The organism is Rhodococcus sp. NPDC055024 (assembly GCF_053608585.1).
Genome location: NZ_JBSGVT010000016.1, coordinates 57672 through 115342, shown reverse-complemented (window position 1 = coordinate 115342; position 57671 = coordinate 57672). Strand labels below are relative to the sequence as shown.

The following is a 57671-nucleotide window of genomic DNA, read 5'->3' as shown; positions in this document are numbered from 1 at the left end:
GGTTTCCGGTCACAGCCTCGGCAAAGGCGCTCGCCACGTCCGTGTGCCAGACGAACACGAAAGGGCTGTCGCTCCCGGCGACCTTGAGCAGCTTGCGGCGATCGAATAACGCGGTGATCTGGTTGTCGACGCTCTCCCCCAAGATCGTGCCGATCCGGAATACAACTTGCTCCAACCGCGGATGTACGACGCGATACTCGGCGAGCATCTCCTCGACCAGGCGTTTGTGCCGACTGTAAGTGAATTCGTCGTTGCCGCGAACGGGAACGTCCTCGGTGATCCACGCCGGGCTGTCGGAGTGGTAGCCGTACGCCGCCCCGGACGAAGACACGACAATCCGTCCAACCCCGTGTTCGACGCAGGCCGCGAGCACGTTTCGTGTCCCGTCGACGTCGACGCGGTACTCCTGCTCCGCTGTCGTGTTCTTGCCGGGATTCACGATAGAAGCGAGGTGGATCACGACGTCCGGTCGGTGCTCACCGAACACCCGCCCCAATTCTGCGGGGTCGCACACGTCCGCTCGCACGCGGTGGACTCGATCGTCCGGTGTTGCCTTCACCGTGAGGTCGGCACAGACGACGGTGATGCCTCGTGCGATCAGTGCGTCGATGACAGCCGTGCCCAGGAAGCCGTTTCCGCCCGTTACCAGTGCGACAGTCATGCCGGCACCGCCTTTCTGGTACGGCGCTTGGACCAGATCGTCGCCAAAGCCAACCCGGCGATGATGTCCCAGATCCCCCACCAGCCGGCCACGATGGCCATACCGCCGAGTCCGTCGAAGAACGTGAATACCAATCCGAGGCCCAGTCCGGCGTTGCGGATGCCGACCTCGAACGAAACTGCGCGACGGCTGTATTCGTTCAACCCGGTGACGGCGCCGCAGAAGTATCCCAGTGCGAGGGCAACCGTGTCGTGCAGGAAGACCGCAAGTAGTACCACCCCGATGTAGTCGACGAAGTACGACGCGTTCCCCGACACTCCCGCAACGATGAAGATCAAAAGCGCCACCAACGAGCCGTTCTTCACCCACGGCTGCGCTTTCGCCGCGACCTCCGGGAACTTTCGCGCCGCCCAGATGCCGACAACAAACGGCACACCGATGATGAGCGCGATTTGAACGACCATCTCGAGCGCATTCAAGTTCACCGACTGCAACAGCGCGTCGGTCTCCGAGCGTCGGCTCCCCCAGAACGCAAGATTGAGCGGCATGAGGAAGATCGCGAGGACGTTCGACACCGCCGTCATGGACACCGAGAGCGCGACGTCGCCGCCCGCCCGGTGCGTCAGGACGTTCGAGATGTTTCCTGGTGGGCAGCATGCCACCAGGATCATGCCGAGTGCTACCGACGGAGCCGGCGAGAGAATCAGCGTCAGGAGAAAAGTCACTGCCGGCAACAGCAGGAACTGGGCAGCGATACCCACCGCCATCGCCTTGGGTTTGGTGAGCGCACGACGGAAGTCGTCGAGCGAGGTGTCGAGGGCGATCCCCAGCATGATCGCAGCGAGCACCACGTTGAGGATCATCAACGATCCCGGGTTGAAGTTGAGAACCACGTCGTCGATCGGCATCACTGCCCTCCCTTCGCCAGAGCAGTATCGAGCAGTCCGATGTGCCGCTTGATCGCCGATCGGTAGGCGTCCTTGTTCACGTAGTAGGCCATTCGACCCAGCTTCAGGTACTTGTATCCCCCGGACAGATCGGGTGGTGGACCGGCTGCCGCCGCCGAGAACTCGCGGGCAGCGTCGGGAGCTTCGGTGCGTGCTGTGATCAATTTGGCCACCAACTCCGCTTGCTCGAAGCGGCCCTGCCACCCGAGCCCGGAGGCTTCCACCATCCCGAGAACGAAGAGACTGTCGTGGCGACGACTCGCGACGTTGAGGAACAGGTCCGGGGCAGCGCCCGACCAGTCCAGGTCCGCGCGCGCGATGAAGGGGTAGTCGAGGTGATACCCCGTGGCGCAGAGAACGAGGTCGTAATCGGCGGACGAACCGTCGACGAAATGAACCGTCCTGCCGTCGAACCGGTCGACATCGCCGCGCACGTGCACGTCACCGTGCCCGACGTGGTGCAGGATCAACGAGTTCACGACCGGATGCGATTCATAGATTTTGTAGTCCGGCGGCGGAAATCCGAACCGCACCGGATCTCCCGTGAACTGCTTGAGCACCAGCGTATCGACGCGTTGTTTGATCCACGGCGGCAACGGCTTTCCCTGATTCAAGGTGTCCGAGGGACGGCCGAACAGATACTTGGGAACGAAGTAGTAGCCTCGCCGAACGCTCAGGTCGACGGACTCTGCTCGGTGGACGGCGTCAACTGCGATGTCACAGCCACTGTTGCCCGCTCCGATGATTAGTACCTTCTTCCCACGGAATATTTCGGCGCTGCGGTACTCGCTCGTGTGCATCAACGTGCCGGTGAAGTCGCCGCGGAACGTCGGCATGTTCGGCTTCGACAATGTTCCGTTTGCGATGATCACGCCTCGGTACCGCGCAACCGTTGTCTCACCGTTGCGGCTGCGCGTGGTGACCTGCCACAGCGAATCCACGGGCGAAACGTCGATGACCGTAGTGCCGAAGGTGAAGTGCCTGCGAAGATCGTGAGTGTCGGCATAGTCGCGGAAATACTCGGCGAGTTCGACGTGGCTCGGGTAGTCGGCCACCGAATCCGCCATCGGGAACTCCGCGAACGCGGTGGTGCCCTTCGAAGAGATGAGGTGCGCCGACTCGTAGACGGTGCTGTGCGGGTTGTCGATGTCCCAGAGCCCACCGACGTTGTCGTGGCTCTCGAAGCCGTCGAACGCTATCCCGGCCCGATCGAGGTTTCGCGCGCCGGCCAATCCAGACGGGCCCGCTCCGATCAGCGCGTACTTCTCCTCTGTGATCATCCGTCGAGCGTCGCAGATAGTCCGAATCTTGCAGCAATATGCCGGATAATGACGTTATGAGCGCACCAGATGTCGGCAACGGTCGCGGGATAGATGAAATCGATCTGAGGATAATCAATGCGCTCCAGCTCGCACCTCGATCCACGTGGCTTTCGTTGGCCGGACCACTCGAACTCGACGCCGCGACTCTCGCCCGTCGTTGGAATCGACTCTCCGAATCGTCGTTGGCCTGGGTCACGATCACTCCAGGGCGACAGGTGCTGGGCAGCATCGTCACAGCGATCATCGAAATCGATTGCTCACCTGCACTTCTCAACGCCGTCGCGGCACGGCTGACTCGCTCGGCCCACGCCGTGACCATCGAAGCATCAACGGGCAGAGCAGATCTGCTCGTCACGGCCGGTACTGCGGACTTGGCGTCGATGTCACGTTTCATCTCGGAGGAGGTCGCAACGATCGACGGCGTATCGGCGCTACGCACGTCTGTCATCACACGTTGGTTCACCGAAGGAGGTCGTTGGCGACTCAACGCGCTGGCACCTGCCGAGCGCGGTGTCCTGACCACTGGTGACACACGTCAAGCCGGAAGAGCACGCACAGTCGGCATCTCGGAACAGGATCGCAAGGTTCTGACAATGCTCGCCTACGACGGGCGCGCTCCCATGCGGGAGTTGGCCGACGCGATCGGTGTCAGTCCCGCTGCGTGCAAACGCCAGGTCGACCGGCTCACGTCGTCCGGGTTGGTGGCGCTGCGGTGTGAATTCGCCCGTCCACTGGCCGGGCTTCCTGTACTCGCCACTCTGTGGTGCCGCATCGAACCCGAACTTCTCGATGCAGCAGGTCGAATACTGAGTCGGGCGCCGGAAGTTCGGAATTGCTTCGCCGTGGTCGGCGCTGACAACCTGGTTGTTCAGTTGTGGCTGCATTCTCTGGCAGAACTCGATGCCTTCGAGATTCGCCTGCGCCAAGAATTCCCAGGACTGCACGTCGGCGAACGGTCGATCGTCCTCTACTTACGCAAACTCCTCGGTCACGTACTCGATCAGAACGGACGCAGGACATCGACGATCGCCCCGGACGTGTGGTTGCCGAGCCACACCGAATCACCGGGAAATCGATAGCACGAAAGAGCCCACGACCACCAGGGATGGTCGTGGGCTCTGTGATCAGTTGGGAAAATCAGCCCCGCATCTGCGCACCGACGGCCTTGGACGCCGCCTCCACTGCCGCATCACGCGCGGCACTGGCCTCGTCCTCTGTCAGCGTGCGGTCGACGCCGCGGAATCGCAATGCGAACGCGAGCGACTTGCGACCTTCACCGACCTGCTCACCTTCGAAGACGTCGAAGAGGCGGATGTCTTCGAGAAGCTCGCCACCGCCGGAACGCAGAGCTTCCTGCACCTTGGCCGCCGGAATGTCGCGATCGACGACAACTGCCACATCCTGGAGCACTGCGGGGAACGGCGAAATGCGCGGCGCCGGCAGGTTCTCGACCAACGGCAAAGCGTCGAGGTCGATTTCCAATGCGCAGGTACGCGCAGGCAGTCCGGCACGCTCGAGTACAGCCGGGTGCAATTCGCCGGCATGACCGACAACGTTGCCGTCGACCAGCACCTCGGCGCAGCGGCCGGGATGCCACGGCAGATACTGCGCCGCACGCAGTTCCACCTCGACGCCCGCTGCAGCCGCGATGACGCGCACTGCTGCAAAAGTGTCCGAAGCCTCGGCCTGACGACCCGGACCCCAGGGGCCGCTTGGCTCCCGCAATCCACTCAGCACAGCAGCGAGGTGAACGGGCTGCGCCGGCAACGACGCGATCAGGTTTGCGATCTGCTCATCCGTCGGACGGCGATCGACCGGCAATGCATCCACGGGCTTGGTGTCGGGACCTGGCAGCACGACCTGCGCGATGCCGTACAGCGACAGATCACGCTGGCCGCGAGAAGCGTTGCGAGCCAAGATCTCCAGCAGACCCGGAAGCAGAGTTGTCGCCAACTCCGGACGATCGGCTTCGAGCGGGTTGAGAACCTTGCTGGTGTTACGGCGCGGATCGTCCGCGTCGAGGCCCCAGACGTCGAAGACGTTGGTAGGCAGGAACACCGGAGGAAGGACCTCGACATAGCCGGCGTGAGCGACAGCCTTCGAGACCGTGCGCTTGCGCCGCTGCGACGCAGTCAAACCGCGTCCGGCCGGAGCGGCGGGAAGAACCGACGGGATCTGCTCGAGACCTTCGAGGCGGAGTACTTCCTCGACGAGGTCTGCAGGCTGCACCAGGTCCGGACGCCACGACGGTGGCGTCGCGACCAACTGGCCGTGTCCCTCTTCGCTGACGCCGACCTCGACGTTGCACCCGACCTGGGTGAGGCGGCGAGCGGCGGTACCGTTCGGGTACGTGACTCCGGCGACACGGTCGGGCAGGTCGATATCCATGCGAATGGCAGCGCGAGGGGCGACGTCACCGACGTCGGTCAGGACCGGCTCGATCCGTCCGCCGGCAATCTCGACCAGCAGAGCGGCTGCGCGATCAACAGCCGCGAGCGGAATCGCCGGATCGACGACGCGCTCGAAACGCTTGCTCGCCTCGCTCGGCAGCTTGTGCCGGCGCGCTGTCTTGAAGACTGCGAGCGGATCCCAGGTAGCTCCTTCGAGCAGGATGTCCGTCGTTGCCGTTCCCACCTCGGTGGTGGCGCCGCCCATGACGGCCGCCAGAGAAATGACTCCGGAATCGTCGGCGATGACAACATCTTCGGGATCAAGCGTGCGTTCGACGTCGTCGAGCGTCGTCAGCTTCTCCCCCGCCTTGGCACGACGGACCACCAGGTCGCCTTGCACCGCGGTCGCATCGAACGCGTGCAGAGGCTGACCGAGTTCGAGCATCACGTAATTGGTGACGTCGACGGCCGGCGAGATCGGGCGAACACCGGAGAGCAGCAGTCGACGCTGCAGCCACCACGGGCTCACCGCCTCGGGATCGATTCCCGTGATCTTCCGCATCACGAAACGCGACGCCTTGGACTCCGGTTCGAGATGCACCGGCCAGGCTTCACCCTCGGCCGGATGCGCGGGAACCGAAGCGGGATCGGCGTATTCGAGATCGAATCCGCAGGCGAGTTCACGTGTGAGGCCGCGGACCGAGAAGCAGTAGCCACGGTCCGGGGTGATGTTCAGTTCGATGATCGTGTCACCGAGACCGAGCAACTCGTTGCCATCGGCGCCGGGTTCGGCGGTACCGGGCTCGAGCACCAGAATGCCCGAATGGTCCTTGCCGATACCGAGTTCAGAGACGGAGCAGATCATGCCGTCGGACACCTGGCCGTACGTCTTGCGAGTGGCGATTTCGAATCCGCCGGGCAGCACCGCGCCGGGCAGTGCAACAACGACGAGGTCACCCTCGTTGAAATTGCGCGCGCCGCAGACGATGCCGCGAGGCTCGGGCTCACCGACCTCGACCTGACAGAAGCGGATCGGCTTCTTGAACTCGGTCAGTTCGGTGATGGAGACGACCTTGCCGACGACCAAGGGGCCGTCGATCGCCTCGAGTGTGTCGAGTTCCTCGACTTCGAGTCCCACCCGGACGAACCCGGCGTCCAACTCTTCCGGGGTCACCTCCCAGTCCGGAGTTGCCCGCTGCAGGATCTCGGTCAGCCAGGATTGCGCTACTCGCACGTCTGCTCAGCTCTCTCGTTTGTCGATAAGTCTTTGTGAAGGTTCCGCGTACCGGGTCAGTTAGCCTGCGACACCGAAGGGCAGCGTGAAACGCACGTCGCCTTCGACGATGTCACGCATGTCCGGGATGCCGTTGCGGAACTGCAGGGTCCGCTCGAGGCCCATTCCGAATGCGAAACCCGAGTACTCGTCAGGATCGATACCGCTGGCGCGCAGAACGTTCGGGTTGACCATGCCGCAGCCACCCCACTCGACCCAGCCTGCCCCGCCCTTCTTGTTCGCGAACCAGACGTCGACTTCTGCGGACGGTTCGGTGAACGGGAAGTAGTTGGGGCGCATACGGGTACGCGTCTCGGGGCCGAAAAGTGCGCGAGCGAACGCGTCGAGAGTTCCGCGCAGGTTGGCCATCGTCAGGCCCTTGTCGACGGCCAGTCCTTCGACCTGCGAGAAGACAGGCGTGTGGGTTGCATCGAGTTCGTCGGTGCGGAACGTGCGACCCGGGCACACCACGTAGATCGGCACCTCACGCGAGAGCATGGTGCGGACCTGCACCGGCGAGGTGTGGGTGCGCAGCACCTGGCGAGAATTCTCGGGCGCCAGGTGGAAGGTGTCCTGCATCGTGCGGGCAGGGTGATCCGGCAGGAAGTTGAGCGCGTCGAAGTTGAAATGCTCGGTCTCCACCTCCGGGCCCTCGGCCACTTCCCAACCCATCGCGACGAATACGTCGGCGACCTGCTCGGAAATCAGGCTGATCGGGTGACGCGCACCGACGGGGTGGCGATCGGAGGGCAGAGTGACGTCGATTGCCTCGGCGACCAACACCGCGGCGTCGCGCTCGGCGAGAAGGACCTCACGACGAGCGTCGTACGCGTTGTTGATCCGGGTGCGGAAGATGTTGACGCGCTTGCCGGCGTCAGCCTTTTCCTTACCCGGAAGGCTGCCGAGTCCCCGGCGAGCGAGGGCGATCGGGGACTTGTCCCCCAGATGCTCCACCTTGACGTGCGCCAGCGCATCCAGGTCAGCGGCGTCCGCGAGCGCCTTCTCGGCATTCTCAGCCGCAGCGGTCAACGCCTCTTCGGTGAGCACACTCGCGTCGACCTCCGGCGGTGTCGCGCCCTCATTTTTGGCCACGGCTGTGACACTCCTGTCGCTTCTCGGTTTGCTTCTCGTACTGCTTGCGAGCTTTCGAGCCCGTTCGAGCATTGTCTCTGCTCTTGTATTGTCTCAGGCTTCCGCAAATGGGATTCCGTGAGGTCTTCGCGCGCGTTTTCAGCTGCGATCGGTCGTGCGATTCTGCACCCTCGCGCTTGCATACAGGCAAATTGCCGCCGCTGTTGCAAGGTTCAGACTTTCGGCGCGGCCGTGGATCGGAATCCGCACCCGATGATCGGCCTGCGCTGCGATCGCCGGATCGAGACCGTGAGCTTCGTTTCCGAACAGCCAAGCCGTCGGCTTGCTCAGCAACTCGTCGGCCTCGTCGAGATCGACCTCGCCGTCGGCCGCGGTCGCGAGAATTTGAATGCCGGCGGCGCGAATCTGTTCGATCACCGACACCGTGTCTCGTTCGCGGACAACCGGCAGGTGAAAGAGGCTGCCCGCCGACGAACGAACCACCTTGCCGTTGTGCGGATCGACGCTGTCACCGGCGAGGATTGCCGCATCGGCACCCACCGCGTCGGCGATGCGAATGACGGTGCCGGCATTGCCGGGTTCGTTGACCTCGACCGGCACTGCTAGCAGGCGGGTGTCCTGGTTGACGGCTGCGCTCAGCTGTACGTCGAGGAGATCACTGACAGCAACAAGACCGGGCGGCGTGACGGTATCGCTCAGAGCTTTGATTGCCCGATCGGTGACAAGAGAAACGCGAACTCCCGCGGTCAGCGCCCGATCGATGACGTGCTGATACCGCTCGGCTGCGTCTTCTGTGTAGAAGAGGTCGTGGACCGGGCGGTTCTCGCCGTTCGCGAGCGCACCGTTCAACAGTTCGGTGACCGAGTTCTCGCCTTCGACGAGGAAACGTCCTGCTTTACGTCGTTCTGCTGTGCGCAGGAGCTTGACAGCAGAAACGACCCGCGGAGTCCGCTCGGTGAGCGGGTCCACGGGCCGTTGCTGTGATGCGTGAATCAGGCTGCTTCTCCGGCAGGAGCGTTCACGTCAGCCGGCAGAGCGGCCTTCGCGAGTGCGACCAGGCCGGCAAAGGCCTCGGCATCGGAGACAGCGAGCTCAGCCAGGATCTTGCGGTCGACCTCGACCTCTGCCAGGCGCAGGCCCTGGATGAGGCGGTTGTACGTGATGTCGTTTGCGCGAGCTGCAGCGTTGATACGCGTGATCCACAGCTTGCGGAACTCGCCCTTGCGCGCACGACGGTCGCGGTACGCGTAGGTGAGCGAGTGGAGCTGCTGCTCCTTGGCCTTGGTGTACAGACGCGAACGCTGTCCACGGTAGCCGCTGGATGCAGCAAGAATTGAACGACGCTTCTTCTGGGCGTTGACCGCCCTCTTTACGCGTGCCACTTGAAAAATCCTGTCAATCTAGGGGCTGAAAGTACGACCCCGGGTGGTCAGTAAGGGGGCGACTCAGATGCCGAGCATGCGCTTGATGCGCGGAGCGTCGTCAGGGCTGACAACAGCGACACCGTCGAGACGACGGGTAACCCTGCTGGACTTGTGCTCGAGAAGGTGGCGACGGCCGGCCTTCTGGCGCATGAGCTTTCCGCTGCCGGACACCTTGAATCGCTTCGAGGCGCCGCTGTGGCTCTTCATCTTGGGCATGGAGTCCTCAGTTCTTGTTACGTGGTGGATCTTGGGAAATCGACTAGCTGGCCGGAGCCTCGGGAGCGGCATCGCCGGTCGCCGGTGCTTCCGGAGCTGCTTCACTCGTAGCCGGTGCGGCCGGAGCCGGACGCGGTGCGGCCTGAGCCACTGGCGCCTGAGCGCTCTCCTGCGCCTTGACGCGAGTCTTCGCGCCCTTGTGCGGTGCCAACACCATCGTCATGTTTCGGCCGTCCTGCTTTGCCGAGGTTTCGACGAATCCGAGATCTGCGACGTCTGCTCCCAGACGCTGCAGAAGGCGGTAGCCGAGTTCGGGGCGTGACTGCTCACGTCCGCGGAACATGATCGTGACCTTGACCTTGGAACCGGCTTCGAGGAAGCGAACGACGTTGCGCTTCTTGGTCTCGTAGTCGTGGTCGTCGATCTTGGGTCGGAGCTTCTGCTCCTTGATGACCGTCAGCTGCTGGTTCTTACGTGACTCACGTGCCTTCTGTGCAGCCTCGTACTTGAACTTGCCGTAGTCCATGATCTTGCAGACCGGTGGACGGGCATCAGGAGCTACCTCGACCAGGTCGAGGTCGGCCTCAAGGGCCAAGCGGAGTGCATCTTCAACACGCACGATGCCTACCTGTTCGCCGCCAGGTCCGACCAAACGAACCTCGGGAACGCGGATACGATCGTTGATGCGGGTCTCAGTGCTGATGGGGCCTCCTAGGTTGAACGGTGCGGTCTTCATGACCGCACGCAGCCCGTACCGCCCGCACCCCAACAAAAAAGCCCCGCTGTGATGATTGCTCATCCGCGGGGCCCGATGTCGACCGATCACATAAGATCCAGCTCGCGCCGAAACCTATCTCCTCGACTGTGCGAGGAACCTGACGAAGAACTGATCTCCATTACAAGAACGGATCTTCGCTATCAGGTGACCGGAACCGCTGAACTGCAGTATTACCTGCCGTGCAGAGGTGGGAGTCGGACTCCACTTGCTGCCCCCGAACAAGTCGGAGGCGGTCGTTGCAACAAGAGTAACAGGTCGCCGGAGATGAAAGAAATCGGTGCCGGTCCCCCACATCGGGGAGAGGCCCGATTCAACACGATCACGGCCTGATGGAATCCTTACATCCATGAGTGAGAACTTCGAGGCAGATCAGAACACCGACGGCGCGAATCCCGACGTCCGCGAACTCTCCGAAGTTCCCGCGGTCGAGGTCATCAGCCGCGCCGCAGTGATGCTGATGAGTTCGGCTGCCGAAAAGCTCGGCCTCTCCGATGCCGACCCGTCTTCCAGCCCCTACCTCGACCTCGACGAAGCGCGTCGAGTCATCACCGCGCTTGCCGGATTGGTGACTGCGTCGGTCGAGTACCTCGGCCCCCACGCCGGACCCATCCGCGAAGGTCTCCAAGCCTTGCAGCGCGCATTCCGTGAGGCCTCCTCGCATCCGGACGAGCCAGGAAAGGGACCGGGCGAGAAGTTCACCGGCCCGGTCTACTGAGTTGGCAACCGCCAACAAGACTCAACCGACGCCCGAGGACGTCGACGCGTTCATTTCCCGCGTCGACGATCGCAAGCGCGCCGACAGTGTGGAGTTGATCTCCTTGCTGTCGGCCGCCACGGGCGAGCCTGCTGTGATGTGGGGCTCGAGCATCATCGGATTCGGGGCACGGCACTACCGGTATGCGAGTGGCCACGAGGGAGACACTCCACTGATCGGGTTCTCCCCCAGGGCCACCGCACTCACGTTGTACCTGTCGCTGAACTTCGACGATTACACGGACACGCTCGCGCGCCTCGGCAAGCACAAGATCGGTAAAGGCTGCCTGTACGTCAAACGGCTGAGCGACGTCGACCCAGCCGTCTTGACCGAGCTGATCACGGATTCCGTTGCCGCAGCCCGCAACATGATCGACTGAGTCACTCACCTTCGGGGCGCGACAGGCCGAGCGTCGTCGGGCGGTTGGCCGAAGACGCTCGAATCCCGTGGTGTGAAGTGATTGTTCGTCAGCGTGGCCCGACGCATTCGATCGAGTCGAAACCACCGCACGGCGTCGCGCTGGCGACACCAGCCGATGAGAAACCACAGTCCACGGTCCTGCGCCAGAATGTGCGGCTCAACTGCCCGCACCGTCTCCGAACCGTCCCCATCCACATAGTGCAACGACACGACGCGACTCTGTTCGAGACCCTGCTCGACGGCCTGCCGGTTCGCGCGCGAATCCGTCAGAGCCCCGACGTCTCCGCGAATCCACACGCGGCCACCGAGTTCGGCGACCTTACGACGACTCTCCTCGTCCATCACGTCGAGCAATTTTGCCAGCGCCGCACGTCCATCCGGCGCAAACGGAGCATCGCCCATCGCCGTCAACGCCAACGCGATTGAAACTGCTTGCGGAACAGTGAAATTCACCGGCGGTAGCGTGGCGCGACCTACGAGTCGGTATCCACCCCCAGGACCTGAGCGCGCCTCGATCGCCGCACCCGACATCATCAGCGTCTCGATATCGCGTTTGATCGTCCGGGTGGTGACACCGAATTCCTCGGACAATCGGGAACACGTAGTCCCTCGATCGCCCTGTCGCCGAAGTTCCTCGACAAGAGCATGCAATCTCGCAGCTCGATTCACACCCACAAGTGTCTCAGATTTCGATACCAAACGGTGACATAATTAGTGACAGTCCGTTGTCACCATCCCGGCTGCACAGTGAGTACATGAAAACTCACATCGTTCTTGTTCCCGGATTCTGGCTCGGTTCATGGGCATGGGATGCAGTCCTCCCGCACCTCGAGCGTTCCGACACCCGCGTGACCAGTCTGACGCTGCCCGGACTCGACGCCGTCGATGCAGATCGATCAGCGGTCACCTTCGACGCCCACGTCCGCGCAGTCATCGACGCTGTAACGGATTCCGACGAACGCACGGTCCTGGTCGTTCACAGCGGCGCCGGCCCCGTGGGGTACGCAGTCACCGATCGCATCCCGGACCGCGTCGCTCGGATCGTCTACGTCGACTCGGGCCCGATGCCCGACGGCGCAGCGCTGCGACCGGATTTGGCCGCAGATGTCGTCGAGATACCTCTGCCGACGTGGGCAGAGCTCGAAGCAGACGGCAGCAGCCTCGAAGGACTCGACGAGAAAGCTCTCGACGCGTTCCGCGCCAACGCCGTCCCCGAACCGGCCGGACCGGCACGTGAGCCGGTTGTCCTGACGAACGAGAAGCGCTACCAGGTGCCGTCAACCGTAGTTTGCAGCACGTTCCCGTCAGCGGTGATCGCCCAGATGGCCGACGGCGGTCATCCGATGGCCGCGGAACTGGCGAAACTCCCAGTGACGTATGTCGACCTCCCGACCGGCCATTGGCCGATGTGGTCGCGCCCCGAAGACGTTGCCCAGGTGATCCTCGAGGCCACCGCTTCCTGACCGACAGAGCAGTGATGCCGGGTCGGATTCCGACCCGGCATCACTGACCGACTTCTGCTAGCTCACGGAAGCAGCTTTCTTCCGTGGCGCAGCCTTCTTAGCTGCAACTGCCTTCGTTGCGCGCTTCTTGGTGATCGGCTTGGCCTTGACCGGTGCGTGCTGCGCGGTGAGAACTTCACTGAGGAACTTGCCCGTATAGCTCTCGGGGACCGCGGCCACGTCTTCCGGAGTACCTTGCGCCACAACGGTTCCGCCGCCGGATCCACCTTCGGGTCCCATGTCGACGACCCAGTCCGACGTCTTGATCACGTCGAGGTTGTGCTCGATCACGATCACGCTGTTGCCCTTTTCGACCAGACCGTTGATCACGATCAAGAGCTTGCGGATGTCCTCGAAATGCAGACCCGTGGTGGGCTCGTCGAGGATGTACACGGTCCGGCCGGTCGACCGTTTCTGCAGTTCGGCGGCGAGCTTGACGCGTTGTGCCTCACCACCGGACAGGGTGGGAGCCGGCTGACCCAGTCGAACGTAGCCCAGACCGACGTCGACCAGAGTCTTGAGGTACCGGTGAATGGAGGTGACCGGTTGGAAGAACTCGGCTGCTTCCTCGATCGGCATGTCGAGAACCTCGGCGATCGACTTGCCCTTGTAGTGGACCTCGAGCGTTTCGCGGTTGTACCGAGCGCCGTGGCACACCTCGCACGGCACGTAGACGTCCGGCAAGAAGTTCATCTCGATCTTCAGCGTTCCGTCGCCGGAGCACGCCTCACAGCGTCCGCCCTTGACGTTGAACGAGAACCGACCAGGCTGGTATCCGCGGACCTTCGCTTCCGTGGTGGCTGCGAAGAGGGTTCGGATCTTGTCGAACACACCGGTGTACGTCGCCGCATTCGATCGCGGAGTCCGGCCGATCGGAGACTGATCGACCTGCACGAGCTTGTCCAGCTGATCGAGACCGTTGATTCGTGTGTGACGGCCGGGCACCTGGCGTGCACCGTTGAGCTTGTTCGCCATGACGGTCGCGAGAATGTCGTTGACCAACGTCGACTTACCCGAACCGGAGACACCGGTGACAGCGGTGAGAACGCCCAGCGGGAAGCTCACGTCGATGCCGTCGAGATTGTGCTCGCGAGCTCCGACGACCGTGACCTGACGCTTGCGGTCCACCGGCCGACGAATGGCCGGAACCTCAATGAAGCTGCGACCCGACAGGTAGGCGCCGGTCAGGGACTCTTCACACGTCAGCAGTTCTTCGTACGGCCCACTGTGGACGACCTTGCCGCCGTGCTCGCCGGCGTACGGTCCGATGTCGACCACCCAGTCAGATGTACGGATGGTGTCTTCGTCATGCTCGACCACGATCAATGTGTTGCCGAGGTCACGCAGACGCGTCAGAGTTTCGATCAGTCGCCGGTTGTCGCGCTGATGCAGGCCGATGGACGGCTCGTCGAGGACGTACAGCACGCCGACGAGTCCGGATCCGATCTGCGTTGCCAAGCGGATTCGCTGGGCTTCGCCACCGGACAACGTGCCCGCAGCACGCGAGAGAGACAGGTATTCAAGGCCGACGTCGAGCAGGAACCCGAGGCGCGCCTGAACTTCCTTGAGGACCTGACCCGCAATGGCCTCTTCGCGCGAACCGAGAGTGAGGCTGTTGAGGAAGTCCGCGCAGTCCGAGATGGAGAGTTCACAGACCTCGGCGATGGACTTACTGCCGAAATCTCCAGCCGCGATAGTTACTGACAGGATTTCCGGGCGCAGGCGAGCTCCACCACACGCCGGGCACGGGGTGTCGCGCATGTACCCGTCGTAGCGTTCCTTCATCTGATCGGACTCAGTCTGTTCCAGGCGGCGGTGCAGGAACGGCATCACACCTTCGAACTCGGCGTAATAAGAACGGGTACGGCCGTACCGATTTTTGTACCGGACGTGAACCTGCTCCTCACTACCTTCGAGGATCGCTTTGCGGGCCTTCGCCGGCAACTTGTTCCACGGCGTTTTCATGTCGAAACCGAGGATGTCGCCGAGGCCGGACAGCAAACGTCCGAAGTACTCCGAACTCTGGCCCATCGACCACGGCGCGATTGCTCCGTCTTCGAGACTCAGGTCGGGATCGGGAACCACCAGATCCGGGTCGACCTCCTTGCGGATACCGAGACCGGTGCATTCGGGGCAGGCACCGTAGGGCGAGTTGAAGGAAAACGAGCGCGGTTCGAGATCGTCTATGGCAAGAGCGTGGCCATTCGGGCAGGCCAGCTTCTCAGAGAAACGACGCTCTCGATCAGGTGCATTTTCCTCGCGGTCGACGAAGTCGAGGACGACGATGCCTTCGGCCAATCGAAGGGCGGTCTCGACCGAATCGGTCAGGCGCTGCTTCGAGCTCGCCTTGACCTGCAAGCGGTCGACAACAACTTCGATGTCGTGCTTTTCCTGCTTCTTGAGCTTCGGCGGATCTGCGAGCGAATGGACCACACCGTCGACGCGCACTCGCGAATAGCCCTGGGTGTTGAGCTGATCGAAGAGATCGACGAACTCGCCCTTGCGTGTACGAACCACCGGTGCGAGTACCTGGAACTTGATGCCCTCGTCCATCTCGAGCACCTGATCGACGATCTGCTGGGGCGTCTGACGTGCGATCTTCTCACCACACACCGGGCAGTGCGCTGAACCTGCGCGGGCATAGAGGAGTCGGAGGTAGTCGTAGACCTCGGTGATGGTGCCCACCGTCGAACGCGGGTTGCGGTTGGTCGACTTCTGGTCGATCGACACCGCAGGAGACAGTCCTTCGATGAAATCCACGTCCGGCTTATCCATCTGACCGAGGAACTGACGCGCGTATGCCGAGAGCGACTCGACGTAGCGGCGCTGACCTTCGGCGAAGATCGTGTCGAAGGCGAGGCTGGACTTGCCGGAGCCCGACAACCCGGTGAAGACGATCAGGCTGTCTCGCGGGAGGTCGAGATCGACTCCTCGCAGATTGTGCTCACGCGCACCCCGCACGATCAGGCGATCCGCCACACCAATTCCCTTCATTGTCAATCATCTGGGGCCGTCCCCCCGGAGAAGTCTCGAGCGGCCTCGCAAACGCGAGTCCTCGAGCGATCGTCATCGTAGGCCGAGCCACCGACACGTTTATCTCACCAAGCGAGCCCATCGCTCTACCTGCCCCTATTCGAAGGTAGCCTGCGATTCATGACGAATCAGCCCATCGTGATCGACGACTCCTACACCGGTCAGGTCTCCCCCGATTCTGCCCCTCAGCGGCGCACAGTCGAAGGCGCCGTCATCACGAAGATGTCGGTCGGCCCCATGGACAACAACACTTACCTCGTCGTCTGTTCCACGACCGGGAAATCTCTCCTGATCGATGCGGCCAACGAAGCCGAGAAGATCATCACGCTCATCGAACAGGAAGCACCTGTTTTCGATTCCATCGTCACCACCCACCAGCACGGCGATCACTGGCTGGCCTTGCAGGACGTCCACGCCGCCACGAAGGCGCCGACCGCCGCTCACCCCCTCGATGCGGATGTCCTTCCCGTCACCCCGGACGTTCTCCTCGAAGACGGCGACAAGGTGACCGTTGGCAACTTGAGCCTCGACGTCATTCACCTGTCCGGCCACACGCCCGGCTCCATTGCACTGGCTCTCACCGAACCGAGCGGGCAGGTTCACCTTTTTACCGGTGATTCACTCTTCCCCGGTGGTCTTGGACGGACAACAAAACCGGAGGAGTTCGAATCCCTCTTCCACGACGTGGCGACCAAGATTTTCGACGTGTACGGCGACGACACCGTCATCTACCCCGGGCATGGGAAGGACACCACGCTCGGAGCCGAACGCCCGTCCCTTGCTGAATGGAAGGAACGGGGTTGGTAGGGCAATTGCGGGAGCAAACCAACGACCCAAGCGGAGGACGACAGTGACCGGGTTGATTGATTGGTTCGCATCCCAACAACCCGCAGTCAAAATAAGCGCACTTGCGCTGATCGTGGCAGTCCTGAGCGCCGGATTCGCGTTCACCAGTGCTCTAACTGCCCGTCAGGCGCTTCGGTGGTCGAAAGCCCAATCTGCTCGCAAGTCTCCGGGGCTTAGAGTCACGTACCTCGAAAGCTCCTGTTTCGTGGGTCCCTCCGAGCGAGATTATGCATTCAAGGTGAACATCAAAAACCCATCCGAAAGTGCCAACTCGGTAAGTGAAGCGGAGTTAATTATCAAGTACGGAGGCAGAGAGCGCCCAATTACCCTTAAAGTTCGTAGTACGTCACTGAACTCAGAGGGAAATATTGACCTGACTTTTCCTACCGAGATTGGATCCGGCTCGTCCATCGAAGGATCAATACATTTCGCATTTGCGAACGCTGTTTTGGATGGTCATACAGTGCGAGATCTGACAGTCAGGCTAACTGACACCTTCCAAAACAAGATCGAATTCTCGACGAAGGTGGTACACGAACAAAGGCTCACACCATGAGAATCCCGCAGCGACTTGATCCCGCCAAGATTCTCCGTGCGACGGCCACTGCTGGGATCGCCAACATGTACGTCGCCGGCGGTGCGGTCGTTCCGATAATCATGGTCGATTGCAGCGATCGCAACGATGTGAACGAGCTGATTCGAGTGCACGAACACCTACCGGCCGGCGACTGTGTTTTACAGTGGTCCACGGTCCTCGGCAGTAATGATCAAGTTCTGCTGAACCTGAAATTCGAACGACCAATTGGCCTTGAGTTCGTTATTGAGTTCGAACTTCCACTCCACGCTGGCGCGATCGACAACATCCTGCAGGCTGGAATGTTTCAGCTGCAGAATGGCGTCCTCGGCGACACTCCATCTTCCACGCAGGGCAGACCACGAATAAATATTGAACTACCTGCCACCGGTTTCGGACCTATCTGGGAGAAAATATTCCAGAAAACAATGATTAATACATTTCGAGCGGAAGGTTTAGGTCGCAAGGAAGCACGGGCCGCTTCGATCCTGTACATCACAAACTGGCGAAGAGTAATGGATTTCGGTTCGACGTAGGTTACTCCATCGAGGCCAATTCACGGCATCCGAAAAGTCTCCGGGAGGAAGACCAGCCGCAACTTCGCGAGTAATGCCATCCACTGCTCCATAAGGCCTACACGATATCGACCATTGGCATGAACCGGGTACTACGACGCTCAACTGCTCCGCGGAGTTGGGCGGCCGAGCAGAGGACGGCACAATTGCTGCACCACACTACTGTCCTGCCGCTAGACGATGTACCCGTGCGACTGCTCCCATGCGTCGTGATTGTCGGCCAGTCGGTATCGCTGGGCGTTCCGTTTGACACGCAATTCGCGACTCTCGGTGATCTTCTTGTCGAGCTCAACATCCCGCCTGCCGAGCTTCCTGTAGTGCACAGTGACCACATCACCAGCGGGGATTGAACGCACATCAAGCACCAACCGCTGATTGCGACGGAGGACTCGTTTCTGCGAGGTCCCGACATTATAGGTGGGATGGACAGGCGAGTGGCCGAACACAAAGGTGCCTTTGATCTGCATGGGCTTCTTCTGTATTCGGACCAGGTGTGCGATGCCGATCTTTTCGGGCGTGAGAACAAACGGTTCCTTGCGCCACTCCTTGATCGCGAATAGAGCACCGGGGATCCCCACGAATACTGCACCTTCAGCCCCGATCGCACCTGCCCATGCAAGTAGTTCTGTTGCCATCACGGCCTGCAGTGTCTAGTACCGGACGTACCGGATCCAACTAGCGGATGCCGAGGATCCGATCAGGAAAACGGCAAGCCACTCGTCAAGGTCTCGACGGTCTTCCGTTGGATCGTATCGACCTCTGCTGACGGGCTCACTTCGGTCACAACGTAAAACCCCAATACCCCCGGGTTTGGCCTGCAGTCAACGAGAGAAGTCGTTGACACTCCGAACTAGACTGGAATTCATCTGATCTGCCGGGTCACTGCTTCCTGCAACGACGAGTACTCAATTCGCGACGGCCCATCGTTGCACATTTCAGCGCTCTGGATGTCGTCAGCGCCTTGCAGTACTCATCCCCTCTCTGACACCGTGTGCTTGCTGCGGACTCGTCTGGCTCATCGCTTGTGCGCCATCCCTACGGGGATCTCCCACGATAAACTCGGTGGGCTAAATGTTGCATCCGGCCACCGCGTACCCGCGTCGTAAATTACATTTTCAAGCTTGGCAGCATTCAATAGAGCGCCACGTAGATCCGCCTTACGGAGATCCGCCCAGCGTAAGTCCGCGGCCGATAAATCCACACATCGCAAAATAGCGCCGTGCATGTCAGTCTTCCCCAGATCGGCATTGCGCAAATCTGACCTTTGAACATCACTACCAGACAGATCGGCCCCCGAGAGGTCGGCGTCGTTCAGATTCGCGTGCCTCAATACCGCTAGCCGCATGTCTACCTTGGACCAAAGCGATTTGGACAAGTCCGCGCCGTATAGATTCAGCACCAGTCCACGTCCGGCCCACAATCCGGCCGGCACCGCAGAAACGGGTGCCGTACCTCCTGGTTTTGCGGCCTGCGCCTGCCTCATATGACTACAGAACTGCGCAATGATTGCCTCGTTGACGACCCGTTCACCGGCCTCAATGTTCAAGACGGCTGGCGAGGGCGAGACCAGGTGTGTGTTCTGGCGGAGGTAGGCACATAAAATGTCGACGATCGTCTCGCACTCGGCCACCTCAACACGCCCCTCAACACCCAACTCAATCAACCGCCTGTGATGATGAAGCCAGTCGTCGGCAAGGCCGACCAGCGTGTACACCCCAGCGGTGCGGATCGAGAAGTGTTCAGAACTTGCGAGCTGTTGGGCCGCCTTCTCGAACCGCGTCCACAGAAGCGATTCTGCGTCTTCGACCCTGTTCTTTTGTGCGATCTCGCTCTGAGCCATCAGGGTCCGAGCAGCACCAGCTGACGCGATCGCCGCGGCCACCATCGCTCCGAGCGGAGCCAGCACACCGCCAACTCGACCGGCGACCCAGTCCCAATGCAGCGCTGCCCCGACCAACACGGCCAAGGAAAGAGCTGACGTTGCTGCCACAAGGCAGGAAATCCAGAACCACATCTGAAGTCCGCTTGATACCCGACGCCGACGCCGTCCTCTGGTGGAGCATAGGACGAACGTCGATACTCCGAGTGACACCACCGCGACGCCCAGCGCCCATCTAGCCAGGTTCTCCATCGCGACAGTATGGCAAAGCGCGCACGCCAGGTGCCCGACATCGGGCTATCCCCTTGGCAACTCAAGAATCCCAGGGGATCGTGCGAAGCCGCGCTGGACACGAGCAGTTGCACTCGGGACCCATGCGCACCCGAACCTTCCACGGACCCTGTCCAGATATGTCGACTCGATCCCTGCATAGGGTGTTCACATGGCGAAATGGCAGTGGGATGAAATTCTGCTCGCGTGTGACCTCGTGGCCGAGAACAACTGGAAGGAACTTCGCCCCGGCGACAGTCAGGTGATCGCACTATCGGGGTTCCTTCGCGCACAAGCGACCGGCGACGTACTTCACTCGGACCCCGATTTCCGTAATCCGAATGGAGTTTCCCGGAAGACTACCGACGTCATGACTGCGCACCCGGACTACATCGGTGCTCGAACCAAAGGAGGCCGCACAACTGCCGATGTTGTCCTCGCTTACCTCTCCGATCCGGCCCGTTACCATTACGCCGCTAATGAGCTTCGAACAGCCGCGAACCTTGGGCGAGACATCGAGGAAGCAGTGGGCGCACCGATCGATCCCGACCCAACCTCGATCGAGGGCCGGGTCATCCATCGCCTGATCCGCACCCGCGAGCGCGACCCAAAACTCCGCGCCCTCAAGATCAAACAAGCTATGGCGCAATCGGATTCACTAATCTGTGAGGTGTGCTCGTTCAGCTTCAAGGGCACCTACGGGCCGCTCGGCGAGGGCTATATCCACGTTCACCACGTGGTCCCGCTACACGCCTCCGGCGAGGTCAGGAATTCCCTGGACGATCTGGTTCTCGTCTGCGCCAATTGTCACGTGATGCTGCACCGCGGACAGACGTGGAGAACGCCCGAGGAGCTGCGCGGAATCGTTCGGGTTGCGGCTCAGGCATGACTGAACAAGGCCGCACCCATACCCTTGGCTCCCAGGTGGCCGGAGAGCTACGAAAGTGGGGATCAACTCTGGGCTGATCCAATCGCTCGTTGGGGGTCTTCCTGTGCCGACTGTGGCGGCCCATTCGAGTGCATCGACCAGCGAGTCCAGGTCGCCGCGGGCGGCCACCATAGCGTGGAGAACTGCCACCCATCCTGCAGAGCGTGCAACCGCGGCAAGTTCGACTCACATGACCGGCACCTCATCGCGGAGCACCGGTCGTGAACACGAACCCAGTGCCTCCTCCTGCCGTCAGGACTGCGCCACAGTGGGTCCATTCCTGGCCTCAAGGCCGCTCAACCGCTGGGCGGTTCCGGCCGCGATGGCTGTACGCCGTGTGTGCATCGAAGCACGGGCTCGCCGGTGCCGCGAAGATCACCATGATGCTGCGCAGTGACGGGCGTACCTCGTCGGTGCCGGCTACCTACAAGGCGCTCGCGAATGCAGTCCAGCAACAATTCGAGAGAGTCAGCGACTTGCCTCGCTTGTGCCCGTCACCCGCCAGCTCCTTGTGGCAAACCACGAACACGCCGTGGGCGGATACGCGGTAACGGATACTTCCGAGCGAGTTGTCCGAACCCACGACGAAGTCATCGACGCAGGACAACGCACTTCGGCGACCAGGAATCCGTCAACCGGGTCAGGCGTCGCGGGATCGCCGAACCGGACCAATTCCTTGTGAGATCGCTAGGGTGGAAAACGAACCTACATCGGGAGGCTTGAAACATGCTGGTACGTCGAATTGCTCGTCCACTGCTTTCCACGATCTTCATCGCCGGGGGAATCGATGCTTTGCGCAACCCCGCTCAGCGAGCAGCCAAAGCGTCACCCCTGATCGACAAATCCGTCGAGACGCTGCCAGGAGCAGTGACGCAGAAGGTGCCTGCTGATCCGGAAACACTCGTCAAGATCAACGCCGCGGTCCAGATCGGTGGCGGTGCCCTGCTCGCCACGGGCAAGGCTCCGCGGCTCGCGTCGTTGGTCCTCGCCGGAAGCCTGGTGCCCACCACACTGGCCGGCCACGACTTCTGGAACGAAACCGATCCGTCACTGCGAGCGATGCAGCGCACCAACTTCATCAAGAACGTCAGCTTGCTCGGCGGACTGATGATCGCGTCCGTCGACACCGAGGGCAAGCCGTCGCTCGGCTGGCGTGGCCGCCGCGCCGCGAGGAAGGCACAGGCGTCTATCGCCGCGGCGCTTCCATTGGTCGCATCGCAGACCGATCACACGAGCGATCGCGTCGAACATGCTTTGTCGGTGGCATCCGAGCGCGGTTCCGAACTTGCCGAAACCGCGAAGGCACACGGAACGGATTGGCTCGAACTCGCCAAGGGGCGTGGTTCCGAGTTCGCGGAGATCGCGAGCAAGCGTGCCGCTGAATTCAGCGAGGTCGCCAAGGAGCGCGGCCCGGACATCCTCGAAGTCGCGCAGAAGCGCGGCTCCGAACTGGCCGAGACCGCACGCGAGCGCAGCGCCGAACTGGCCGAGCTGGCGAGCAAGCGCAGCTCCGAGTTCGCCGAACTCGCGCTCGAGAAGAGCAACGAGTGGGCAGAGACGGCGTCGGAACAGACCGAGGTGTTGGGTAAGCGGGCTCGCAAGCGTGCCGAGAAGGCGCTCGAAAAGGCTCGCGCCAAGAAGGATGAATTGACGCACTGAGTGCACCGAAAATCACGGTCAGGCCACCTTCGGGTGGCCTGACCTGTATCTATGCGGCAGTTCATCTGGGGGAACTAGACTGTCTTGGCGCTTTTGCAGCGCATGAATTTCTCATCAAGCCTAGGAGATCCTTTGCCCGACGCGGACCCGTCACTGAACGAGCAAGAGCTCGAGCAGCAGTACGTGACGATGCTGTACTCCCGTCTCGACGATCTTCGAAAGTATGCCCAAACACGCTTGAGCACGGTTCTCCTCGAGACCGGCGGCACCCCGCAGGCACGCAGTGAACGCGAATCCTTCAATGCCATGTACACCGAGGATCTCGCCAAGTACGACGCAGCCGAGAACGGAATGTGTTTCGGACGCATCGACTTCGACGACGAGCGACGCTACGTCGGCCGACTCGGAATTCTGGACACCGACAACGACTACGAAACGCTGCTCCTCGACTGGCGTGCCCCGATGGCACGGCCGTTCTATCTGGCGACGCCGGCGGCACCTGAAGGTGTGAAACGGCGACGTCATATTCGCAGCCGTAGCCGCACGGTTACGGGCATCAACGACGAATACCTGGACCTCGATGCAGCCCGCGCCGCCGGAGTAGTCACCGAAGCCGGCGGCGTCGCCGGTGAGAGCGCACTCCTGGATGCTCTGAACGCAGCACGTACGGGCCAGATGAACGACATCGTCGAGACCATCCAGAGCGAGCAGGATGCCATCATCCGCTCCGAACACAAGAGCGTTCTGGTGGTCCAGGGCGGTCCGGGTACCGGCAAAACAGCTGTCGCACTTCACCGTGCCGCCTTCCTGCTCTACACGTACCGTCAGCAGCTGGCCAAGGCCGGCGTTCTCATCATCGGGCCGAACGCGACCTTCCTCGACTACATCAGCCAGGTCCTCCCTTCACTCGGTGAGACCGGCGTCCTGCTCTCGACGATTGGTGACCTGTACCCCGGAGTGCGCGCAACACGTACCGATTCCCTCGCCGCCGGTGAGATCAAGGGTTCGCTCGCGATTCTCGACGTGCTCAAGAACGCCGTCCGGGATCGACAGGAAGTTCCGTCCAAGCCGATCACCCTGCGATTCGACACGTACGACTTGAAGCTGGATCGCAAAACCGTCACGAAGGCGCGCGGTCGGGCTCGATCGTCGCGTCGCCCACACAACCTGGCGCGCCCGATCTTCGTAGCAGCGGTCATCGAGGCGTTGGCGCTGCAGATGGCCGAACTCATCGGCGGAAACCTCGTCGACGGCGGCTCACTCCTCAGCCGGGACGACATCGCCGACATTCGCGACGAGATGCGCGAGGACTCCGACATCATGTCCGCCATCGGAAAGCTCTGGCCAGAATTGTCGCCGCAGCAAATCCTCGCGGAACTGTGGACGTCTCCGGCGAGGTTGGCCAAGGCAGCGCCGCAACTCGACGACGGACAACGCGACGAGCTTCTGCAGAGCGTCGGGCCAGGATTCAGTGCGGCCGACGCTCCCCTTCTCGACGAACTCGCCGAGATCCTCGGCGTCGACGATGCCGCCGAACGCGAACGCGCACAACGCGAATGGCGCGCACAGATCGCCGACGCCCAGGGTGCTCTCGACATCCTCACCGGCTCCGCACCACAGGACCTCGAGGACGAGATGGATCCGGAGATCCTGATGGCGTACGACTTGATCGACGCCAGCCAACTCGCCCAGCGCCACGATCAAGGCCAGCGCCAGACCACGGCGGAGCGCGCTGCCGGCGACCGAACCTGGACCTACGGTCACGTGATTGTCGACGAAGCCCAAGAGCTCTCCGAGATGGCGTGGCGAATGCTGATGCGGCGCATACCGAATCGGTGGATGACGTTGGTCGGCGATACGGCCCAGACCGGTGATCCTGCGGGAACCTCGTCCTGGCAGACGATCCTCGAGCCTTACGTCGCCAAGCGCTGGAAGCTCACCGAACTGACCGTGAACTACCGAACTCCGTCGGAGATCATGGATGTCGCTCACCGCGTGCTCGAAGAGATCGACCCGGAGCAGTCGGTGCCCCGGTCGGTGCGCGACAGCGGATTCGCGCCTTGGGCGCTCAAGACCACGGCCGAAGAATTGGAATCGACCGTGCGCCGCTGCATCGAGTCCGAGTCACATCCCGGGATCACCGCCGTGATCGCCGGCTCCGGGGTTGTTGCCGATCTGGCGGGCCTTGCGAGTGAGACCGTGAGCGTCCTGTCGGTCAAGGACGTCAAGGGGCTCGAGTTCGACACCGTGTTGATAGTCGAACCCGCCGACATTCTCGACGAGTCACCCCGGGGAATGAACGACCTCTACGTCGCGTTGACCCGAGCTACCCAGAGGCTCGGCATCATTCACATCGAGTCGCTCCCCGCGGTTCTCGACGGCGTCGAGGCCGCAGAGTTGGCCTTCGATTCGTGAGCCTCACGGAGTAGGTTCGTGCGTGACACCACGAATGGTGGTGTCACTCCGATTTGTGTCGACGACTGAAGGAATGACCCCTCGTGCTTGGCCTGCCCGCAAGTTCCGCCGCACCCATCCGCAAAATCTGTCGCGTGATGATCGGTGTCGGGATGCTGGCAGCGGTGACCGCAGGTTGTTCAAAAGACGATTCGAGTTCGACGGCAGCTGCAGGCAGCGACGACATCGCTGCTGTTGCTGCCGCACCCACAGAAACCCCGGTGGACGACGCCGAACGTCTGCGAGCGGCGATCGCGTCGTCCGGGGTGAACCCCGCGTTTTCCGACGACATGTTGCAGGCGCTCGGTGACGGCGTCTGCCAGCAGCTCGCGGCCGGCACGGATCGAGGGACGATCATCGCGAATCTGCGGCAGGTATCACTCAATGGAGCGAGCGAACCGGTGATCACGAGCGGAAACGGCTCGGCCGCATCGACGCCACTTCCCAGCGTTGATCAGCTGGCTGAAGTGTTCGTCGATGCGGCCGAGGCCGACTACTGCCGGTAAATCAACGAACGGTGTGCACGATCAGAACGTCGGACGTCGCCTTGCGCGCGGCATCGGAAGGCACCGAACCGAGCAGACGCCCGGTCAGAGTGTTCAATCCGCGATTTCCGACGACGAGCAAATCGCCCTTGACCTCGTCGAGCAAAGCAAGAAGCGATTCGACGGGAGCGCCGACGATGGCGCGTTCGACAACGTCCTTGGCGCCCTGGGCGTGTGCACGCTCTCGCGCCGTACGAAGGATCTCGTAGGTCGGAGCGGAACCGGTGACCTGGTAGGCCTCGTTACCCAATGCGTCAGCGGCAGCGCTCACGTCCTTGGGATCAGCCGGGTAGTACGCACACGCGATGACAAGCTGAGCGTCCGAGCCACTGGCGATGGCGGCAGCTCTGTCGACTGCCTTCAGTGACGACTCGGAGCCATCGGTTCCTACGACAACGGTCCGGTAGGCACTCATTCATTCCTCCATGGTTACGGGACGGACGGTACGGCCGGCACCGGGCGCAACGCTGTTGCGCCCGCTCGACAACCGCTGCGCTGACATTAGCGGGATTGTGCCGCGGATAGTGTTATTTGCAGTACACGCCACAAGCTCACAGTGAATGTGATCATCAGTCACAGACACAATTGTCCTACAGTGACCGATCAGCGAAGTTTGCCGAAGCGAGGCCCGAACAGCGCCGCCGGGAAAACTTCCTGCTCGACCAGGGCAGCACGCCATGGCGTCGCCAATTCCAGCAATCGCTTGGCACCTTCTTCTCCAAGCGCATCCCACGGGGCCAGGGCAAGATCGTCCGTCAGGTCTTCGACGACGTCGCGCAGTTCCTGCCCGTCCTCGGTCAGCGCACCGGACGAACGGTCGAGCAGTTCACGATCCTTCAGGCTCTCCACTGCCTCGTCCCACTGTTCCTGCGACCACCCGCGGCGAGTCTGTGCGAACTTACGCTGAAAACCGATTCCCGTGGCTGTGTGCGTGATCAACGCGTCCAGTCCGTTCAATCCCGCAGTCTGAAGGGCCGCAATGTGGCCGTCGCCGCGATACTCACGCAGCAGTGTCAGCGCATGCCAGAAACGCAGGTGCGGTTCGGTCGGCCAGTCGAGCGACGCCCAGCCCGCGTACAGGGAGCGGCCGTCGACTCCGGGAATGTTCTGAGCCGCGATCGACACGAGTTCGGCGGCCTCGGCCATGTCCGCCGACCCCGTCACATCTGCACCGAACAGACGAACGTAAGCCGCGTCGATTGCCCGATACCGCGCCGCGACAACCTCTGCGGGCCTTGCCAATTCCCAGGCACGCGGAATGACACTGGCGATCAATTCAGGATTGAAGTTGAAGAAGGTGGCCGTGACGACAGTCGCGGGTGGAGCGCCGAGCGGCGCTGACCGCCCCGCGAAGTACACCATTCGGCCAGGCTCCAACCCGACGCCGACAAGTTCCTTCTCCGTCTCCGGCACGAAGTACGCCAGCGAGTGAAGAAGTTCGAGAGTCCGCGCGGTCTTGCCTGCAGTCTGTGCATCCATACCTGAAACCGTAGCGGGCGCGAGCACGAACGCGCGCGCGGCGACCTACTTGAGGCCTGCGGCGTCCATCCCTCGAAGTTCCTTCTTCAAATCCGAGATTTCGTCTCGCAATCGCCCAGCCAACTCGAACTGAAGGTCGCGTGCAGCATTCATCATCTGATCGGTGAGTTCCTTGACCAGATCTGCCAATTCGGCGCGAGGCATCGACTTGGTGTCGCGCCCCTCGTACACACCGGCACTGACCGCGCGACCGGCCTCACCCTGCGCGCGCCGACCACGCGTCGCGTTGCGACCTGAACCACCGACGTCCACGGACGCCGCAGTGTCCTCTGCCTCCTCGTACACCTGATCGAGAATGTCCGCGATCTTCTTGCGTAGCGGTTGTGGGTCGACGCCCATCTTCTCGTTGTAGGCGACCTGCTTCTCGCGCCGTCGCTCGGTTTCCTCGATCGCCTGCGCCATGGATGCGGTGATCTTGTCCGCATACATGTGTACTTGGCCGGACACATTTCGAGCCGCTCGACCAATCGTCTGAATGAGGCTGGTGGAGCTACGGAGGAAGCCTTCCTTGTCGGCATCGAGGATCGCGACCAGCGACACCTCGGGAAGGTCGAGTCCCTCACGCAGGAGGTTGATGCCGACCAGCACGTCGTACTCCCCCAGGCGGAGCTGCCGGAGCAGCTCGACTCGCCGGAGCGTATCGATATCCGAGTGCAGATACCGGACGCGAATACCGAGTTCGAGAAGGTAGTCGGTCAGGTCTTCCGACATCTTCTTGGTCAGAGTCGTCACCAGCACGCGCTCGTCGCGTTCGGCGCGCTCACGGATCTCGTGGACGAGATCGTCGATCTGCCCCTTGGTGGGTTTGACGATGACCTCGGGGTCGATCAATCCGGTCGGGCGAATCACCTGCTCGACGAACTCACCGCCGGACTGACCCAACTCGTACTTGCCGGGGGTTGCCGACAGGTAGACGGTCTGACCGATCCGCTTACTGAATTCTTCCCACGTCAGAGGGCGGTTGTCGGTGGCCGACGGTAGCCGGAATCCGAATTCGACCAGGTTGCGCTTGCGCGACATATCGCCTTCGTACATGGCGCCGATCTGCGGGACGGTCACGTGCGACTCGTCGATGACCAGAAGGAAATCTTCGGGGAAGTAGTCGATCAGGGTTGCGGGGGCAGTTCCAGGACCACGGCCGTCGATGTGGCGCGAGTAGTTCTCGATGCCGGAGCAGAACCCGACCTGCTTGATCATCTCGAGGTCGTACTGCGTTCGCATGCGCAGACGCTGAGCTTCGAGAAGCTTGCCCTTGCCCTCGAGTTCGGCGAGCCGCTCTTCGAGTTCTGCCTCGATGTCCTTGGCCGCACGCTCCATGCGTTCAGGGCCGGCGACGTAGTGCGTCGCCGGAAAGATACGGACCGTGTCGACCTGACGAACGATGTCACCGGTCAGTGGATGCAGGTAGTACAGCGCTTCGATCTCGTCACCGAAGAATTCGATGCGTACCGCCAACTCTTCGTAGGACGGAATGATCTCGACCGTGTCGCCGCGCACGCGGAACGAACCTCGCGTGAACGCCATGTCGTTGCGGTTGTACTGGACATCGACGAGTAGACGCAGGAACGCATCGCGCGGTACCTCGACACCGACGTCGAGCTGAATCGAGCGATCGAGGTACGACTGCGGCGTACCGAGGCCGTAGATGCACGACACCGAGGCCACCACGACCACGTCCCGTCGTGACAGAAGACTGGACGTCGCCGAGTGGCGCAGTCGCTCCACGTCGTCGTTGACCGACGAATCCTTCTCGATGTAGGTGTCGGTCTGGGCGATGTACGCCTCGGGTTGGTAGTAGTCGTAGTACGAGACGAAGTACTCGACCGCATTGTTGGGAAGCATTTCCCGAAGCTCATTCGCGAGCTGAGCAGCCAGAGTCTTGTTCGGAGCCATCACCAGAGCGGGGCGTTGCAACTTTTCGATCAACCACGCTGTGGTCGCGGACTTACCGGTACCGGTCGCACCGAGGAGGACAACGTCCTTCTCCCCCTCGTTGATCCGTTTTTCCAGCTCGGCGATAGCCGCCGGCTGATCGCCTGCCGGTTCGTACGGACTGACGACCTCGAAGCGCGCGTCTGAGCGCTCGATGTCACCAACCGGACGAAACTCGGAATGCGCGACCACGGGATGTTCGGAAGCAAACGCCATGAAACCAGGGTAAGCGCACCCACCGACACAATGCCTGCTCGTCCGCATTCAGCTGAAAATGCACTTCGGCGGTAGGTTCTTCGACCATGAGCGAGGAACGTCCCCACATTCACCGGCCGAAGGTCGAAACCTTCGACATCGCAGCTCGTACCAACGTCGATCCCAAGGGTTTCGTTCGCCCGGTCGAGCACTACCGCGAAGAACCGTGGGGGCTGTACATGGCGCGCCACGCCGACCATCCCCAGTTTCACTATCTCGAGTCCTGGATCATTCCCGAACTCGGAATTCGGGCATCGATTTTCCACTTCACCCCTGAGCACGCCCGAGACTGGGATATCTACGTCGACATCGGTGACTTCACTCGCAGCGACCAGGTCTGGACATCCGAGGACCACTACCTCGACCTGATCGTGCAGACCGGACACAGCATCGAATTGCTCGACGTCGACGAGTTACTCGAGGCAAACACCGCCGGCATCCTGGACCCGAAGACGTCCGAGCGCGCAATGCTGAACGCTGCCCGAGCCATCGACGGTATCGCCGCCCACGGTCACAACCTCGACGCCTGGCTGGACTCGTTGGGCATGCCGGTCACGTGGGGCTGAGCCGTTAGAGGGACCAGCCTGATTTCTCGGCCCATTCCCACGCACGGTGGAATGCGGCGTCGAACCACGGGGTCTTGACCCCCAGATAGGCGTCGATCGCTAAGGCGTAGTCGTCGATGCCGGCAGCGCTCGCAGCCGCCTTGACCTTGAGTTCGGTGTACTCGGCACGCGCCGATGCGTCGGCGCGAAGCCAGTCACGGAAGAGGATCGCGAACTGCTGACCCGGCCAACCGTCCACCCGAATGTGGATGTTCGCGCGGCGCCCCGGATCGGCGCTTCCGTGAATTCGCTTCGCCCACACCGCCGGATCGGTCTCGCCACCGAGGTACGACGGTTTCGGGTCGTCAGCGACGATGTGCTCGATCCGGGGGAACCCGGCAGCGGCCAGATCCTGCGCGAGGTCGTCGGCAACGCCGAGGTGCTCGACAGTGATCTGAATGTCGATCACGTCCTTGGCATCAAGACCAGGCACTGCGGTCGATCCGATGTGATCGATACGGCGCGCGCGGTCACCGGCCGCCAGTGACAACCGGCCGATGATTCGTTCCGCCTGCGCCGGCCACGACGGGTCAGCTGGAGTCAGCTCGGGAAGCGCGCGCACCACCGTGCCCTCGCGGAGGTTCTTCTCGAAGGGAACAAGTCGATTCGCCCACAGGTCGCGGACCACGTCGTCAAGTGAACCCGGCTCGCCGCTGTTGTCGAGCCCCACGTCGGCAACAGCACGACGCTGATCGTCACTTGCCTGCGCTGCGATGCGCGCACGCGCGTCGGATTCCGGCATACCGCGTGAGCCCACCAGGCGTCGAACTCGCTCCTCCTCGTCGACGTAGACGATGACGACCAGGTTGAATGCCGGCGCCATGGAACCCTCGACCAAGAGCGGAATGTCTTGAACGAGCACTGCATCCGACGGCGCGGACGAGATCTGCTCCATCGTCCGCGCACCGATCAGTGGGTGAAGGATGCCGTTCAGAGTTCCGCGTGACGTGTCGTCGGCAAACGCCAACGACGCCAACGCGGGGCGGTTGAGGCTGCCGTCCTCGGACAGAATCCCGTCGCCGAATGCATCGACCAGAGCGGCAAGTCCAGGAGTACCGGGCTCGACCACTTCTCGGGCGATCAAGTCGGCATCGACGATGACGGCTCCCAGTTCGCTGAGGATTTTCGACACTGTCGACTTACCGGCTCCGATGCCTCCAGTGAGGCCTACTCTCAACACACTCGACAGTCTCTCATCTCCGCGCCCGAGAGATTCAGACACGCCTACGGATCGAACACGCCGAGGCCTTCGAGGCTCAAATACCACAATTTCGGTGACCGTGCGGTTATGTTCTAGCGAACGCACCTGTACCTGCAACTTCTCGAGAAAGTGGACGCCATGCGAGCAGATCGCGACCATCACGGTCAGCACCGCCTCGGAATGCCGAACGGCGTGCACTGCATAGAGTTTCCCGAAGTTGCTTTTGCCCTGGCAGAGCACCGTCGTACGTGGTTCACGATGCTCGTGAGCCAAGGCCGACACAGCTTCGCATCGATGCGTAAGCGCACAGCCGAAGCCACCGCCACCTATTGGGTGCCTGCTCCCGCAAACTGAGTTCTCTTCACGAAATACAAAATGACCGGCAACCATTCGGTGCCGGTCATTTTTGTGTTCACTCACGCAATCTTCCGCCGACAAGTGACACCTGACAGAGAAAGAACCCCGCCCCTGCAAGTGCAGGTGCGGGGTTCTTCACAGATCTCGCTTGATCAGATCAAGCGGTAATCCTTATGCGTTGCCCGACAGCTTCTCGCGAAGTGCGGCGAGCTGTGCATCGCTGGCAAGCGATCCGCCAGCAGACTCGGCCGGAGCGGAGCCGGCAGCAGCCGGAGCCTCGGTGTCGTCTGCAGCAGCCGTCTCCGAGGAGTAGCCGGCAGCAGCGGTGGCAGCCTCAGCGGCCTCGTCTGCAGCAGTCTTCTCCATCTGAGTGGTATGCATCTTGTGGCGACGCTCAGCCTCGGCGTAGCGGTTCTCCCACTCTTCACGCTGCTTGTCGAAGCCCTCGAGCCATTCGTTGGTCTCGGGATCGAAGCCCTCGGGGAAGATGTAGTTGCCCTGATCGTCGTACGAGTCGGCCATGCCGTACTTGGACGGATCGAACTCGGCGTTGTAATCCTCGTTGGCCTGCTTCAGCGACAGCGAGATACGACGACGCTCGAGGTCGATGTCGATGACCTTGACGAGTGCATCGTCGCCGACGCCGACAACCTGGTCCGGAACCTCGACGTGGCGCTCAGCGAGCTCCGAGATGTGAACGAGGCCTTCGATTCCCTCTTCGACGCGCACGAATGCACCGAACGGAACCAGCTTCGTGACCTTGCCGGGCACGATCTGACCGATGGCGTGCGTGCGGGCGAACTGACGCCACGGATCTTCCTGCGTTGCCTTGAGCGACAGGGAGACGCGCTCGCGGTCCAGGTCGACGTCGAGAACCTCGACGGTGACCTCGGTGCCGACCTCTACAACCTCGGACGGGTGATCGATGTGCTTCCAAGACAGCTCGGAAACGTGAACCAGACCGTCTACGCCGCCCAGGTCCACGAATGCACCGAAGTTGACGATGGAGGACACGACGCCCTTGCGGACCTGGCCCTTCTGGAGCTGGTGCAGGAATTCGCTGCGAACCTCGGACTGAGTCTGCTCGAGCCATGCGCGGCGCGACAGGACCACGTTGTTGCGGTTCTTGTCGAGCTCGATGATCTTGGCCTCGATCTCCTTGCCGACGTACGGCTGGAGGTCGCGGACGCGACGCATTTCGACGAGCGAAGCGGGGAGGAAGCCACGAAGACCGATGTCAAGGATGAGGCCGCCCTTGACGACCTCGATGACGGTGCCCTTGACGGCCTCGTCCTTCTCCTTGAGCTCCTCGATGGTGCCCCAGGCACGCTCGTACTGAGCGCGCTTCTTCGACAGGATCAGTCGACCTTCTTTGTCCTCCTTGGTGAGGACGAGAGCCTCGACCGCATCTCCCACGGAGACGACCTCGTTGGGGTCGACGTCGTGCTTGATGGAGAGCTCACGAGAAGGGATGACGCCTTCGGTCTTGTAACCGATGTCGAGCAGAACCTCGTCGCGGTCGACCTTGACGATGGTTCCTTCGACGATGTCACCATCGTTGAAGTACTTGATCGTGGCATCGATGGCGGCGAGGAAGTCCTCGGCGGAGCCAATGTCGTTAATGGCAACCTGCGGCGAGGTGACGGTTGTGGAGGGCATATGTTGAATTGCTCCGGACGAGTTGTGGTCGGTTGATGGATTTTGTCGGACGAGATGCGCAACTGTGGCGTACAAATGTTGGAAGTACTTTTTTGGAAGTACTAGATCTATGTACCCAGCTGCATCAATAACGAACAACCGAATACCGGATCACATTCCACACCGCAGAACCGCACCGCGAGCTCTCTCGTTCCGACTGACTCCGAGATCCTGGCCAAGATGATCTTGGTAAAGACCTCGTATAGACAATCGGTCGGATGACAGACACTCGCGTGGGTAAGACTACGCGTCGGCTATCTTGCCGGGCAAACCCGGGTACCCTGCGGCCGAGTCACCCGTTCTACTGTGTTGTTCATGTCTGACGAGCGCCATGCCGCCGCCAATTCCATTCTCGGTACCAGCGGTGTCGGCCGGGTCCGTGTCGATTCGAGTGCAAGCGACCGCGCCAGCCGCGCGTGGTGGGACGCCGACGCCGACGATTACCACAGAACCCACGGCGAGTTTCTGGGCGTGAACAGCGCAGAAGGTGAATTCGTCTGGTGCCCCGAAGGACTGCACGAGGGCGATCATCACTTGCTGGGCGACATAGTCGACAAAGATATTTTGGAGGTCGGTTGCGGCTCGGCTCCCTGTGCCCGGTGGCTCGCCGGACACGGCGCTCGGGCCGTCGGCCTCGACATCTCGATGGGGATGCTCGCGCGCGGACAGGACGCAATGAAGGCCGGCGGACCGGCAGTCCCGTTGATTCAGGCGAGTGCCGAACTCCTGCCGTTTGCCGACGAGAGTTTCGACATCGTCTGTTCGGCGTTCGGAGCCGTCCCGTTCGTGGCCGATTCACAACGGGTCATGAACGAGGTCGCCCGAGTTCTGCGTCCCGGCGGATCGTGGGTCTTCGCGGTCAACCATCCGATTCGATGGATCTTCCCCGACGATCCCGGGCCCAAGGGATTGACGGCAACGCTCCCCTACTTCGACCGCACCCCGTACGTCGAGGTCGACGACAACGGAGTCCCCACCTACGTCGAGCATCACCGAACCATCGGTGACCGGGTCCGTGAGATCGTCGCGGCCGGACTTCAGATCCGCGACATCATCGAGCCCGAATGGCCGGAGTGGTTGGACCGCGAATGGGGACAGTGGAGTCCCCTCCGCGGCCAACTCTTTCCGGGCACTGCAATTTTCAGCGCCGTCAAACCCTGACGGCTACAGCAGTTTCGACAGGAACGCCTTGGTCCGATCGTGCTGCGGATTGGCCAGGAGTTCGCGGGGCTCGCCTGCCTCGACCACAACTCCGCCGTCCATGAACACCAACTGATCTGCGACCTCGCGGGCGAAACCCATCTCGTGGGTGACGACCACCATCGTCATGCCCTCTTTGGCCAACTGCTTCATCACGGTGAGAACTTCACCGACCAGTTCGGGGTCGAGCGCGGACGTCGGCTCGTCGAACAGCATCAGCTTGGGGTCCATCGCGAGAGCGCGGGCGATGGCAACTCTCTGCTGCTGACCGCCAGACAACTGGGCCGGGTACGCGTTGGCTTTGGCGCTCAACCCGACCTGATCGAGGAGGTCCTTCGCTCTTTCGACGGCCTTCTTCTTGCTGACGCGCTTGACCTGCGTCGGCGCTTCGATGATGTTCTCGAGAGCGGTGCGGTGCGGGAACAGGTTGAAGTGCTGAAACACCATCCCGATGTCGCGGCGTTGTTTGGCCGCTGCTCGCGGGTGGAGTTCGTACAGCTTGCCGTTCTTCTCCGAGTAGCCCACCAGGTCGCCGTCGACGTACAGACGGCCGGCGTTGACCTGCTCGAGGTGATTGATACAGCGCAGGAACGTCGACTTGCCCGACCCTGACGGTCCGACAAGGCACAGAACTTGGCCAGGGTCGATTTCGAGTGAGACCCCTTTGAGAACCTCGAGCGCGCCGAAGTTCTTACAGACTCGGTCTGCCTTCACCATCGGTGTCATCTGCGTTCTCCTCCTGGAATATCCGGGAGTGTCTCCACTACCGTTTCTTTGCCCTGCGCGTCGGCGAGTGCCTGAAGTTGGCGAGTGGTGAGCGTCCTCGTCGACCCTTTCGAATAGTGGCGTTCGACGTAGTACTGGCCCACCATGAGGACACTGGTCATTGCGAGGTACCACGTAACCGCGACCATCAAGAGAGGGATCGGCTCGAAATTTGCACCGGATATGTCTCTCGCACGCCCGTAGAGTTCGGTACTCAGCGGCACGGCTGTCACCAGTGAAGTCGTCTTGAGCAAGCTGATCAATTCATTGCCGGTCGGTGGGATGATCACCCGCATCGCCTGCGGAAGGACCGTTCGCCGCATCGTCTGACCCCACGTCATTCCCAAAGCCACTGACGCTTCGGTTTGACCTTCGTTGACCGAGGCGATACCTGCACGGACGATCTCGGCCATGTACGCCGCCTCGTTCAATGCGAGTCCGATGACCGCGAAGAGGAATGCCGCCTGGAGATCTTGCATGTCGAAGTGCACGAACTGGTGGACGAACGGAACACCGAGATCGATGCTCTTGTATATGGACGGGAAGAGACCCCAGAAGACAAGCTGGACGTAGACGGGTGTACCGCGGAAGACCCACAAATACACCCAGGCAGCGGACTTCAACACCGGGTTCGGCGACAGCCGCATTACCGCGAGGACGATGCCCAGAAGGATCGCCGCCGCCATCGACAAGACAGTCAGTTGGATGGTGACCCAGGCCGCCTTCGAAATTCGAGCGTCGAAGAGGTACTGACGGTAGGTCGCCCAGCCGAACTGTTCGTTGGTCGCTGAACCATAGAGAAAGAGCCCCACCAGAACCAGCACCACGACTGCTGCGACCCACCGCCCCGGTCTACGCAGTGGAATCGCCTTGATCGGCGCAGGCTCGCCAGTCTCAGTTGTTGTCATGTTCATCAGCTCTCCGCGCCGTTGATCTTGGATACTTCGATGACGCCGGCCTCGACACTCCAGGTCTGCGCGATCTGTTGATAGACGCCGTTGTCGATCAGGTACTGCATTGCCTGCTGCAGGGCGGGTCCAAGGGCGGAACCCTTCACGATCGGCCAACCGTACGGCGCGGAATCAAAAGGCTCACCCGCAGCTTCCATCCGCCCCTTGCTCCGTTTGATCGCGTAGCCGGTCACCGGTGAATCCGCAGACAACGCGTCGACTCGACCCAGGATGAGAGCATTGGCCGCATCGTCCTGGCTGTCGTACTTGATCTTGTCGATCGGCGGCTTGCCCGCGGCAACGCACGCATCGCTCTTGGCAGGTACTTCGTCGATGTCCTCGGTGGTTGTGGTCTGCACCGCAACCCGCAATCCGCACGCACTGTTGGGATCGACGGGATTGTCCGGACGTTGCGCCCACTGGATACCCGCGCTGTAGTACGTGACGAAGTCGACCGTCTTCTCCCGCTCCTTGGTGTCGGTGAACGAAGACATGCCGAGGTCGTAGCTTCCCGACTGGATGGCGGGGATGATCTTGTCGAAGTCGGCTTGGTTGAAGACAGCTTCGACCCCGAGCACGGTCGCCACTGCGTTCATGACGTCGACGTCGAAGCCGACGATATTGCCATTCTCATCTTTGAATTCGTTTGGGGCGTACGGAATGTTCACCCCGACCTGCAGCTTGCCCGACTCCGTCACCTTGGGCGGCAGGAGAGCAGCGATTTCCGGCACCTTCTGGATATCGAGTGGAGGTCCTTCGGGAACGAGACCCTCGTTGTTGGTGACGCACCCACCGCACAGAGCGACGATCAAGCCCACCAACAGGACTCGCACCAGGTTGGCACGCATTCCCCCACCACTCCCCATGCCACTACCCCAGCCACGTGGCCTTGGTGCCCGTGCGTTTTCACCGACCACGACTCTGCTCTCCACTCGTCGATCGCCGCACTTGCAACGTCCATCCGAAATTCAGTCGAACGGTAGGTTACGGCAGGAGTTCCACCGTCGCCGACTTCGCAAGATTCCGGCCTGTCGTACAAGAATCAGCGACGCAGAGTGTGTGCGTACACGACTTCGGAAAATTCGCTGGTCGATGCCAAACCGCCGAGGTCGGCGGTGGCGATGCCCGACGCGATGGTCGTGCGAACGGCGTCCGAAATCCGGCCTGCCGCCGCAGACAACAACCGATCGCCACGCGCATCGCCGAGCCAGTCGAGCATCATCGCGCTCGAGAGGAACAGTGCCGTTGGGTTCGCGCGATTCTTCCCGGCGATGTCGGGTGCTGCACCGTGCGCGGCCTGAGCCATGACCTGCGTCTCGGAAGCGTTGATCGACGGCGCGGTTCCGAGTGAACCGGACAGCTCGCCCGCCAGATCGGACAATATATCGCCGAACATGTTTTCGGTCACTACGACGTCGAAGTCGCCGCCGCGTCGAACCAGGTGCGCCGCCATCGCGTCGACATGCTCGTCGTCGACGACGACGTGTGGGAACTCTGCGGCGACGGTTCGGCAGGCGTCGCGGAAGAGGCCGGTGGTCAGCGTGAGGACGTTGGCCTTGTGGACGATCGTGACGTGATTGCGCCGACGCGACGCCAACGCGAAGGCAGTGCGTGCGATCCGTTCACACGCGGCGCGCGTGAACACACCGACTGCCAAGGCGATGTCGGGCGTCGGCATGAATTCACCGCTGCCGACTGCCATGTTCCGGTCCGCGTACAACCCTTCGGTGTTCTCGCGGACGATCACCAGATCCATGTCGGGGACCATCGCCTTGACACCGGGAAACGCTGCTGCCGGTCGAATGTTCGCGAACAACTCGAACTTCTTCCGGATGACGCCGCCGGGTGTGAGTTGTCCGCGAAACCTCTCCGGATACGACGCACTGTCGTGGGGTCCGAGAATCCAACCCTGCAGCAGCTCCAACGCATCGACGGTCTCGTCGGGAATCGGTGTGCCGTGGCTGTCGATGGCCGTGCTCCCGAGCGGAAGCTCGACCCACTCGACGGGCGGCGCATGAACCGCTGACAACGCCGCGTCCACGATCTGCCGTGTCGCCGGGACGATTTCGTGGCCGATTCCGTCGCCGTGCATGAGTCCCAGCCGCATGGCCGGCGTACCGATTGCGCTCGCACCTGCCATCAGGCAATCATTGCTCACCATGGTCCAGTCGGTGGAATTGCTCCTCGATCCGGTGAGTGAGTCGGCAGTCCGCGCGCAATGGCAGCTTCTCGCCGACGCCGGATTCCCAAGTCAGGCCTCCCATCACAGCCCGTCCAACCGCCCGCACATCACGCTGTTCGTCGCCCGCGAGATCCCCGCGGAGATCGACGAACTGTTGAAGCGACGCTTCTCGGCCCCGGACTTCGAGATCCGGCTGGGTGGCTACGTCGTATTCGGCGGCAAGCAGATGGTCTTGGCCCGCTCGGTCATTCCTTCGCGCGCGCTCCTTCACCTGCACCAAGAAATAGCCGAAGCAACAGTCGGTTCGAACGCGCTACCCGCCCACGTCGAGCCCGGCGGGTGGACGCCGCATGTGACGCTCGCCCGGCGCGTCGAACCTGCACGACTGGGTGAGGCCATCGCTTTGGTCGGCACCGACGTGATTCACGGGCGCAGTGGAGCGATCAGGCGCTGGGACGGCGAACAGAAGGCGGAATGGTTACTGACGCCGCCACTGTGACAGATCGGGTTGCTCGTCGGGTCACCAGGATTCCCGCGATCACCGCGAGTGCACCAACCGGCTGATTCCAGCCGATCCTCTCGTTCAACACTATTGCCCCGAGCGCGACGCCCACTACTGGGCTGAGGTAGGTGACAGTCGACGCTGCAGTCGGCCCCCACCCTTGAACCACATTGGTGTTCCAGATGAACGCGAGCCCAGTCCCCAGCGCGCCCAGCGCGATCATCGACAGGACAACTGCCGGCGTCAGATGCATCGGTGTATTCGCGATGACCGGAGAGGCGAGGACCATCACGAGTGCACCGATACAGATCTGCAATAGCGCGATAGTACGGGTGTCGATCCCGAGCGGAAGCACGAAGCGTCTGAGGTAGACAAACGAAATCCCGTACGACGCAGTCGCTCCCAGGCAGGCCATCTGAGAGCCGAGACTTCCGCCGACGCCGAGATTCCACGGCGCCAACACGATCAGCACTCCAGCGAATCCGAGCAGTAACCCCAGCGATTTGTATCGCGTCAGCGTCTCACCCGGCAGAAAGGCAAGCGAGACAGCCATAGTCATCAATGGCGTGGTGGCGTTGTAGATACTCGCGAGTCCGGAAGACATGCTCTGCTCGGCCCAACTGAACAGCAGCCACGGCACGATGCATTGCGTCGCTGCGAGAAACGCCATGTGTTTCCAGACGCGAAAGTCCCTCGGTATGCCGATCCGACTCACCGCTGACACGAGAACAAGCGCGAGAGCGCCGAAGACCAAGCGCCACAGAACTACCTGCGTGAAGGACAAACCCTCGAGCCCGATCTTCATGAAGAGGAAACTGGCTCCCCACACCACCGCAGCTGCGGTGTATTGAAAAACCAGACTCACCCTCACAGAGTGAAGTCTCCATGAGGACTGACGTCGTGACGGGTGTCGGGCGTACGGCCGGCAAGAGCTAGTACGTTCAGGACCAGGAGGACCAGGAGAGCGATGACGATGATTGCCATGTGTCCAGCCTGACGCAAGGCCGCACCCTTCAATAGTGGCAGAAAAGCCAGACTTGGTCGATTTTCTGCCACTTTGCCGTTTTTCTGTCACACTCGAAAGATGCTCGCGAAAGTGGTGGTCCCACTGATGCCGATGACCGAGGCGTTCGAACTCGGCGTGGCATGTGAAGTATTCGGCTTCGACCGATCCGACGACGGCCTCCCGACGTACGACTTCTCTCTGATCGCCGCAGTTCCGGGCCCGATCCGAACACGCTTCGGCTACAACATCGATGTTCCGTACAACCTCGACTCTCTCGATGACGCCGATCTCATCGTCGTTTCCGCCGGTGGCACCTACGACGCAGGCGACGCGTACATGTGCTCGCCGAGTCCCGACTCGAGTGTCGATCCCCTGCTGATCAAGCTCCGTGAGGCCGTGGCCCGGGGCGCCAAGGTGGCCAGCCTGTGCACCGGCGCGTTTGTCCTCGGGGCGGCGGGACTGCTGGACGGGAAGCGATGCACGACGCATTGGCGTCACGCCGAAAGGCTGGCCCAGACGTATCCGGAAGCCAAGGTCGATCCGGACGTGCTGTACGTGGACGAAGATCCGGTGTTCACCAGCGCCGGCACCGCAGCAGGAATCGATCTGTGCCTGCACATCGTCCGCAAGGAACAGGGCTCTCGCGTGGCCAACGGCATCGCGAGAAGGATGGTGGTACCGCCCCATCGTGACGGCGGTCAGGCTCAGTACGTCGCCACTCCCCTCACCTCGACGCCGAGCGCAACTCTTGCCCCGCTCCTCGACTGGATGACGGAGAACCTCGCCGTCGACCTCACTGTCGGCATGGTTGCAGCGCGAGCGAACATGTCCGCTCGCACCTTTGCGCGTCGTTTCCAAGCGGAAACAGGGACTACCCCCGCGCGTTGGCTCAGCGATCAGCGAGTACTGGCCGCCCAGCAACTACTCGAGAATTCGGACCTCTCCGTCGACGTCATCGCAGAACGCGTCGGATTCGGCGGCGGCGCCGTACTTCGCCAGCACTTCATTCGCCTGCGTTGCACCACGCCCCAGGCGTACCGCCGGACGTTTCGGGCGACCGAGAACGCAAGCTGAAATCCACTCAGGGAAGAATCAGCGGTTCCGGGGCGTTGCACACACCAACAGCCCGCACAATGGAAAGGACCCCTGTGGCCACCCAGACACTCACCCAGCAGAACTTCGACGAAACGATCAACGGCAGCGACGTCGTCCTCGTGGACTTCTGGGCTTCCTGGTGCGGCCCGTGCCGCCAGTTCGCGCCGACGTTCGAAGCCTCCTCCGAGAAGCACAGCGATGTCGTTCACGCCAAGGTGGACACCGAAGCCGAGCAGGGAATCGCAGCGGCCGCCAACATCCGCTCCATCCCCACGATCATGGCCTTCCGTGAAGGCGTTCTCGTGTTCAACCAGGCCGGCGCACTTCCCGCCGCTCAGCTCGAAGAGCTGGTGACTCAGGTCAAGGCACTCGACATGGACGAGGTCCGCAAGCAGATCGCAGAGCAGACTGCCTCTGCCGAGTAGCGAAAGAAGGCTGGGCCGGAATCGAATGCGATTCCGGCCCAGCCTTTTTCGTAGCCAGCCCTTTGTTGCCGACTCAGTGAGCCGCGCTGTCCCAGCTTCGACCAGTTCCCACCGAAACATCCAGCGGTACCGACAACTCGATGGCTGTGGCCATCTTGTCCCTGACCAATGCAGTGACCTCCTCCAACTCGGAGGCAACCACTTCGAGCACCAATTCGTCGTGAACCTGCAACAGCATGCGCGACTTCAATCCGGCGTCGGCGAGAGCCTTCTGCACGTTGATCATCGCGACCTTGATGATGTCGGCCGCGGTGCCCTGGATCGGCGCGTTCAAGGCAGCACGTTCGGCCACCTCACGACGCTGACGGTTGTCACTGTTTAGATCGGGCAGATACCGACGACGGCCGTAGAGCGTCGAGGTGTAACCGTCCTTACGCGCTTGCTCGACTACGGCGTGGAGGTAATCCCGCACACCGCCGAAACGAGCGAAGTACGCATCCATCTGCTGCTTCGCTTCTTCGGTCGAAATCTTCAGCTGCGAAGCCAATCCGTAAGCGCTCAGTCCGTAAGCCAGACCGTAGGACATCGCCTTGACCCGGCGACGCAGTTCAGGAGTGACCTCTTCGATCGGAACTCCGAATGCGCGTGAGCCGACAAAGCTGTGCAGATCCTCACCGGTGTTGAATGCCTCGATCAGTCCCTCGTCACCTGACACGTGCGCCATGATGCGCATTTCGATCTGGCTGTAATCGGCCGTAAGCAGAACATCGAACCCCTGCCCGACCACAAATCCGTCGCGGATCTCGCGCCCCGCATCGTTGCGGACCGGGATGTTCTGCAGGTTGGGATCGGTCGACGACAGACGTCCGGTCGCTGCAACCGTCTGGTTGAACGTCGTGTGGATGCGACCGTCTTCGGCCACGGCCTTGAGCAGACCGTCGACGGTCACCTTCATACGCGTCGCATCACGGTGCGCGAGAAGGTGTTCGAGGAACGGGTGCCCCGTCTTGTCGAACAGACCCTGCAGCGCCTCGGCGTCGGTGGTGTAGCCCGTTTTCGTCTTCTTGGTCTTGGGCATGTCGAGTTCTTCGAACAAGACCACCTGAAGCTGCTTCGGCGAACCCAGGTTGATCTGCTTGTCGATCACCTCGTACGCGGAGTTTGCGGCGTCGGCGACCTGGGACGCGAAACGGCTCTGAAGATCGTGCAGATGCGCGCTGTCGACGGCGATGCCGGTGGCCTCGATCTGCGCGAGCTCGATCGTCAACGGCAGTTCCATGTCGGAGAGGAGCGCCTTGGACTCGATCGACTCCAACTCGGTGTCCAACGCAGCCGCCAAGTCGAGAACGGCCTGAGCACTGAGCATCGCGGTCTCGGCCGCTTCGGCATCGAGCTGTTCGGTGTCGTCGAGAAGTGAAAGCTGTTCCTGGCCGGATGTTTCGGCACGCAGTTCACGCTTGAGGTAGCGGAGCGACAGATCATCGAGATTGAAGGTGCGCTGACCTGGCCGGACGAGATAGGCGGCCAGAGCGGTGTCGCTGGTCAGTCCGCCGAGCGTCCAACCACGCCCACGCAGAGCGTGGATCGCCCACTTGGCTTCGTGCAGCGCCTTCGGCTGGGATGCATCCGCAAGCCAATCACCGACAGCCGCTTCATCTTCCGGCGTTGCCGTCGATGCCGCGATGTATGCGCATTCGCCGTCGGAGGCCGCGATCGCGAGGGCAGTGACGTCACCGGCAAACGGAGTTCTGGTTCCGAGCACCGTCACGCCGTGACGATCACCGGTTCGCGCGTGAGCGTCGAGCCATGCGGCAACCGCACCCGGGGCGAGTGCGTCGCCGCTGACCTCGAAGCCCTCTTCTGCTTCGGGTTCGGACGACGACAGGGTCGCGAACAGTCGATCGCGGAGGACCTTGAACTCGAGATCGTCGAACAACGCATGAATCTTCTCGCGGTCCCACGGAGCCAACACCAACTGCTCGGGCGTGTACGGCAACGGAACGTCGCGAACCATTTCGGTCAGCTGGCGATTGAGCAGCACGTTTGCAAGGTTCTCGCGTAGTGAGTCGCCGACCTTGCCGCGGACCTTGTCTACGTTGTCGACCAGACCCTGCAGGTCGCCGTACTCACGGATCCACTTGGTGGCGGTCTTCTCACCGACGCCGGGGATACCGGGGAGGTTGTCACTCGGGTCGCCGCGCAGGGCAGCAAAATCCGGATACTGCGACGGGGTGAGGCTGTACTTCTCCTCGACGGCCGTCGGCGTGAATCGGGTGAGCTCCGAGACGCCCTTCTTCGGGTAGAGCACAGTGACGTTGTCTGTCACCAGCTGCAACGAGTCGCGGTCGCCGGTCACGACGAGAACTCGGTATCCGAGGGCCTCTGCCTGCGTGGTCAATGTGGCAATCACGTCGTCGGCTTCGAAACCTTCCTCGGCCATGACCGGGATTCCCAGCGCGCCGAGAACGTCCTTGGTGATGTCGATCTGGCCTTTGAATTCGTCCGGAGCCTTCGCACGCTGCGCCTTGTATTCAGGGAACAGGTCGGCGCGAAACGTCTGACGCGACACGTCGAAGGCCGCAGCCAAGTGGGTCGGCTGTTCGTCGCGAAGAAGATTGATCAACATCGACGTGAAGCCGTACACCGCATTGGTGGCCTGCCCACTGTGTGTCTTGAAGTTCTCTGCGGGCAGCGCGTAGAAGGCGCGAAACGCCAACGAATGCCCGTCGAGAAGCATCAGAAGAGGGCGATCGTCCGCCTTGCCTGTGGTGCCGGCTGAAGCGGTGGACGTGCTGGACCGAGTTGTGGTTGCGGGGCTCACGGTTCATCAGTCTAGGGATCGCGACCGACATCGACGCCTTCGCCGTTGTTTACGCAGGAACAGGCACAAGAATCGGACAATTGATGCAGCCAGCGGCCTTCGATACGGAACCGAAACATCCCGGAAATCTCAGAACCCCATCTGAAGCGAACAGAGCCGTTAGAGTCCGGAAATCGCAGCAACGGATCAAGCCCTTCGCTGCGTGGCACCTTTGTCCAGACGCGCTAGTCCCGACCCGCTCGGAGGACGTACGTGGCCCCACCCGTAGTGAAACGGCATACCCTCGCAACACTCAGCCGACTACTGGCCTTTGCGTTACTCACGTTCTTCGCATTACTCAGCCTGGCCGGAACCGCCGGGGCCCAGGAACCGACCAACTCCCCTGCACCGACCAACTCCCCTGCACCGCCGACCTCGTCAGGACCGGCAAAACCGGTTCCCGACAACGCCGTCCCCGTCAGCGGCAATCTCAACAACGGAGGCACCCGGCTCGAGGGCGTTAAGGTGCGCGCGCTCGATTCCTCCGGCACCGAGGTCGCCACCGGCGAGTCGGCGTCGAACGGTCGTTGGGAGTTGGCCGTGGCACCGGGCACCTACACGTTCGAGATCGTTGCGGACACGCTCCCCGACGGAGTGAGTGTGCAAGCCACTGTCGAACGCGAGGTGGTGGCCGGCCGCGCGAACACCGTAATCTTCTCGTTCGGCGAGGTTCGTACCGCCTCGAATGTCAGCTTCGGCGAGAAGCTCATCCGCACGACTGTCGACGGTCTGCGGTTCGGTCTCGTGATCGCGATCGCCGGTGTGGGTCTGAGTTTGATCTACGGCACGACCGGCCTGACGAACTTCGCGCACGGCGAGATGGTCACCCTCGGTGCCGTCGCTGCCTGGGTGATCAACACCTCGTTCGGCATTCCGCTGATTCCCGCCACCGTTCTCGCGATCTTCGTCGGTATCGGGATCGGACTGTTGACCAACGGAATCGTCTGGAAGCCCCTACGTAAACGCAAGACCGGGTTGATCGCACAACTGGTGGTCTCCATCGGTCTCGCGATTTCCCTGCGCTACCTGATCCTCATCTTCTTCTCCGATCGAGCAGAACCCTTCGACGACTACCAGGGCCAGGTCGAGAAGAACTGGGGCCCCATCGCTTTGACCGACGCGAACGCCGTAGTCATGATCGTCAGTCTGGTCGTCCTGGTCGGCGTCGCACTACTTCTGCAGAGGACTCGCATCGGAAAAGCCATGCGCGCCGTCTCCGACAACCGTGACCTCGCCGCTTCGTCGGGAATCAACGTCGAGCGCGTGATCATGTTCGTCTGGGGCCTCGGCGGCGGATTGGCTGCACTCGGCGGTGTGCTGTTCGGTATCTCCGAGCTCGGCGGACGAGTCCAGTGGGAGATGGGCTTCAAACTGTTGCTGCTGATGTTTGCCGGAATCACCCTCGGTGGTCTGGGAACGGCGTACGGGGCGCTACTCGGCTGCGTCATCGTCGGACTTCTGGTCCAACTCTCGACACTCATCATCAACCCCGACCTCAAATACATCGGCGGACTTCTCGTCTTGATCGTGATCCTCGTGGTTCGCCCCCAGGGCATCCTCGGATCCAGACAAAGGATCGGGTGACGAACATGGACATCATGGGAGCTTTCCAGGTTTCCTTCGCCCAGTTGATCGGGCCGTCGGCAATCTTCTACGCACTGCTCGCAATCGGGCTGAACCTGCACTTCGGCTACGCCGGACTGCTCAACTTCGGTCAGATCGGTTTTGCCCTCCTCGGCGGCTACGGCGTCGGCATCATGACCGTGACCTACGACCAACCGTTGTGGCTCGGTATCCTCGTCGGACTCACCGCGGCCGGCCTCCTCGCACTCGTGCTCGGTATCCCGACGCTGCGTCTGCGCGCCGACTATCTCGCCATCGTCACCATTGCGGCTTCGGAGATCTTGCGTCTGATCTTCCGCTCGACGGCGTCGGATTCGGTGACCGGTTCCACCAACGGCCTGTTCGGTTTCGCAGATCCGTTCACCGCACTGAGCCCATTCGACTCGGCCAAGCAGTACTCGTTTCTCGGTGTGAAGTTCTACGGAGACGACCTCTGGTCGATGGTCGTCGGATGGACCCTGGTCCTGATCTTGTGCGGATTTGTCTACCTCTTGACGCACAGCCCGTGGGGGCGTGTCCTCAAGGCGGTTCGTGAAGACGAGGATGCAGCACGATCGTTGGGCAAGAACGTCTTCGTGTACAAGATGCAGGCTCTGGTTCTCGGCGGCGTGATCGGTGGTCTGGCCGGTGTTTTCAACGCCCTCCAGACCAAGTCCATCAACCCGGACTTCTACTCGACCGCGCAGACGTTCTTTGCATTCGGCGCACTGATTCTGGGCGGGGCGGCAACGGTTTTCGGCCCGGTAGTGGGCGCAATGCTGTTCTGGTTCCTCCTCGCCATTCCCGACGCTTTGTTGCGTCAGGCGATCTCCGGCGAAAATCCGCTGCTCTCGCTGACCGAACAACAGGTCGGAGCCACCAGATACGTGTTGCTCGGATTGATGATCGCTCTTCTGATGGTCTTCAGACCGCAGGGAATACTGGGTAACAAGCGGGAGGTGCAACTCAATGCTTGACGCCGATACCAGAGCACAAATCTTTGGCGACGTTCCTCATCTTCCGGGATCGGCAAAACCCGACCCGGTACTGATCGCGGACAACGTCTCGCGCACGTTCGGCGGCCTCAAAGCCGTCGATGTCGACCACCTCGAGATTCAACGCGGGTGCATCACGGGTCTGATCGGCCCCAACGGCGCCGGGAAAACCACCCTCTTCAACCTCCTCACCGGCTTCGACCGGCCGGACACCGGTACGTGGTCGATGGACGGTCAATCGCTGGGCCGCATGTATCCCCACCAGGTAGCCAGGAAAGGAGTGGTACGGACGTTCCAGTTGACCAAGGCGCTGTCCAAACTCACGGTGCTGGACAACGTACGCCTGGGCGCCACCGGTCAACGAGGTGAACGCATCTTCGCCTCGCTTGTCCCGTGGATCTGGAAGAGCCAGGAACGCGAGATCACCGAGCGCGCCAACGAACTCCTCGCGCGTTTCAAACTCGACACGAAAGCTGACGACCTCGCCGGTTCCCTCTCCGGCGGACAGCGCAAACTGCTCGAAATGGCTCGCGCACTCATGACCTCGCCCTCGGTGGTGATGCTCGACGAACCCATGGCAGGCGTCAATCCCGCTCTGACGCAAAGCCTGCTCGGTCACATCAAATCATTGCGCGACGACGGAATGACGGTCGTCTTCGTCGAGCACGACATGGACGTGATCCGAGACATCAGCGACTGGGTGGTGGTCATGGCACAGGGCAGCGTCATCGCCGAGTCCACTCCGGACGAACTCTCGTCCAACACAGCTGTCGTCGACGCGTATCTGGGCAGCCACCACGACCAGGCCCTCGAGTTCGACGACAACGGAAATCCGGTGGGCGAGACGGCCGTTCTGGCCGCCGCCCTGGCAGAAGCCGAGGTCGAAACCCTCGAGGCGGGCGGTGACCTCTCGGAACCAGACATCGACAACCTTCCGGCCGATCTCGCCGCGACGCTGGAATCGAGTCCCGAGGAACCGCGCGGAAGGCACGAGAAGCCATGAGCGAGAACCAAGCACGTTCACTCACGCCCGCAGAGTTCGCCGCGACAGCGCAAGAGCATCAGCGACTGTCGGCAGGTGCCCTGCTCCGCGCCGACAGCCTCGTCGCCGGCTACATTCCCGGCGTCAACATCCTGCGTGAGTGCAACTTCTTCCTGAAGGAGGGCGAGATCGTCGGAATCATCGGACCGAACGGCGCAGGCAAGTCGACACTCCTGAAGTCACTGTTCGGTTTGATACCGGTTCGCGAAGGGTCGGTCACTCTCCGCGAGGACGACATCACGTCCGCGCCCGCTCACGTCCTCGTGCAGAAGGGAGTCGGGTACGTCCCTCAGACACAGAACGTCTTTCAGGCTCTGACTATCGAAGAAAACCTCGAGATGGGAATTTATCTGCGCCCTAAGGCATTCGCGGAGCGATTTGCCTTCGTGAGTGAATTGTTCCCACTCCTGAGTGAACGACGAAAGGTGAAGGCCGGCGCACTCTCGGGCGGCGAACGTCAGATGGTCGCGATGGGCCGGGCTTTGATGATGGATCCGTCGGTCCTGCTCCTCGACGAACCGTCCGCGGGCCTGTCCCCGATGTTCCAGGACGAGGTGTTCATCCGTTGCAAGAAGATCAATGCTGCGGGTGTCTCGGTCATCATGGTCGAGCAGAACGCGCGCCGCTGCCTTCAGATCTGCGATCGCGGCTACGTGCTCGATCAGGGCAAGAACGCGTACACCGATACCGGCGCCAATCTGATGAACGACCCCAAGGTGATCGAGCTGTATCTGGGAACGCTCGCCGGGAGCAAAGAGAAGTAGGCACGACATGAGAATGGGCCAGGGTCTCGCGACCCTGGCCCATTCTCGTCGACTGCTTACTTGCCCACGACTTACTTGCCCACCACCACGAATCCTTCTGTGGTCAGCGTGTTCTCAGGGCCGAACTTGAGCTTGCCGTACGAACCGATGGACGGCTCTCCCGAATCGTTGAAGTCCAACTCGCCGGTGATGCCGTCGTAGTCGATGTCGGTTCCCGCCTTCACCAACGGCAGGCACTCCACGTAGGACGTGCACTTGGTGCCGCCTTCGGTGACGCTGTTGATGTTCGCAGCGATGTCCGTGCCCGCCGTCGACTTCGCCTGCTCGGCAGCAAGTGCCGAGATCACCACTGCGTCGTACGACTCTCCGGCGTAGTTGAAGTCGATCAGTGACGGGTTGACTGCCTTCAGACGATCTTGGAAGGCAGCTCCGACATCCGTCAGCGGCGTCGTTCCCTGCATCGTGTCGAGCAACGGCTTCGCCACGGATTCTCCGAGCGCATTTCCCATGTTGCCGTCGACGCCGTACATCGCCATTCCGTCCGACGGGCCGATGCCCACCTCGTGCATTCGCGTGATGATCTTCGCCGACTCCTCGAAGCCCACCAATGCAACTGCATCCGGATTGAAGTTCTTGACCTGATCGACCTCGGAGTTGAACGACTGCGCGTTCGGGTCGTAGATGATCTTCTCGATCTGATCGGAGGGGACACCCGAATCGATCAGATTCTTTTCGATGTTGTCGGCCAGACCCGTCCCGTACGGGTCGTTGAGGGCCATGATGGCTACGCGCTGACCACCATCGTCCGAAATGAGCTGTGCGACGGCCTGAGCCTGCAGTACGTCCGTCGGAGCGGTGCGGAAGTACATGCCCTTGTCGGGGTAGCAGACAAACTGGTCCGAGGTGTTGGCCGGCGAGAACATCACGACGCCGGCGCTGGCGACCTTGTCGATCACCTTGAGCGAGACCGATGACGACGCGGCGCCGACGATCACCTGAGTGCCTGCCGCCAATTCGCGATCGACGGTGGAGTTGGCGGTGTCCGTCGTGGTGTCACCCGAATCGCCGGGAATCAGCTGGACCGGTTGGCCGAGAACGCCTCCGGCCGCATTGACATCGTTGACTCCCAGCTGGGTGCCCGCGACCATCGGCGGCCCGAGGAACGACAAGCTGCCTGTATCGGGAAGTAGCGTGCCGATGCGCAGCGCTTCCGTGGACGGGGTGGCGCCGGCCTTGGCCTGCTCCGGGGTGCAATCGGTCGTGACGGATGTCGTCGCGGCGGAAGCGCCGGACGTAGAGCCACTCGACGACGAGTCATCCGACTTGTCCGAGCTACAGCCTGCAAGTGCCAGTGATGCCGCGCCGAGAATTGCAGCAGTACGCACAAGTGTTCGTCTAGCCATCCCACGCTCCTAAGATCAGCCGGTGCTCGCGCCACCCGAACTGGCGCTCGCTGTGGGATCAGACGCTAGACCTTGGAACCGTTTCGCGATCCGTCAAGAAAGCCCTGTGACCTGACTGTTATCTGAAGGCGCACAGTGTTTACACGGCTGTAGCGCTGCGCGACGTTTCGACGGTCGACGCAGCAGCCGGATAACCCGGACTCTTTGCTCACGCGTCCGGTTCGCCGCCCAGAGTTTCCAGTACGACCTGTGCGACGGCCTTCATCGTGGAGCGCCGGTCCATCGCGGCGCGCTGAATCCACTTGAACGCCTCGGGTTCGGTGAGCGCTTGGCGAACCATCAGAACACTCTTGGCGCGCTCGATCAGCTTGCGTGCTTCCAGGCGGTCGGACAGATCGGCGACCTCACGCTCGAGCGCGGTCACCTCTCGAAAGCGACTGACCGCCAATTCGACGGCAGGCACCAAGTCACTGATGGAGAACGGCTTGACCAAGTAGGCCATGGCGCCGGCATCGCGTGCGCGCTCGACCAACTCGCGCTGACTGAACGCTGTGAGAATGACAACAGGAGCGATGCGCTTGGCGGCAATCTCCGACGCCGCGTCGATGCCGTCCCTCCTGGGCATCTTCACGTCCATGATGACCAGATCGGGCCTGAGTGACTCGGCCAACTCGACCGCCACCTGTCCGTCACCGGCCTCGCCGACGACGTCGTAGCCCTCTTCGCGGAGCATCTCGACCAGATCCATGCGGATCAACGCCTCGTCTTCAGCGACGACAACACGACGGGGTGCGAGCTGATTGCCTTGCGGCTGCGGCGAATTCATGGCCACCATCCTCCTCCATCGAACCGCCCCGACACGAGACGCGAACGATTAGAGGGTACCGGTGTTTGACATTGAAATCGCATCTTCTAATGTAGTCATCGCAACAAGCCCTCGTATCCCAATTGGCAGAGGAAACGGATTCAAAACCCGTCCAGTGTGAGTTCGAGTCTCACCGAGGGCACCACTGCAGCAGCCGGCCGTACCGCAAGGTTTCGGCATTCGGCTGTACCCCGGATCAACCGCCGCTAGGTTCGATCCATGAACGGTCGCCGGTTGATTGCTCTGCTCGGAACCATGTCTTGTCTCTGCCTGCTCACCGGATGTCAGACAGACGACGAATCCGACACTGCCGGCGGATCTTCCACCCAGGTCGTCTCTTCCACCCAGGTCGTCCTCGACGCTGCAACACGGACCGGCACCCTTCAGGTCGGCTCTCGCCCGATCGAGGCCGCGTCCACCGAGATCTCCACGCTTCCCTCATTGCCCAACGACACAGAGATCCCTTCACCGAATCCACCCGTCGACGTGACCGAGATCGACATGACCGATCACGAGGGTTTCACCCGCATCACCTATCGCTTCGACGGCAACGGACCGGTGTTCTGGAAAACCGAATACGTCAGTGAAGCAATCCGAGCGGGAGACAGCACAGTCATAGATGTCGGTAGTCGATCGATACTTCAGGTCGACCTGATGGGAGTCCGGTCGGATCCGACTCGTGTCTCGGCTCCACTCGACGGCACAAACATCACCCGCATGGAGAGTGCCGGTACGAACGATACGATCCTGCAGTCGTTCGTCGGCACACTCCAGACCCGGCCGGCGTACACGGTGTCGACATCCGATTCCCCGTCCCAGCTGACTATCGACATCCCCGCAGCCGACAACTGACCCTCGATACCCAATTACGCGCTCAGCTCAGCCATTCCAGCGCAGCTGTGGTCAACGCAGTGATTCCGTTGTCGAGGGTCGGCTGGATCACCGGGGCGTACCGCGGTGAGTGGTTCGATGCAATGTCCTCCCCGACGGTTCCCGCTGTTGCGGCCTTCAGATACGCCTCGGGATCCGCACCGCCGAGGAGCCAGTACACCAGCGGCGCTCCGGCCGCGTCGGCGAGGATCCCGACGTCTTCACTCCCGGTGACCGGTCCAGGATCGATGACGCCGTGTTCCCCGAACACGCCCCTGAACGCAGCGCTTACACGATCGCAGGCCGCGCCGTCGTTGATCAACACCGGAAATGACTCTTGTGCAATCAGTTCGGGCTCACGGACGGCGCCGGATGCCTGCGCCTCTGCACGGACGATTCGGTGCACCGCGTCCAATACCCGGTTTCGGACTTCCGGATTGACGGTCCGAATGCTCAGACCGAACTCCGCATGATCGGCGATGATGTTGTTCTTCGTACCTGCGTGAAACTGGCCCACTGTCAATACACCTGTGTCGCTGCCGGCAATCTCGCGGGAGACCACCGTCTGCAACCGCATCACTGCCGATGCCGCCATGACGATCGGATCAATCGTGGTCTCGGGCCGCGATCCGTGCCCGCCCCTCCCGAACATCCGCACCAGCATGCTGTCAGCCGCAGCGAATGCTGCCCCGGAATGCAATCCGACGATTCCCGCCGGTGCTGGTGCAACGTGTTGGCCGAGAACCACATCGGGTTTGGGAACGAGTTCGTACAACCCGTCGTCGACCATCGCCTGCGCGCCGGCACCGAGTTCCTCTGCGGGCTGGAACACGACCTCGAGCGTGCCCGACCACGAGTCGACGGTTTCACTGAGGATCCGAGCGGCGCCGAGCAACGCAACAACATGCATGTCGTGCCCGCACGCGTGCATGATCGGAACGTCGTTGCCCTCCTTGTCGGTTCCTCGTTTCGTGCTTGCATACTCGAGACCGGTGGCTTCCTCGACCGGCAATGCGTCCATGTCGGCCCGAAGCAGAACGGTTGCGCTACTGCTCTTTCGGAGGCTACTGCTGTTTCGGAGAACGCCTACTACTCCGGTTCCACCGACTCCGGAATGAACCTCGAAGCCGAGGTCTCGCAATCGATCCGCGACGATTCCGGCGGTCCGATGCTCCGCGAACGACAACTCGGGGTGCGCGTGTAGATCTTTGTACAGATCTACGAGTGAAGCGCTGACATCACCGATTCGGTCCACCACGTTTGTCATGAATCCCACTGTATGCCCGAACTGCTCTCGCCCGAACTGCCGCGGCGAGAGTTTGTTCCAGCAGTACTGCAACCGTCATCGGGCCGACGCCCCCCGGCACCGGTGTGATTGCACCGGCGCGAGTGAGCGCGGCGCCGTACTCCACATCGCCGACGTTGCCCTCGTTGTACCCCGCATCGATCACCACTGCCCCACGCTTGATCCACGCCCCTTTGATCAGTTCCGGAACACCGACGGCAGCGACGACGACGTCTGCCGTACCGACGTGAGCCGCCAGGTCGACCGTTCGCGAATGGCAGTACGTCACAGTTGCGTCCCGACGCAGGAGGAGCATCCCCATCGGCAATCCGAGGATGGGGCTTCTGCCGACTACAACGGCATGCTTTCCGGCGAGTTCGACGCCGGTGGCGTCGAGGAGGCGCAGGATGCCACTCGGCGTACACGATTCGAATCCCCCTCCGGTCAACGCCATTGCCGCAAACGATGCCGAAGTGACGCCGTCGACGTCCTTGTCGGCCGAGATGGCATCGAACGCGGCCCGTTCGTCGATGTGGTCTGGCACCGGGTGTTGAAGCAGTATGCCGTCGATCAAAGGGTCCGCCGACAACGCCGTCAGCACGTCGACGAGTTCTCCCGTGGTCGCACTCACCGGTAGTTCCATTGTTCGCGACGTCATTCCTACAGCAACAGACCGTTTGGCCTTCATCTGCACATAGGCCTTCGAGGCCGGGTCCGATCCCACGATGACGGCTGCCAGGCCGGGAACATGCCCGGTCTGTTCACGAAACTGCCTGGTGCGCACTGACAGGTCAGCGACCGCAGAATCCGCAATGGCGCGTCCGTCGATAATTCGAGCGGGCTCGTTCTGGGTGGCCGGATTCTTGGCGGACAGATTCTTCGCGCACATAGTTTCTCCCTTCACACAAGATGTGTGAAGCACCCAGGCGGTCGATGCCTCGCGATGTGCACTCCCCGGTGGTAGTTCCCACCCGCGCCAGTCGTGCGTGGTCAGCGTACCGCGCGGTTGTTTCACCGCCACGAAACGCATCGGGAACGCCGCTCTCAAAACGAGACAAATCGTCATAACCTATCAATAGGTAACGATCTGACCTGCAGTTATTCCATCCTGTGCAATTAGATGGCACGATGGGAGCAACCGCACGGGCACCAAGCATTGGAGGCACCGATGGACAACGGCAAGATAAACCTGACCTACGACGGTCGGGTGTCACTGAGCTTCCAACTGGCGATTCCGCACGCACCGGACAAGGTCTGGAAAGTGATAACGGAACGCGAGTACCTCGATGCCTGGTTCCCGGCGGACGTCGATTTCGATCTCACTCCCGGCGCGGATCTGCTGTTCAAGGTGACACCGGAACAGGTCGAGCGTTTCGGACTACCCGCAGATCACGTGACGCGCGGGACGGTCATCAGCGTCCACCCGCACCGAATTCTCGAATTCCTCTGGGACGCAGACACTCTGCATTGGGAGCTGGCTCCGGACGGCACCGGCGGCTGTTGGCTGACCCTCACCCACACGATGGAAGACGAAGAGTCCGCGTACGCCCACGCCGCCGGCTGGCACGCGGGCTTGGAAGTTGTTGCGGCCCAACTCGATGGACGCGAAGTCGACTGGTCTCCGTGGGACCGCGCCGACGAACTCTCACCGCAATATCGCAAGTCGGCCTGAATCTGGGCCCGAGTTCAGTCTCGGGCCCGCATCTCATTCCCCTTTACGCGGGAAATGCCTGATCATTCCTTCTTGGACCACCGTCGCCAACAGTAATCCTTCCACCGAGAAGTACCGTCCGGTTGCCAGACCGCGCGAACCTGCGGCGACCGGCGATTCGGTCGCGTACAGAACCCAGTCGCTGAATCGGAACGGGCGATGGAACCAGATCGAGTGGTTGACCGTCGCCGCGACGATACGATCATGGCCCCAGGACAATCCGTGAGTGGTCAGAATCGAATCCAGCACAGTGGTGTCCGACGAATAGGCAAGCGTCGCAGCGTGTACGAGTGAATCATCCGGAAGATCACCGTCGGGGCGCATCCACACTCGATTGTGGTTGAGTTTCTCACCGGTGCCTTTGAGTATCCACGCCGGATCGTTGGCGTACCTCATGTCGATCGGCTTGAGTGCCGCACTGAAATGCGGCAGTTTCTCTTCGTACCCCACCAGATGATCGCCGATCGGCGGCAGTGACTCCGGAAGTGGAACATCCGGAATCTCGACGGCATGGTCGAGCCCCTTGCCGGAGTCCTGGAACGCCGCGAGCATCACGAACAATTCGTTCTCACCCTGATAGGCCGTCACCTGACGGTTGGCGAAAGCACGCCCGTCACGATGACGCTCCACCCGATACTCGATGGGCGCCTTGACATCTCCACCCCGAATGAAATGCGCGTTGACGGCATGGATGGGGCGCTCACCGTCGACGGTCCGTCCGGCGGCCATCAGTGCCTGAGACACCAACTGACCGCCGAACGTCCGCGAACCTACTTGCTCGGGGTGGTGTCCACGGAACGCGTCGTCACCGATCTGCTCCAGATCCAACAGACCGAGGAGAGTACCGAGGTCGGTGGACGCATTCGCGTGGGTCACTCAGTGGTCCTCTTCGCCGATGCGGTGGACGTGAATGAGGTTGGTGGAGCCGACGGTTCCCGGAGGGGACCCGGCAACGATGACCACGAGGTCGCCCTTGACGTACCGCCCGAGGGAGAGCAAAGCATTGTCTACCTGACGCACCATCTCGTCGGTGGTGGCCACCGCATCGACCAGGAACGTCTCGGTTCCCCACGTCAGCGTCAGCTGACTGCGTACTGCGGGCAACGGTGTGAAGGCGAGAAGCGGCAGCGGAGTGTGCAGGCGAGCCAGTCGTCGCACCGTGTCACCGGACTGTGTAAATGCAACCAACGCCTTGGCGTCCAGACGTTCGCCGATGTCACGTGCCGCGTACGAGATGACACCGCGCTTGGTGCGGGGGACGTGAGTCAGGGGTGGGACTCGGGTCGATTCGTTCTCGACGGCCTCGACGATGCGGGCCATGGTGCGAACGGTTTCCATGACGTACTTGCCCACTGATGTCTCGCCCGAGAGCATGACTGCATCCGCGCCGTCGAGAACGGCATTGGCAACGTCGGATGCCTCTGCTCGGGTGGGACGCGAGTTCTCGATCATCGACTCGAGCATCTGCGTGGCGACGATGACCGGCTTCGCGTTCTCACGAGCAATCTGGATTGCGCGCTTCTGGACGAGCGGGACCTGCTCGAGCGGCAACTCGACACCGAGGTCACCGCGGGCGACCATGACGGCGTCGAATGCGAGCACGATGGCTTCGAGATTGTCGATGGCCTCGGGCTTCTCGAGCTTCGCTATGACGGGAACGCGGCGCCCGACTCGATCCATGATGGCGTGAACCAATTCGACGTCCGCGGGTGAGCGAACGAAGGAGAGTGCAATGAAGTCGACGCCCAGCTTGAGGGCGAACTCGAGGTCGGCGATGTCCTTGCCCGACAGGGCAGGAACGGAGACGTTCATGCCGGGCAGCGAAAGGCCTTTGTTGTTGCTGACCGGACCGCCTTCGGTGACCCGACAGACGACGTCGTTACCGTCGATGGACGTGACGACCAGGCCGACCTTTCCGTCGTCGACCAGCAGTCGGTCGCCGGCCTTGGCGTCGCGCGCCAATTCCTTGTACGTGGTCCCGACGCGATCGTGTGTTCCCTCGACGTCGTCGACGGTGATACGAACCTCTTCACCGTTGGCCCAGGTGGTCCGCTCGTCCTTGAATCGGCCGAGGCGGATCTTGGGCCCCTGGAGGTCGGCGAGAACACCGACGGCCTTTCCGGTGGCGTCCGACGCGGCGCGGACGCGAATGTAGTTTTCTTCGTGATCGGCATGCTCGCCGTGGCTGAAGTTGAGGCGAGCCACGTCCATGCCGCTCTCCACGAGCTCACGGATGCGGTCGCCAGAAGCTGTCGCAGGTCCAAGTGTGCATACAATTTTTGTCCGTCGGTTCACGGCTCGAGCCTAGTCGCTACCCCACCGCACTTCTATCCGGCATTTCTGACGTGCACTTTCTGTTCTTACTCGATTCAGTTGTTCACCTCACGAACAGCGGAAATGCCTTCGGATGTACCGGCGACGGAAGGTCGGACCCGCCGGTGAGATACACGTCGACGGCACGTGCGGCCGACCGCCCCTCGGCAATCGCCCACACGACGAGCGACGCCCCGCGATGCGCGTCGCCGCAGACGAACACGCCGGGTGTTCGGGTCTGCCACCCGACATCGCACTCGATTCTGCCGAGCGGATCGGTGCCGATATCGAGGTCGGTGAGCAGTGGGGCTTCTTCGACGCCGTCGAATCCGAGAGCGAGCAGCACCATCTCGCACACGAGATCCGTCGTGTCCCCGGTCTGTACCAAGGTCCTTTGTCGGTTCTCTCCCCGCGACACGGCGACCGGAACCATCCGGATTGCACACACCGCACCGTCACCGTCGTCGAGAAATTGCTGCGCCGCCCATCGGAACCGTTTGTCACTGCCCTCCTCGTCTGCCGGGGAGCTGCGTAGGACCCGCGGCCACAACGGCCACGGGTCGCGATCTCGATCGCGATGCCACGGGGGTGGGATGTGGTAATCCAATTCCGTCACCGAGCGCGCACCCTGGCGATGCACCGTGCCGAGGCAGTCGGCCGCCGTGTCACCGCCACCGATGATCACGACGTTCTCACCTCGCGCCGAG

General features: G+C 61.8%; 53 protein-coding genes, 1 tRNA gene and 1 riboswitch (2 of these 55 cut by a window edge). Of the genes, 23 read left to right on the top strand and 31 right to left on the bottom strand.

Annotated features, from left to right (window positions below; genetic code table 11):
- The 3 genes in view from ACWF6P_RS26960 to ACWF6P_RS26950 are tightly spaced (each overlapping or abutting the next) and all read right to left on the bottom strand, a layout consistent with a single transcriptional unit that may run on beyond the window.
- A protein-coding gene (locus ACWF6P_RS26960; RefSeq protein ID WP_378450011.1) for an SDR family oxidoreductase crosses the window boundary here: on the bottom strand, positions 1 to 661 show its 5' portion. The gene continues 275 nt to the left of window position 1, outside the view; 661 of the gene's 936 nt are visible here — the first part of the coding sequence; the start codon lies at positions 659 to 661; its stop codon lies beyond the left edge, outside the window.
- Positions 658 to 1569: a bile acid:sodium symporter family protein gene (locus ACWF6P_RS26955; RefSeq protein ID WP_452623114.1), complete on the bottom strand. Its 912-nt coding sequence runs from the start codon at positions 1567 to 1569 to the stop codon at positions 658 to 660. The genes ACWF6P_RS26960 and ACWF6P_RS26955 overlap by 4 nt, the downstream gene beginning before the upstream one ends.
- Positions 1569 to 2888 carry a flavin-containing monooxygenase gene (locus ACWF6P_RS26950; RefSeq protein ID WP_452623113.1) on the bottom strand — a complete coding sequence of 440 codons (1320 nt, stop codon included), beginning with the start codon at positions 2886 to 2888 and terminating at the stop codon, positions 1569 to 1571. The genes ACWF6P_RS26955 and ACWF6P_RS26950 overlap by 1 nt, the downstream gene beginning before the upstream one ends.
- 56 nt (positions 2889 to 2944) lie before the next feature.
- Here ACWF6P_RS26950 and ACWF6P_RS26945 point away from each other — a divergent pair, with 56 nt between their 5' ends.
- Complete coding sequence (locus tag ACWF6P_RS26945; protein WP_452623112.1) at positions 2945 to 4009, top strand: Lrp/AsnC family transcriptional regulator; 1065 nt, start codon at positions 2945 to 2947, stop codon at positions 4007 to 4009.
- Between the two features lie 58 nt (positions 4010 to 4067).
- Here the strand turns inward: ACWF6P_RS26945 and pheT are convergent, their stop codons facing one another.
- The 6 genes from pheT to infC all read right to left on the bottom strand — a co-directional run bounded on the left by pheT (position 4068) and on the right by infC (position 10061).
- Complete coding sequence (gene pheT / locus ACWF6P_RS26940) at positions 4068 to 6554, bottom strand: phenylalanine--tRNA ligase subunit beta (protein ID WP_378450007.1); 2487 nt, start codon at positions 6552 to 6554, stop codon at positions 4068 to 4070.
- Between the two features lie 60 nt (positions 6555 to 6614).
- Positions 6615 to 7685, bottom strand: a complete 1071-nt coding sequence (gene pheS, locus ACWF6P_RS26935) for a phenylalanine--tRNA ligase subunit alpha (RefSeq protein ID WP_003944109.1) — start codon at positions 7683 to 7685, stop codon at positions 6615 to 6617.
- A 138-nt stretch (positions 7686 to 7823) separates the two neighbouring features.
- Complete coding sequence (locus tag ACWF6P_RS26930; RefSeq protein ID WP_378450005.1) at positions 7824 to 8654, bottom strand: TrmH family RNA methyltransferase; 831 nt, start codon at positions 8652 to 8654, stop codon at positions 7824 to 7826.
- A gap of 23 nt (positions 8655 to 8677) precedes the next feature.
- The gene (gene rplT / locus ACWF6P_RS26925; protein WP_019748616.1) at positions 8678 to 9067 is read right to left on the bottom strand and encodes a 50S ribosomal protein L20; all 390 of its coding nucleotides are present in this window, start codon (positions 9065 to 9067) and stop codon (positions 8678 to 8680) included.
- Between the two features lie 63 nt (positions 9068 to 9130).
- A complete protein-coding gene (rpmI, locus tag ACWF6P_RS26920; RefSeq protein WP_003944043.1) occupies positions 9131 to 9325 on the bottom strand; it encodes a 50S ribosomal protein L35 in 195 nt (64 codons plus the stop codon).
- Positions 9326 to 9368: 43 nt separating this feature from the next.
- Positions 9369 to 10061, bottom strand: coding sequence for a translation initiation factor IF-3 (gene infC / locus ACWF6P_RS26915; RefSeq protein ID WP_378450004.1), 693 nt, complete (start codon positions 10059 to 10061; stop codon positions 9369 to 9371).
- Between the two features lie 388 nt (positions 10062 to 10449).
- Here infC and ACWF6P_RS26910 point away from each other — a divergent pair, with 388 nt between their 5' ends.
- Together ACWF6P_RS26910 and ACWF6P_RS26905 are read left to right on the top strand one after the other, a co-directional pair.
- Positions 10450 to 10818 (top strand): DUF1844 domain-containing protein, encoded by a 369-nt coding sequence (locus tag ACWF6P_RS26910; protein ID WP_020907885.1) that lies wholly within the window; start codon positions 10450 to 10452, stop codon positions 10816 to 10818.
- 1 nt (position 10819) lies between these two features.
- Positions 10820 to 11236: a DUF1801 domain-containing protein gene (locus ACWF6P_RS26905; protein WP_378539695.1), complete on the top strand. Its 417-nt coding sequence runs from the start codon at positions 10820 to 10822 to the stop codon at positions 11234 to 11236.
- Between the two features lie 5 nt (positions 11237 to 11241).
- Here ACWF6P_RS26905 and ACWF6P_RS26900 read toward each other — a convergent pair whose 3' ends face one another.
- On the bottom strand, positions 11242 to 11952 hold the full coding sequence (locus ACWF6P_RS26900) for a helix-turn-helix transcriptional regulator (protein ID WP_378640276.1): 711 nt from the start codon (positions 11950 to 11952) through the stop codon (positions 11242 to 11244).
- An 80-nt stretch (positions 11953 to 12032) separates the two neighbouring features.
- On the opposite strand from ACWF6P_RS26900, the gene ACWF6P_RS26895 reads away from it, so the two are divergent.
- Positions 12033 to 12740, top strand: coding sequence for an alpha/beta fold hydrolase (locus ACWF6P_RS26895; protein ID WP_452623111.1), 708 nt, complete (start codon positions 12033 to 12035; stop codon positions 12738 to 12740).
- A gap of 57 nt (positions 12741 to 12797) precedes the next feature.
- On the opposite strand, the gene uvrA is transcribed toward ACWF6P_RS26895, so the two are convergent.
- Positions 12798 to 15758, bottom strand: coding sequence for an excinuclease ABC subunit UvrA (gene uvrA, locus ACWF6P_RS26890; RefSeq protein WP_452623124.1), 2961 nt, complete (start codon positions 15756 to 15758; stop codon positions 12798 to 12800).
- 174 nt (positions 15759 to 15932) lie between these two features.
- Between uvrA and ACWF6P_RS26885 the strand changes: the two genes are divergently transcribed.
- Both ACWF6P_RS26885 and ACWF6P_RS26880 read left to right on the top strand, forming a co-directional pair.
- Positions 15933 to 16619 carry an MBL fold metallo-hydrolase gene (locus ACWF6P_RS26885; RefSeq protein WP_452623110.1) on the top strand — a complete coding sequence of 229 codons (687 nt, stop codon included), beginning with the start codon at positions 15933 to 15935 and terminating at the stop codon, positions 16617 to 16619.
- A 591-nt stretch (positions 16620 to 17210) separates the two neighbouring features.
- The gene (locus ACWF6P_RS26880; protein ID WP_452623109.1) at positions 17211 to 17768 is read left to right on the top strand and encodes a hypothetical protein; all 558 of its coding nucleotides are present in this window, start codon (positions 17211 to 17213) and stop codon (positions 17766 to 17768) included.
- A 212-nt stretch (positions 17769 to 17980) separates the two neighbouring features.
- Here the strand turns inward: ACWF6P_RS26880 and ACWF6P_RS26875 are convergent, their stop codons facing one another.
- Together ACWF6P_RS26875 and ACWF6P_RS26870 are read right to left on the bottom strand one after the other, a co-directional pair.
- Positions 17981 to 18445: a hypothetical protein gene (locus ACWF6P_RS26875; protein WP_452623108.1), complete on the bottom strand. Its 465-nt coding sequence runs from the start codon at positions 18443 to 18445 to the stop codon at positions 17981 to 17983.
- 377 nt (positions 18446 to 18822) lie between these two features.
- Positions 18823 to 19938, bottom strand: a complete 1116-nt coding sequence (locus tag ACWF6P_RS26870; RefSeq protein WP_452623107.1) for a pentapeptide repeat-containing protein — start codon at positions 19936 to 19938, stop codon at positions 18823 to 18825.
- Positions 19939 to 20128: 190 nt separating this feature from the next.
- Here ACWF6P_RS26870 and ACWF6P_RS26865 point away from each other — a divergent pair, with 190 nt between their 5' ends.
- The 4 genes from ACWF6P_RS26865 to ACWF6P_RS26850 all read left to right on the top strand — a co-directional run bounded on the left by ACWF6P_RS26865 (position 20129) and on the right by ACWF6P_RS26850 (position 25503).
- Positions 20129 to 20845, top strand: coding sequence for an HNH endonuclease (locus tag ACWF6P_RS26865; protein ID WP_452623106.1), 717 nt, complete (start codon positions 20129 to 20131; stop codon positions 20843 to 20845).
- Between the two features lie 765 nt (positions 20846 to 21610).
- Positions 21611 to 22543: a DoxX family protein gene (locus ACWF6P_RS26860; RefSeq protein WP_378548105.1), complete on the top strand. Its 933-nt coding sequence runs from the start codon at positions 21611 to 21613 to the stop codon at positions 22541 to 22543.
- Positions 22544 to 22675: 132 nt separating this feature from the next.
- Positions 22676 to 24958: a HelD family protein gene (locus ACWF6P_RS26855; protein WP_452623105.1), complete on the top strand. Its 2283-nt coding sequence runs from the start codon at positions 22676 to 22678 to the stop codon at positions 24956 to 24958.
- Positions 24959 to 25095: 137 nt separating this feature from the next.
- Entirely contained in the window at positions 25096 to 25503 is a 408-nt protein-coding gene (locus ACWF6P_RS26850; RefSeq protein ID WP_452623123.1) for a hypothetical protein, read from the top strand.
- Position 25504: 1 nt separating this feature from the next.
- Here the strand turns inward: ACWF6P_RS26850 and ACWF6P_RS26845 are convergent, their stop codons facing one another.
- The 3 genes from ACWF6P_RS26845 to uvrB all read right to left on the bottom strand — a co-directional run bounded on the left by ACWF6P_RS26845 (position 25505) and on the right by uvrB (position 29229).
- Complete coding sequence (locus ACWF6P_RS26845) at positions 25505 to 25957, bottom strand: universal stress protein (RefSeq protein WP_019748627.1); 453 nt, start codon at positions 25955 to 25957, stop codon at positions 25505 to 25507.
- 188 nt (positions 25958 to 26145) lie between these two features.
- Positions 26146 to 27021, bottom strand: coding sequence for an SCO6745 family protein (locus ACWF6P_RS26840; RefSeq protein ID WP_452623104.1), 876 nt, complete (start codon positions 27019 to 27021; stop codon positions 26146 to 26148).
- Between the two features lie 45 nt (positions 27022 to 27066).
- Entirely contained in the window at positions 27067 to 29229 is a 2163-nt protein-coding gene (gene uvrB / locus ACWF6P_RS26835; protein ID WP_019748629.1) for an excinuclease ABC subunit UvrB, read from the bottom strand.
- An 86-nt stretch (positions 29230 to 29315) separates the two neighbouring features.
- Between uvrB and ACWF6P_RS26830 the strand changes: the two genes are divergently transcribed.
- Positions 29316 to 29834 (top strand): DUF402 domain-containing protein, encoded by a 519-nt coding sequence (locus ACWF6P_RS26830; RefSeq protein WP_452623103.1) that lies wholly within the window; start codon positions 29316 to 29318, stop codon positions 29832 to 29834.
- Between the two features lie 4 nt (positions 29835 to 29838).
- Here ACWF6P_RS26830 and coaE read toward each other — a convergent pair whose 3' ends face one another.
- The gene (coaE, locus tag ACWF6P_RS26825) at positions 29839 to 31053 is read right to left on the bottom strand and encodes a dephospho-CoA kinase (protein ID WP_452623102.1); all 1215 of its coding nucleotides are present in this window, start codon (positions 31051 to 31053) and stop codon (positions 29839 to 29841) included.
- A gap of 159 nt (positions 31054 to 31212) precedes the next feature.
- Here coaE and ACWF6P_RS26820 point away from each other — a divergent pair, with 159 nt between their 5' ends.
- Positions 31213 to 31428 carry a hypothetical protein gene (locus tag ACWF6P_RS26820; RefSeq protein WP_003944056.1) on the top strand — a complete coding sequence of 72 codons (216 nt, stop codon included), beginning with the start codon at positions 31213 to 31215 and terminating at the stop codon, positions 31426 to 31428.
- Between the two features lie 174 nt (positions 31429 to 31602).
- Here ACWF6P_RS26820 and rpsA read toward each other — a convergent pair whose 3' ends face one another.
- Entirely contained in the window at positions 31603 to 33090 is a 1488-nt protein-coding gene (gene rpsA / locus ACWF6P_RS26815; RefSeq protein ID WP_230813265.1) for a 30S ribosomal protein S1, read from the bottom strand.
- A gap of 354 nt (positions 33091 to 33444) precedes the next feature.
- On the opposite strand from rpsA, the gene ACWF6P_RS26810 reads away from it, so the two are divergent.
- Entirely contained in the window at positions 33445 to 34290 is an 846-nt protein-coding gene (locus tag ACWF6P_RS26810) for a class I SAM-dependent methyltransferase (RefSeq protein ID WP_378449759.1), read from the top strand.
- Between the two features lie 3 nt (positions 34291 to 34293).
- Here the strand turns inward: ACWF6P_RS26810 and ACWF6P_RS26805 are convergent, their stop codons facing one another.
- The 4 genes from ACWF6P_RS26805 to ACWF6P_RS26790 all read right to left on the bottom strand — a co-directional run bounded on the left by ACWF6P_RS26805 (position 34294) and on the right by ACWF6P_RS26790 (position 38184).
- The gene (locus ACWF6P_RS26805; protein ID WP_003944053.1) at positions 34294 to 35055 is read right to left on the bottom strand and encodes an amino acid ABC transporter ATP-binding protein; all 762 of its coding nucleotides are present in this window, start codon (positions 35053 to 35055) and stop codon (positions 34294 to 34296) included.
- On the bottom strand, positions 35052 to 36008 hold the full coding sequence (locus tag ACWF6P_RS26800) for an amino acid ABC transporter permease (RefSeq protein ID WP_378449760.1): 957 nt from the start codon (positions 36006 to 36008) through the stop codon (positions 35052 to 35054). The genes ACWF6P_RS26805 and ACWF6P_RS26800 overlap by 4 nt, the downstream gene beginning before the upstream one ends.
- Positions 36008 to 36892 (bottom strand): ABC transporter substrate-binding protein, encoded by an 885-nt coding sequence (locus tag ACWF6P_RS26795; protein WP_452623101.1) that lies wholly within the window; start codon positions 36890 to 36892, stop codon positions 36008 to 36010. The genes ACWF6P_RS26800 and ACWF6P_RS26795 overlap by 1 nt, the downstream gene beginning before the upstream one ends.
- 194 nt (positions 36893 to 37086) lie before the next feature.
- On the bottom strand, positions 37087 to 38184 hold the full coding sequence (locus ACWF6P_RS26790) for an isocitrate/isopropylmalate dehydrogenase family protein (RefSeq protein ID WP_452623100.1): 1098 nt from the start codon (positions 38182 to 38184) through the stop codon (positions 37087 to 37089).
- Between ACWF6P_RS26790 and ACWF6P_RS26785 the strand changes: the two genes are divergently transcribed.
- Positions 38150 to 38725, top strand: a complete 576-nt coding sequence (locus ACWF6P_RS26785) for a 2'-5' RNA ligase family protein (RefSeq protein WP_452623099.1) — start codon at positions 38150 to 38152, stop codon at positions 38723 to 38725. The two genes, ACWF6P_RS26790 and ACWF6P_RS26785, sit on opposite strands and share 35 nt — an antisense overlap.
- Here the strand turns inward: ACWF6P_RS26785 and ACWF6P_RS26780 are convergent.
- Complete coding sequence (locus ACWF6P_RS26780) at positions 38670 to 39599, bottom strand: DMT family transporter (RefSeq protein ID WP_452623098.1); 930 nt, start codon at positions 39597 to 39599, stop codon at positions 38670 to 38672. The two genes, ACWF6P_RS26785 and ACWF6P_RS26780, sit on opposite strands and share 56 nt — an antisense overlap.
- Positions 39600 to 39812: 213 nt before the next feature.
- Between ACWF6P_RS26780 and ACWF6P_RS26775 the strand changes: the two genes are divergently transcribed.
- Together ACWF6P_RS26775 and trxA are read left to right on the top strand one after the other, a co-directional pair.
- Complete coding sequence (locus ACWF6P_RS26775; protein WP_378449765.1) at positions 39813 to 40808, top strand: helix-turn-helix domain-containing protein; 996 nt, start codon at positions 39813 to 39815, stop codon at positions 40806 to 40808.
- A gap of 74 nt (positions 40809 to 40882) precedes the next feature.
- Complete coding sequence (trxA, locus tag ACWF6P_RS26770; RefSeq protein ID WP_214890358.1) at positions 40883 to 41254, top strand: thioredoxin; 372 nt, start codon at positions 40883 to 40885, stop codon at positions 41252 to 41254.
- Between the two features lie 73 nt (positions 41255 to 41327).
- On the opposite strand, the gene polA is transcribed toward trxA, so the two are convergent.
- Entirely contained in the window at positions 41328 to 44075 is a 2748-nt protein-coding gene (gene polA / locus ACWF6P_RS26765; RefSeq protein WP_452623097.1) for a DNA polymerase I, read from the bottom strand.
- A gap of 303 nt (positions 44076 to 44378) precedes the next feature.
- Between polA and ACWF6P_RS26760 the strand changes: the two genes are divergently transcribed.
- The 4 genes from ACWF6P_RS26760 to ACWF6P_RS26745 are packed head-to-tail and all read left to right on the top strand — an operon-like array spanning position 44379 to position 48517.
- Positions 44379 to 45698: an ABC transporter permease subunit gene (locus tag ACWF6P_RS26760; protein WP_452623122.1), complete on the top strand. Its 1320-nt coding sequence runs from the start codon at positions 44379 to 44381 to the stop codon at positions 45696 to 45698.
- Between the two features lie 5 nt (positions 45699 to 45703).
- Positions 45704 to 46693, top strand: coding sequence for a branched-chain amino acid ABC transporter permease (locus tag ACWF6P_RS26755; protein WP_003944088.1), 990 nt, complete (start codon positions 45704 to 45706; stop codon positions 46691 to 46693).
- Positions 46686 to 47714, top strand: a complete 1029-nt coding sequence (locus ACWF6P_RS26750; protein WP_452623096.1) for an ABC transporter ATP-binding protein — start codon at positions 46686 to 46688, stop codon at positions 47712 to 47714. The genes ACWF6P_RS26755 and ACWF6P_RS26750 overlap by 8 nt, the downstream gene beginning before the upstream one ends.
- Entirely contained in the window at positions 47711 to 48517 is an 807-nt protein-coding gene (locus ACWF6P_RS26745; protein ID WP_452623095.1) for an ABC transporter ATP-binding protein, read from the top strand. Before ACWF6P_RS26750 ends, ACWF6P_RS26745 begins: the two co-directional genes overlap by 4 nt.
- Positions 48518 to 48588: 71 nt before the next feature.
- On the opposite strand, the gene ACWF6P_RS26740 is transcribed toward ACWF6P_RS26745, so the two are convergent.
- Positions 48589 to 49920, bottom strand: coding sequence for an ABC transporter substrate-binding protein (locus ACWF6P_RS26740; RefSeq protein ID WP_452623094.1), 1332 nt, complete (start codon positions 49918 to 49920; stop codon positions 48589 to 48591).
- 208 nt (positions 49921 to 50128) lie between these two features.
- Positions 50129 to 50755: an ANTAR domain-containing response regulator gene (locus ACWF6P_RS26735; protein ID WP_095973349.1), complete on the bottom strand. Its 627-nt coding sequence runs from the start codon at positions 50753 to 50755 to the stop codon at positions 50129 to 50131.
- 98 nt (positions 50756 to 50853) lie between these two features.
- Between ACWF6P_RS26735 and ACWF6P_RS26730 the strand changes: the two genes are divergently transcribed.
- Both ACWF6P_RS26730 and ACWF6P_RS26725 read left to right on the top strand, forming a co-directional pair.
- Positions 50854 to 50930, top strand: a tRNA-Leu gene (locus ACWF6P_RS26730).
- A 74-nt stretch (positions 50931 to 51004) separates the two neighbouring features.
- On the top strand, positions 51005 to 51637 hold the full coding sequence (locus ACWF6P_RS26725; RefSeq protein ID WP_452623093.1) for an AMIN-like domain-containing (lipo)protein: 633 nt from the start codon (positions 51005 to 51007) through the stop codon (positions 51635 to 51637).
- A 22-nt stretch (positions 51638 to 51659) separates the two neighbouring features.
- On the opposite strand, the gene ACWF6P_RS26720 is transcribed toward ACWF6P_RS26725, so the two are convergent.
- Complete coding sequence (locus ACWF6P_RS26720) at positions 51660 to 52922, bottom strand: amidohydrolase (RefSeq protein WP_452623092.1); 1263 nt, start codon at positions 52920 to 52922, stop codon at positions 51660 to 51662.
- Positions 52894 to 53829: a bifunctional 5,10-methylenetetrahydrofolate dehydrogenase/5,10-methenyltetrahydrofolate cyclohydrolase gene (locus ACWF6P_RS26715; RefSeq protein ID WP_452623091.1), complete on the bottom strand. Its 936-nt coding sequence runs from the start codon at positions 53827 to 53829 to the stop codon at positions 52894 to 52896. The genes ACWF6P_RS26720 and ACWF6P_RS26715 overlap by 29 nt, the downstream gene beginning before the upstream one ends.
- Positions 53830 to 53853: 24 nt before the next feature.
- Positions 53854 to 53934: riboswitch (ZMP/ZTP riboswitch) on the bottom strand.
- A 174-nt stretch (positions 53935 to 54108) separates the two neighbouring features.
- Here ACWF6P_RS26715 and ACWF6P_RS26710 point away from each other — a divergent pair.
- Complete coding sequence (locus tag ACWF6P_RS26710; RefSeq protein WP_042923025.1) at positions 54109 to 54612, top strand: SRPBCC domain-containing protein; 504 nt, start codon at positions 54109 to 54111, stop codon at positions 54610 to 54612.
- A gap of 33 nt (positions 54613 to 54645) precedes the next feature.
- Here the strand turns inward: ACWF6P_RS26710 and ACWF6P_RS26705 are convergent, their stop codons facing one another.
- The 3 genes from ACWF6P_RS26705 to ACWF6P_RS26695 form a co-directional block, all read right to left on the bottom strand.
- A complete protein-coding gene (locus ACWF6P_RS26705) occupies positions 54646 to 55527 on the bottom strand; it encodes an acyl-CoA thioesterase (RefSeq protein WP_230813279.1) in 882 nt (293 codons plus the stop codon).
- The gene (gene pyk, locus ACWF6P_RS26700; RefSeq protein WP_214890328.1) at positions 55528 to 56946 is read right to left on the bottom strand and encodes a pyruvate kinase; all 1419 of its coding nucleotides are present in this window, start codon (positions 56944 to 56946) and stop codon (positions 55528 to 55530) included.
- An 82-nt stretch (positions 56947 to 57028) separates the two neighbouring features.
- A protein-coding gene (locus ACWF6P_RS26695; protein ID WP_452623090.1) for a glutamate synthase subunit beta crosses the window boundary here: on the bottom strand, positions 57029 to 57671 show its final stretch. It continues 860 nt past the right edge of the window; the window shows 643 of its 1503 coding nt (coding positions 861-1503); its start codon lies off the right edge, out of view; the stop codon is at positions 57029 to 57031.

Bases quoted from the DNA above. Each gene is read 5' to 3' on its own strand.
- ACWF6P_RS26860 (WP_378548105.1), top strand. From the start codon at position 21,611: ATGCTGGTACGTCGAATTGCTCGTCCACTGCTTTCCACGATCTTCATC.
- ACWF6P_RS26790 (WP_452623100.1), bottom strand. From the start codon at position 38,184: ATGGCAGGTGCGAGCGCAATCGGTACGCCGGCCATGCGGCTGGGACTC.
- ACWF6P_RS26865 (WP_452623106.1), top strand. From the start codon at position 20,129: ATGGCGAAATGGCAGTGGGATGAAATTCTGCTCGCGTGTGACCTCGTG.
- rpsA (WP_230813265.1), bottom strand. From the start codon at position 33,090: ATGCCCTCCACAACCGTCACCTCGCCGCAGGTTGCCATTAACGACATT.
- ACWF6P_RS26885 (WP_452623110.1), top strand. From the start codon at position 15,933: ATGACGAATCAGCCCATCGTGATCGACGACTCCTACACCGGTCAGGTC.
- ACWF6P_RS26810 (WP_378449759.1), top strand. From the start codon at position 33,445: ATGTCTGACGAGCGCCATGCCGCCGCCAATTCCATTCTCGGTACCAGC.
- ACWF6P_RS26800 (WP_378449760.1), bottom strand. From the start codon at position 36,008: ATGAACATGACAACAACTGAGACTGGCGAGCCTGCGCCGATCAAGGCG.
- ACWF6P_RS26735 (WP_095973349.1), bottom strand. From the start codon at position 50,755: ATGGTGGCCATGAATTCGCCGCAGCCGCAAGGCAATCAGCTCGCACCC.
- ACWF6P_RS26945 (WP_452623112.1), top strand. From the start codon at position 2,945: ATGAGCGCACCAGATGTCGGCAACGGTCGCGGGATAGATGAAATCGAT.
- ACWF6P_RS26955 (WP_452623114.1), bottom strand. From the start codon at position 1,569: ATGCCGATCGACGACGTGGTTCTCAACTTCAACCCGGGATCGTTGATG.
- ACWF6P_RS26715 (WP_452623091.1), bottom strand. From the start codon at position 53,829: ATGTGCGCGAAGAATCTGTCCGCCAAGAATCCGGCCACCCAGAACGAG.
- ACWF6P_RS26775 (WP_378449765.1), top strand. From the start codon at position 39,813: ATGCTCGCGAAAGTGGTGGTCCCACTGATGCCGATGACCGAGGCGTTC.
- ACWF6P_RS26840 (WP_452623104.1), bottom strand. From the start codon at position 27,021: ATGGATGCACAGACTGCAGGCAAGACCGCGCGGACTCTCGAACTTCTT.
- ACWF6P_RS26750 (WP_452623096.1), top strand. From the start codon at position 46,686: ATGCTTGACGCCGATACCAGAGCACAAATCTTTGGCGACGTTCCTCAT.
- ACWF6P_RS26745 (WP_452623095.1), top strand. From the start codon at position 47,711: ATGAGCGAGAACCAAGCACGTTCACTCACGCCCGCAGAGTTCGCCGCG.
- ACWF6P_RS26850 (WP_452623123.1), top strand. From the start codon at position 25,096: ATGATCGGTGTCGGGATGCTGGCAGCGGTGACCGCAGGTTGTTCAAAA.
- ACWF6P_RS26830 (WP_452623103.1), top strand. From the start codon at position 29,316: ATGAGCGAGGAACGTCCCCACATTCACCGGCCGAAGGTCGAAACCTTC.
- rpmI (WP_003944043.1), bottom strand. From the start codon at position 9,325: ATGCCCAAGATGAAGAGCCACAGCGGCGCCTCGAAGCGATTCAAGGTG.
- ACWF6P_RS26845 (WP_019748627.1), bottom strand. From the start codon at position 25,957: ATGAGTGCCTACCGGACCGTTGTCGTAGGAACCGATGGCTCCGAGTCG.
- ACWF6P_RS26870 (WP_452623107.1), bottom strand. From the start codon at position 19,938: ATGGAGAACCTGGCTAGATGGGCGCTGGGCGTCGCGGTGGTGTCACTC.
- ACWF6P_RS26725 (WP_452623093.1), top strand. From the start codon at position 51,005: ATGAACGGTCGCCGGTTGATTGCTCTGCTCGGAACCATGTCTTGTCTC.
- ACWF6P_RS26950 (WP_452623113.1), bottom strand. From the start codon at position 2,888: ATGATCACAGAGGAGAAGTACGCGCTGATCGGAGCGGGCCCGTCTGGA.
- ACWF6P_RS26740 (WP_452623094.1), bottom strand. From the start codon at position 49,920: ATGGCTAGACGAACACTTGTGCGTACTGCTGCAATTCTCGGCGCGGCA.
- ACWF6P_RS26805 (WP_003944053.1), bottom strand. From the start codon at position 35,055: ATGACACCGATGGTGAAGGCAGACCGAGTCTGTAAGAACTTCGGCGCG.
- ACWF6P_RS26720 (WP_452623092.1), bottom strand. From the start codon at position 52,922: ATGACAAACGTGGTGGACCGAATCGGTGATGTCAGCGCTTCACTCGTA.
- ACWF6P_RS26710 (WP_042923025.1), top strand. From the start codon at position 54,109: ATGGACAACGGCAAGATAAACCTGACCTACGACGGTCGGGTGTCACTG.
- ACWF6P_RS26910 (WP_020907885.1), top strand. From the start codon at position 10,450: ATGAGTGAGAACTTCGAGGCAGATCAGAACACCGACGGCGCGAATCCC.
- uvrB (WP_019748629.1), bottom strand. From the start codon at position 29,229: ATGGCGTTTGCTTCCGAACATCCCGTGGTCGCGCATTCCGAGTTTCGT.
- ACWF6P_RS26795 (WP_452623101.1), bottom strand. From the start codon at position 36,892: ATGCGTGCCAACCTGGTGCGAGTCCTGTTGGTGGGCTTGATCGTCGCT.
- ACWF6P_RS26880 (WP_452623109.1), top strand. From the start codon at position 17,211: ATGAGAATCCCGCAGCGACTTGATCCCGCCAAGATTCTCCGTGCGACG.
- ACWF6P_RS26820 (WP_003944056.1), top strand. From the start codon at position 31,213: ATGCGAGCAGATCGCGACCATCACGGTCAGCACCGCCTCGGAATGCCG.
- ACWF6P_RS26755 (WP_003944088.1), top strand. From the start codon at position 45,704: ATGGACATCATGGGAGCTTTCCAGGTTTCCTTCGCCCAGTTGATCGGG.
- infC (WP_378450004.1), bottom strand. From the start codon at position 10,061: ATGAAGACCGCACCGTTCAACCTAGGAGGCCCCATCAGCACTGAGACC.
- ACWF6P_RS26785 (WP_452623099.1), top strand. From the start codon at position 38,150: ATGGCCGGCGTACCGATTGCGCTCGCACCTGCCATCAGGCAATCATTG.
- ACWF6P_RS26895 (WP_452623111.1), top strand. From the start codon at position 12,033: ATGAAAACTCACATCGTTCTTGTTCCCGGATTCTGGCTCGGTTCATGG.